63 protein-coding genes and 2 pseudogenes (1 of these 65 running past the window's edge) are annotated in these 54689 nt (G+C 63.4%); 19 read left to right on the top strand and 46 right to left on the bottom strand.

From position 1 onward, the window contains the following. Positions 1-106, top strand: the final stretch of a protein-coding gene (locus tag EV292_RS18255) for a LysR family transcriptional regulator (RefSeq protein WP_132910689.1). The gene continues 776 nt to the left of window position 1, outside the view; the window shows 106 of its 882 coding nt (coding positions 777-882); the start codon falls outside the window, past its left edge; the stop codon is at positions 104-106. Positions 107-749: 643 nt separating this feature from the next. On the opposite strand, the gene EV292_RS18250 is transcribed toward EV292_RS18255, so the two are convergent. The 7 genes and pseudogenes from EV292_RS18250 to EV292_RS23380 form a co-directional block, all read right to left on the bottom strand. Then, complete coding sequence (locus EV292_RS18250) at positions 750-1934, bottom strand: MFS transporter (protein ID WP_132910688.1); 1185 nt, start codon at positions 1932-1934, stop codon at positions 750-752. Positions 1935-2091: 157 nt separating this feature from the next. Further along, positions 2092-2421: pseudogene (locus EV292_RS18245) on the bottom strand (transposase); the annotation flags it as partial. A gap of 256 nt (positions 2422-2677) precedes the next feature. Beyond that, positions 2678-3607: an FAD-binding protein gene (locus EV292_RS18240; protein WP_132910687.1), complete on the bottom strand. Its 930-nt coding sequence runs from the start codon at positions 3605-3607 to the stop codon at positions 2678-2680. Next, positions 3604-4350: an electron transfer flavoprotein subunit beta/FixA family protein gene (locus EV292_RS18235; RefSeq protein WP_132910686.1), complete on the bottom strand. Its 747-nt coding sequence runs from the start codon at positions 4348-4350 to the stop codon at positions 3604-3606. Before EV292_RS18235 ends, EV292_RS18240 begins: the two co-directional genes overlap by 4 nt. A gap of 108 nt (positions 4351-4458) precedes the next feature. Next, complete coding sequence (locus EV292_RS18230; protein WP_132910685.1) at positions 4459-5898, bottom strand: NAD-dependent succinate-semialdehyde dehydrogenase; 1440 nt, start codon at positions 5896-5898, stop codon at positions 4459-4461. A gap of 163 nt (positions 5899-6061) precedes the next feature. Beyond that, a complete protein-coding gene (locus EV292_RS18225) occupies positions 6062-6844 on the bottom strand; it encodes a (S)-acetoin forming diacetyl reductase (protein WP_132910684.1) in 783 nt (260 codons plus the stop codon). Positions 6845-6881: 37 nt separating this feature from the next. After that, positions 6882-7040 (bottom strand): carbohydrate porin, encoded by a 159-nt coding sequence (locus tag EV292_RS23380; RefSeq protein ID WP_165927175.1) that lies wholly within the window; start codon positions 7038-7040, stop codon positions 6882-6884. Here EV292_RS23380 and EV292_RS23375 point away from each other — a divergent pair. Next, the gene (locus EV292_RS23375; RefSeq protein WP_279432437.1) at positions 7032-7298 is read left to right on the top strand and encodes a hypothetical protein; all 267 of its coding nucleotides are present in this window, start codon (positions 7032-7034) and stop codon (positions 7296-7298) included. The two genes, EV292_RS23380 and EV292_RS23375, sit on opposite strands and share 9 nt — an antisense overlap. A gap of 331 nt (positions 7299-7629) precedes the next feature. On the opposite strand, the gene EV292_RS18210 is transcribed toward EV292_RS23375, so the two are convergent. The 3 genes from EV292_RS18210 to EV292_RS18200 all read right to left on the bottom strand — a co-directional run bounded on the left by EV292_RS18210 (position 7630) and on the right by EV292_RS18200 (position 11433). Then, positions 7630-9279: an NAD(P)/FAD-dependent oxidoreductase gene (locus tag EV292_RS18210; protein ID WP_132910682.1), complete on the bottom strand. Its 1650-nt coding sequence runs from the start codon at positions 9277-9279 to the stop codon at positions 7630-7632. A gap of 64 nt (positions 9280-9343) precedes the next feature. Then, positions 9344-10507 carry an acyl-CoA dehydrogenase family protein gene (locus EV292_RS18205; RefSeq protein ID WP_132910681.1) on the bottom strand — a complete coding sequence of 388 codons (1164 nt, stop codon included), beginning with the start codon at positions 10505-10507 and terminating at the stop codon, positions 9344-9346. Positions 10508-10563: 56 nt separating this feature from the next. After that, the gene (locus tag EV292_RS18200; RefSeq protein ID WP_243693849.1) at positions 10564-11433 is read right to left on the bottom strand and encodes an IclR family transcriptional regulator; all 870 of its coding nucleotides are present in this window, start codon (positions 11431-11433) and stop codon (positions 10564-10566) included. Between the two features lie 274 nt (positions 11434-11707). On the opposite strand from EV292_RS18200, the gene EV292_RS18195 reads away from it, so the two are divergent. From EV292_RS18195 to EV292_RS22760, 10 genes are all read left to right on the top strand, one after another. Next, positions 11708-12934, top strand: coding sequence for a CaiB/BaiF CoA-transferase family protein (locus EV292_RS18195; protein WP_132910680.1), 1227 nt, complete (start codon positions 11708-11710; stop codon positions 12932-12934). A 39-nt stretch (positions 12935-12973) separates the two neighbouring features. After that, positions 12974-13765, top strand: coding sequence for an SDR family NAD(P)-dependent oxidoreductase (locus EV292_RS18190; protein ID WP_132910679.1), 792 nt, complete (start codon positions 12974-12976; stop codon positions 13763-13765). Between the two features lie 98 nt (positions 13766-13863). Continuing rightward, on the top strand, positions 13864-15072 hold the full coding sequence (gene pcaF / locus EV292_RS18185) for a 3-oxoadipyl-CoA thiolase (RefSeq protein WP_132910678.1): 1209 nt from the start codon (positions 13864-13866) through the stop codon (positions 15070-15072). A gap of 53 nt (positions 15073-15125) precedes the next feature. Continuing rightward, positions 15126-17138: a 3-hydroxyacyl-CoA dehydrogenase NAD-binding domain-containing protein gene (locus tag EV292_RS18180; protein WP_132910677.1), complete on the top strand. Its 2013-nt coding sequence runs from the start codon at positions 15126-15128 to the stop codon at positions 17136-17138. Positions 17139-17407: 269 nt separating this feature from the next. Further along, complete coding sequence (locus EV292_RS18175) at positions 17408-17740, top strand: metalloregulator ArsR/SmtB family transcription factor (RefSeq protein WP_132910676.1); 333 nt, start codon at positions 17408-17410, stop codon at positions 17738-17740. Positions 17741-17751: 11 nt separating this feature from the next. Then, positions 17752-18180: an arsenate reductase (glutaredoxin) gene (gene arsC / locus EV292_RS18170; protein ID WP_132910675.1), complete on the top strand. Its 429-nt coding sequence runs from the start codon at positions 17752-17754 to the stop codon at positions 18178-18180. Beyond that, complete coding sequence (locus EV292_RS18165; RefSeq protein WP_132910674.1) at positions 18180-19466, top strand: arsenic transporter; 1287 nt, start codon at positions 18180-18182, stop codon at positions 19464-19466. The genes arsC and EV292_RS18165 overlap by 1 nt, the downstream gene beginning before the upstream one ends. Before the next feature lie 41 nt (positions 19467-19507). Next, entirely contained in the window at positions 19508-20260 is a 753-nt protein-coding gene (gene arsH, locus EV292_RS18160) for an arsenical resistance protein ArsH (protein WP_132910673.1), read from the top strand. A gap of 324 nt (positions 20261-20584) precedes the next feature. Continuing rightward, positions 20585-21265, top strand: coding sequence for a hypothetical protein (locus EV292_RS18155; protein ID WP_207913475.1), 681 nt, complete (start codon positions 20585-20587; stop codon positions 21263-21265). Between the two features lie 46 nt (positions 21266-21311). After that, the gene (locus EV292_RS22760; RefSeq protein WP_165927174.1) at positions 21312-21545 is read left to right on the top strand and encodes a hypothetical protein; all 234 of its coding nucleotides are present in this window, start codon (positions 21312-21314) and stop codon (positions 21543-21545) included. A 166-nt stretch (positions 21546-21711) separates the two neighbouring features. On the opposite strand, the gene EV292_RS18145 is transcribed toward EV292_RS22760, so the two are convergent. Beyond that, positions 21712-22329 (bottom strand): recombinase family protein, encoded by a 618-nt coding sequence (locus EV292_RS18145; protein ID WP_132910671.1) that lies wholly within the window; start codon positions 22327-22329, stop codon positions 21712-21714. Positions 22330-22470: 141 nt separating this feature from the next. Here EV292_RS18145 and EV292_RS18140 point away from each other — a divergent pair. Beyond that, positions 22471-22791, top strand: a pseudogene (locus EV292_RS18140) (putative PEP-binding protein); the annotation flags it as partial. Between the two features lie 160 nt (positions 22792-22951). Then, on the top strand, positions 22952-23503 hold the full coding sequence (locus EV292_RS18135) for a hypothetical protein (protein ID WP_132910669.1): 552 nt from the start codon (positions 22952-22954) through the stop codon (positions 23501-23503). Between the two features lie 82 nt (positions 23504-23585). Here EV292_RS18135 and EV292_RS18130 read toward each other — a convergent pair whose 3' ends face one another. The 4 genes from EV292_RS18130 to EV292_RS18115 form a co-directional block, all read right to left on the bottom strand. After that, positions 23586-25427 (bottom strand): hypothetical protein, encoded by a 1842-nt coding sequence (locus EV292_RS18130; RefSeq protein ID WP_132910668.1) that lies wholly within the window; start codon positions 25425-25427, stop codon positions 23586-23588. Positions 25428-25429: 2 nt separating this feature from the next. Continuing rightward, positions 25430-25933, bottom strand: coding sequence for an ABC-three component system middle component 2 (locus tag EV292_RS18125; protein WP_132910667.1), 504 nt, complete (start codon positions 25931-25933; stop codon positions 25430-25432). A 5-nt stretch (positions 25934-25938) separates the two neighbouring features. Next, entirely contained in the window at positions 25939-27072 is a 1134-nt protein-coding gene (locus tag EV292_RS18120; protein WP_207913474.1) for an ABC-three component system protein, read from the bottom strand. 128 nt (positions 27073-27200) lie between these two features. Further along, positions 27201-27704 (bottom strand): hypothetical protein, encoded by a 504-nt coding sequence (locus EV292_RS18115; protein WP_132910666.1) that lies wholly within the window; start codon positions 27702-27704, stop codon positions 27201-27203. Positions 27705-28199: 495 nt separating this feature from the next. Between EV292_RS18115 and EV292_RS18110 the strand changes: the two genes are divergently transcribed. Beyond that, positions 28200-28640, top strand: coding sequence for a hypothetical protein (locus tag EV292_RS18110; RefSeq protein ID WP_132910665.1), 441 nt, complete (start codon positions 28200-28202; stop codon positions 28638-28640). Positions 28641-28735: 95 nt separating this feature from the next. On the opposite strand, the gene EV292_RS18105 is transcribed toward EV292_RS18110, so the two are convergent. From EV292_RS18105 to EV292_RS18055, 11 genes are all read right to left on the bottom strand, one after another. Next, complete coding sequence (locus tag EV292_RS18105) at positions 28736-29032, bottom strand: chromosome partitioning protein ParB (protein WP_132910664.1); 297 nt, start codon at positions 29030-29032, stop codon at positions 28736-28738. Next, entirely contained in the window at positions 29025-29693 is a 669-nt protein-coding gene (locus EV292_RS18100; RefSeq protein ID WP_132910663.1) for a ParA family protein, read from the bottom strand. Before EV292_RS18100 ends, EV292_RS18105 begins: the two co-directional genes overlap by 8 nt. An 866-nt stretch (positions 29694-30559) precedes the next feature. Then, entirely contained in the window at positions 30560-30841 is a 282-nt protein-coding gene (locus tag EV292_RS18095; RefSeq protein WP_132910662.1) for a hypothetical protein, read from the bottom strand. An 81-nt stretch (positions 30842-30922) separates the two neighbouring features. Next, positions 30923-31777 (bottom strand): CsgG/HfaB family protein, encoded by an 855-nt coding sequence (locus EV292_RS18090; protein ID WP_132910661.1) that lies wholly within the window; start codon positions 31775-31777, stop codon positions 30923-30925. A 16-nt stretch (positions 31778-31793) separates the two neighbouring features. After that, the gene (locus tag EV292_RS18085) at positions 31794-32564 is read right to left on the bottom strand and encodes a hypothetical protein (protein WP_132910660.1); all 771 of its coding nucleotides are present in this window, start codon (positions 32562-32564) and stop codon (positions 31794-31796) included. Beyond that, positions 32551-32838: a hypothetical protein gene (locus tag EV292_RS18080; protein ID WP_132910659.1), complete on the bottom strand. Its 288-nt coding sequence runs from the start codon at positions 32836-32838 to the stop codon at positions 32551-32553. Before EV292_RS18080 ends, EV292_RS18085 begins: the two co-directional genes overlap by 14 nt. Further along, complete coding sequence (locus tag EV292_RS18075) at positions 32835-33338, bottom strand: DUF2726 domain-containing protein (protein WP_132910658.1); 504 nt, start codon at positions 33336-33338, stop codon at positions 32835-32837. The genes EV292_RS18080 and EV292_RS18075 overlap by 4 nt, the downstream gene beginning before the upstream one ends. Next, a complete protein-coding gene (locus tag EV292_RS18070) occupies positions 33323-34057 on the bottom strand; it encodes a type IV secretion system DNA-binding domain-containing protein (protein WP_132910657.1) in 735 nt (244 codons plus the stop codon). The genes EV292_RS18075 and EV292_RS18070 overlap by 16 nt, the downstream gene beginning before the upstream one ends. An 8-nt stretch (positions 34058-34065) precedes the next feature. Then, entirely contained in the window at positions 34066-37326 is a 3261-nt protein-coding gene (gene mobF / locus EV292_RS18065; RefSeq protein WP_132910656.1) for a MobF family relaxase, read from the bottom strand. A gap of 1 nt (position 37327) precedes the next feature. Next, positions 37328-39670, bottom strand: coding sequence for a type IV secretion system DNA-binding domain-containing protein (locus EV292_RS18060; protein WP_243693848.1), 2343 nt, complete (start codon positions 39668-39670; stop codon positions 37328-37330). Continuing rightward, positions 39660-39947 (bottom strand): hypothetical protein, encoded by a 288-nt coding sequence (locus EV292_RS18055; RefSeq protein ID WP_243693847.1) that lies wholly within the window; start codon positions 39945-39947, stop codon positions 39660-39662. The genes EV292_RS18060 and EV292_RS18055 overlap by 11 nt, the downstream gene beginning before the upstream one ends. A 544-nt stretch (positions 39948-40491) precedes the next feature. Here EV292_RS18055 and EV292_RS18050 point away from each other — a divergent pair. Next, positions 40492-40716, top strand: a complete 225-nt coding sequence (locus tag EV292_RS18050) for a hypothetical protein (protein ID WP_132910655.1) — start codon at positions 40492-40494, stop codon at positions 40714-40716. A 178-nt stretch (positions 40717-40894) separates the two neighbouring features. On the opposite strand, the gene EV292_RS18045 is transcribed toward EV292_RS18050, so the two are convergent. The 5 genes from EV292_RS18045 to EV292_RS18025 all read right to left on the bottom strand — a co-directional run bounded on the left by EV292_RS18045 (position 40895) and on the right by EV292_RS18025 (position 45569). Then, entirely contained in the window at positions 40895-41476 is a 582-nt protein-coding gene (locus tag EV292_RS18045) for a hypothetical protein (RefSeq protein ID WP_132910654.1), read from the bottom strand. Between the two features lie 324 nt (positions 41477-41800). Next, positions 41801-42100 carry a hypothetical protein gene (locus tag EV292_RS18040; protein ID WP_132910653.1) on the bottom strand — a complete coding sequence of 100 codons (300 nt, stop codon included), beginning with the start codon at positions 42098-42100 and terminating at the stop codon, positions 41801-41803. A gap of 744 nt (positions 42101-42844) precedes the next feature. Continuing rightward, on the bottom strand, positions 42845-43954 hold the full coding sequence (locus tag EV292_RS18035) for a DUF2493 domain-containing protein (protein WP_132910652.1): 1110 nt from the start codon (positions 43952-43954) through the stop codon (positions 42845-42847). A 78-nt stretch (positions 43955-44032) separates the two neighbouring features. Further along, the gene (locus EV292_RS18030; RefSeq protein ID WP_132910651.1) at positions 44033-44494 is read right to left on the bottom strand and encodes a DUF736 domain-containing protein; all 462 of its coding nucleotides are present in this window, start codon (positions 44492-44494) and stop codon (positions 44033-44035) included. 781 nt (positions 44495-45275) lie between these two features. After that, positions 45276-45569 carry a hypothetical protein gene (locus EV292_RS18025; RefSeq protein ID WP_132910650.1) on the bottom strand — a complete coding sequence of 98 codons (294 nt, stop codon included), beginning with the start codon at positions 45567-45569 and terminating at the stop codon, positions 45276-45278. Positions 45570-45630: 61 nt separating this feature from the next. Between EV292_RS18025 and EV292_RS18020 the strand changes: the two genes are divergently transcribed. Next, a complete protein-coding gene (locus EV292_RS18020; protein WP_132910649.1) occupies positions 45631-46584 on the top strand; it encodes a hypothetical protein in 954 nt (317 codons plus the stop codon). A gap of 15 nt (positions 46585-46599) precedes the next feature. Here the strand turns inward: EV292_RS18020 and EV292_RS18015 are convergent, their stop codons facing one another. From EV292_RS18015 to EV292_RS17995, 5 genes are all read right to left on the bottom strand, one after another. After that, positions 46600-46902: a hypothetical protein gene (locus tag EV292_RS18015; protein ID WP_132910648.1), complete on the bottom strand. Its 303-nt coding sequence runs from the start codon at positions 46900-46902 to the stop codon at positions 46600-46602. A gap of 234 nt (positions 46903-47136) precedes the next feature. Further along, positions 47137-47412: a hypothetical protein gene (locus tag EV292_RS18010; protein WP_132910647.1), complete on the bottom strand. Its 276-nt coding sequence runs from the start codon at positions 47410-47412 to the stop codon at positions 47137-47139. A 3-nt stretch (positions 47413-47415) separates the two neighbouring features. Next, a complete protein-coding gene (locus EV292_RS18005) occupies positions 47416-47649 on the bottom strand; it encodes a hypothetical protein (RefSeq protein WP_132910646.1) in 234 nt (77 codons plus the stop codon). A gap of 72 nt (positions 47650-47721) precedes the next feature. Beyond that, positions 47722-48129, bottom strand: coding sequence for a response regulator (locus EV292_RS18000; protein ID WP_132910645.1), 408 nt, complete (start codon positions 48127-48129; stop codon positions 47722-47724). Between the two features lie 91 nt (positions 48130-48220). After that, positions 48221-48544, bottom strand: a complete 324-nt coding sequence (locus EV292_RS17995; protein WP_132910644.1) for a hypothetical protein — start codon at positions 48542-48544, stop codon at positions 48221-48223. A 165-nt stretch (positions 48545-48709) separates the two neighbouring features. Here EV292_RS17995 and EV292_RS17990 point away from each other — a divergent pair, with 165 nt between their 5' ends. After that, on the top strand, positions 48710-49174 hold the full coding sequence (locus EV292_RS17990) for a hypothetical protein (protein WP_132910643.1): 465 nt from the start codon (positions 48710-48712) through the stop codon (positions 49172-49174). 10 nt (positions 49175-49184) lie between these two features. Here the strand turns inward: EV292_RS17990 and EV292_RS17985 are convergent, their stop codons facing one another. The 7 genes from EV292_RS17985 to EV292_RS22755 form a co-directional block, all read right to left on the bottom strand. Then, on the bottom strand, positions 49185-49373 hold the full coding sequence (locus tag EV292_RS17985) for a hypothetical protein (protein WP_132910642.1): 189 nt from the start codon (positions 49371-49373) through the stop codon (positions 49185-49187). 199 nt (positions 49374-49572) lie between these two features. Further along, positions 49573-49857, bottom strand: coding sequence for a hypothetical protein (locus EV292_RS17980; RefSeq protein ID WP_165927173.1), 285 nt, complete (start codon positions 49855-49857; stop codon positions 49573-49575). 53 nt (positions 49858-49910) lie between these two features. Next, positions 49911-50348: a hypothetical protein gene (locus EV292_RS17975; protein WP_132910640.1), complete on the bottom strand. Its 438-nt coding sequence runs from the start codon at positions 50346-50348 to the stop codon at positions 49911-49913. A 2-nt stretch (positions 50349-50350) separates the two neighbouring features. Beyond that, entirely contained in the window at positions 50351-50608 is a 258-nt protein-coding gene (locus EV292_RS17970) for a type II toxin-antitoxin system Phd/YefM family antitoxin (RefSeq protein ID WP_132910639.1), read from the bottom strand. Positions 50609-50639: 31 nt separating this feature from the next. Beyond that, the gene (locus EV292_RS17965) at positions 50640-51182 is read right to left on the bottom strand and encodes a hypothetical protein (RefSeq protein WP_132910638.1); all 543 of its coding nucleotides are present in this window, start codon (positions 51180-51182) and stop codon (positions 50640-50642) included. After that, on the bottom strand, positions 51179-51742 hold the full coding sequence (locus tag EV292_RS17960; protein ID WP_243693846.1) for a hypothetical protein: 564 nt from the start codon (positions 51740-51742) through the stop codon (positions 51179-51181). The genes EV292_RS17965 and EV292_RS17960 overlap by 4 nt, the downstream gene beginning before the upstream one ends. Continuing rightward, on the bottom strand, positions 51666-52082 hold the full coding sequence (locus EV292_RS22755; RefSeq protein ID WP_165927172.1) for a hypothetical protein: 417 nt from the start codon (positions 52080-52082) through the stop codon (positions 51666-51668). Before EV292_RS22755 ends, EV292_RS17960 begins: the two co-directional genes overlap by 77 nt. Here EV292_RS22755 and EV292_RS17955 point away from each other — a divergent pair. Continuing rightward, a complete protein-coding gene (locus EV292_RS17955) occupies positions 52063-52272 on the top strand; it encodes a hypothetical protein (protein WP_132910637.1) in 210 nt (69 codons plus the stop codon). The genes EV292_RS22755 and EV292_RS17955 overlap by 20 nt on opposite strands. A 3-nt stretch (positions 52273-52275) precedes the next feature. Here the strand turns inward: EV292_RS17955 and EV292_RS17950 are convergent, their stop codons facing one another. The 3 genes from EV292_RS17950 to EV292_RS17940 form a co-directional block, all read right to left on the bottom strand. Beyond that, complete coding sequence (locus EV292_RS17950; RefSeq protein WP_243693845.1) at positions 52276-53223, bottom strand: hypothetical protein; 948 nt, start codon at positions 53221-53223, stop codon at positions 52276-52278. Continuing rightward, positions 53220-53711 carry a hypothetical protein gene (locus EV292_RS17945; protein WP_132910636.1) on the bottom strand — a complete coding sequence of 164 codons (492 nt, stop codon included), beginning with the start codon at positions 53709-53711 and terminating at the stop codon, positions 53220-53222. Before EV292_RS17945 ends, EV292_RS17950 begins: the two co-directional genes overlap by 4 nt. A 62-nt stretch (positions 53712-53773) precedes the next feature. Then, on the bottom strand, positions 53774-54689 hold a 916-nt coding region (locus EV292_RS17940; RefSeq protein ID WP_207913473.1), incomplete at its 5' end, for a hypothetical protein.

The raw sequence follows: 54689 nt of genomic DNA, 5'->3' as shown, positions 1-54689 counted from the left end.
CGAGCCCATCTGGGCGGTGTACCCTCGGCGGCGCCACCTACATCCCAAAATTAGGGTCGCAGTCGAGGTTTTGAAGAGAGATCTGCGTTCTACGATGGGCCACTAAATAGAACGGTAGCGCGTAGCGGCCACTCGATCGAACGCCAACTCTAAGCCATTTATCGCAATTGTCCTCCCGTGCCTAAACCAACGGCTATTATCATTTCTGCCGGGTGGGCCCCGCGCCCTGTCCACTAATCGAGTGGCCGGGCTTTTTAGTCGGCTACTCGAAGGCGAATTTGGCGCTATCCGCCCGCACCAAGCTAAGCCGCCTATAAATCTATAGAGTACGATAAAAGATCAATGCGAATAGAGGAAGGCGTGCTCGGGCCGGATCGGCATCAGTCGCACTCCCCTATCACGCAACAAGCCTAAGGCGCTTCCGCCTTGCTCGGCATGGGGCGTTATGCTGTACCGCGTGAGGATGGCGAGCTGGCGCGCGGTGCGCGATGTCCGCATCCACTGAGCCGTGAGCTTCCGCATCACTTCCGGATCAATGCGCGCCGTCCCACGCTTATACACTCCCCTAGCCTTAAAGGCCTGGATGCCCTCAGCTTGGCGCCCCTAGCGCACAATCGTCTCAAACTTGGCGAAGACACAACATGTCCAGGCAAGCTTTGCCTGCTGCTTTCGAGGTATCAATTGGCTGCTCATTCGGTTTCAGAGCCACACTCCTGCCCTACAGCTTGTGCACGATGTTCTGTAGATCCTCAAATAACACGTTTGCGCCCTGACAGCGTTGCGAACACGATCACGAGCGCACTTGCGACGATCAGCAGCGTAAGCGGAACCGTCCAGCCGCCGGTTGCATCGCGTAGCACTCCAATCAGCAGCGGTCCGGCTGCCGCGCCTCCGTAGCCAATACACTGCGCCATACTGGACAAAGCACCCGCCTGATCATGGTCACGTGTGCGAAGCGCGAACAGTGACAGACTTGTGACCAATGCGATCCCTGCACCGAGGCCGCCCACGATCAACCAAACCAGAGACAATGCGGGGTGTGCGAGCAACCCAGTCGTGCTGACCAAGAGGCACATACCGCACGAGAAGCCGAGTAGCCGCTGATCGGGCAGACGCTGGATGAGCGACGCGCTGCCGAGGTTGGTTGCAACTGCGACCACCTGATACACAAGGAGGTACAGGCCGGCTGCTTTCGGCGAAACTCCTGAGGTGCCACCGTAGGAAGCAAACCAGTCGATGATCGAGTAGAAAATGAGCGAGTGAAGCGCGAAAAATAGCGACACCTGCCATCCAATCGGATGCCGCCAAGGTGAGACGATGGCCACCTCTTTGACCGCTACGGGGAGAGAAGCCCGGGTTGATCTTAGCTGCGGCAGCCAAGTGAGCAGGGTTATCAGCGAGAGAACGGCCCACACACCGAGCGACCAACGCCAATCCGCGAAGGCTAGGCTCGCAATTGGAACGGCTACACCCGCGGCTACACCCGCGACACCGGCCATCGCCGCGGCATAGAGGCCAATCAGACCCGCGGCGCGGTCAGGAAAGTCCCGCTTTACAAGACCGGGAAGCAGGACGTTGCCGAAGGCGATGCCCATACTTAGCAGGACTGTACCGATCCACAGCCCGATCGGCAGCCATACCGAGCGCAGCAACGTGCCGAGGAAAATCGCTGCGATCGCTGCACCGAGAACGCGTTCCAGGCCGTACCGTCGGCCCACAGACGGCGCAATTAGCGACACCGCCGCAAACAGGAGTAGCGGCAATGCATGGAGCATCCCGGCCTCAGCCCCGCTCAGCTTCATTGAAGCTTGTACGTCCGGCAAGACCGGGCCTAAGCTGGTGATCGGCGCGCGGAGATTGGCGCCAACCAAAACAATCCCGATTGACAGATTCTTGGCACCATTAAGGCGAACGGCAGTTTCGGATGAGTGCATAGTCAACCTGACCCAGCAAGAAGCCCGTGGGCATCTTCGTCGTAGTGCGTTGGTTGACGTTAACGCTTACGCGGGCAAACTTATGCTGCCCGTCTACCCAGATCGCTACCGCCGTGGGTCACAGCCGTCAATGACCTGCTCCCCTTTTCTCCTCCAGTTATAACTGGAGTCCGGGGTAGGTATGGTGCCCGTCGGGGCGATGTTGCACAACCGGTCCGGCAGCATCGGCGGGCGTCAGCCCGCCTGTTCCGCTGTGCGGTCGAACGTGGTTGTAATCGTCGCGCCAGAGCCGCAGCACCGAGCGGGCATGGCCGAGCAACACGAACAGCGTCTTGAGGCATTCGTCGCGCAGGCGGCCGTTGAAGCTCTCGACATAGCCGTTCTGCTGCGGCTTGCCGGGCGCGATATAGTGCCACTCGACAGGCCGCTCCTGCGTCCATCTCAGGATCGCCAGGCTGGTCAGCTCGGTGCCGTTGTTGCTCGCGAGCTCGACGCCATCATCGCCGCCGGAGGCGGGCCGCCGCCTGGCGGAGTTCTAGGGGGACACGTCACCGAGCATGGACATTTTTGGGCGGTCACAAGTCCACAAATACCAAGTGCGAAGCATATCATGAGCATCAGGAACGCGCCAATTCAGGAGAGCCTACCGCTTCGTTCCAGTCAGCGGCCATCTCGCGTCATTAAAACGGACTAATCGCAGACCGGCGAAATCACCCGGCAGCGTCGGTTGCCACCGCGCCCCATCACAGCTTCTCGGTCAATTCCGGCAACAGCGTGAACAGGTCGCCGACCAGGCCGATGTCCGCGACCTGGAAGATCGGGGCATCCTCATCCTTGTTGATGGCGATGATGACCTTCGAATCCTTCATACCGGCGAGATGCTGGATCGCGCCGGAGATGCCGACCGCGATATAGACCTCGGGCGCGACGATCTTGCCGGTCTGTCCGACCTGATAGTCGTTGGGCACATAGCCGGCATCGACCGCGGCGCGGCTGGCGCCGACGCCCGCGCCAAGCTTGTCGGCAAGCGGCTCGATCAGCTTGGTGAAGTTCTCGCCATTCTGCAGCGCGCGCCCGCCGGAGACGATGATCTTCGCCGAGGTCAGCTCGGGGCGGGCATTCTCGGCGATCTCGGCGCCCGTGAAGCTCGACAGGCCCTTGTCGCCGGTTGACGCGACGGCCTCCACCGTTCCGCTGCCACCCTCAGTGGCCGCCTTCTCGAAGGCAGTGCCGCGAACGGTGATCACCTTCTTGGCGTCCGACGACTGCACCGTCGCGATCGCGTTGCCCGCGTAGATCGGCCGGGTGAAGGTGTCTTCGCTCTCGACCGACAGGATATCGGAGATCTGCATGACGTCGAGCAGCGCGGCAACGCGCGGCGCGATGTTCTTGCCGTGGGTGGTGGACGGCGCGACGAAGGCGTCGTGATGACCCATCAGCTCGACGATCAGCGGTGCGACATTCTCGGCGAGCGCATGCGCATAGGCCGCGTCGTCGGCGACATGGACCTTGCCGACGCCGGCGATTTTGGTCGCCGCTTCCGCCACCGCGGCGACACCCTGCCCGGCGACGACGAGATGGACCTCGCCGAGCTTGGCCGCGGCAGTGACGGCCGACAGCGTGGCATCCTTGACGGCCTGACCGTCATGCTCGACCCAGACGAGAGTCTTCACTTGGCAATCCCCATGGCATGCAGCTTCATCACGAGTTCGTCGACATCGGCGACCTTGATGCCGGCCGAGCGCTTGCCGGGCTCGACCACCTTGAGGGTCGTGATCCGCGGTGTGACATCGACGCCGTAATCGGCGGGCGTCTTGGTGGCGAGCGGCTTGGACTTGGCCTTCATGATGTTGGGCAACGACGCATAGCGCGGCTCGTTGAGGCGCAGATCGGTAGTGACGATCGCGGGGAGCTTGAACGAATCGGTCTCGAGACCGCCGTCCACCTCGCGGGTCACCGTCACCGTGTCCGCGGTCAGCTCGACCTTGGACGCGAAGGTGCCCTGGCCCCAGCCGAGCAGGCCGGCAAGCATCTGCCCCGTCTGGTTGTTGTCGTCGTCGATCGCCTGCTTGCCAAGGATGACGAGATTGGGCTGCTCCTCCTCGACGATCTTGGCGAGGATCTTGGCGACGCCCAGCGGCTCGACCTTCTGGTCCGCGGTGACGAGGATGGCGCGATCGGCGCCCATCGCCAGCGCGGTGCGCAGCGTCTCCTGCGCCTTGGGTTCGCCGATCGACACGACGACGATCTCGGTGACGCCCTTGTCCTTGAAGCGGATCGCCTCTTCGACCGCGATCTCGTCGAACGGGTTCATGCTCATCTTGACGTTGGCGAGGTCGACCCCCGTCCCGTCTGCCTTCACGCGAGGCTTCACATTATGATCAAGCACGCGCTTGACCGGCACCAGCACCTTCATGCTCTACTCCAAAAAATCGTGCGGATCGCATCGGTCTTAGCTGATCGGGCAATCGTCGACTGTCGCCACCGCGGCACCCGTTACATTGACCGCCGACCCGCGCATCAATTATGCGTTTGCGATCACAACAGCGCGGGTGTTGAGATAACTTTCCAATGCCTCAGGCCCACCTTCCGTGCCGTAACCAGAGTCTTTCATCCCTCCAAACGGCAGCTCGGCCGAAGTTGCAGCGGGAGTGTTTATCCACAGCATGCCAACTTCAACCTTGCGGGTGAGTAGATCGGCATTGGTGAGAGATTGGGTGAATGCATATCCTGCCAGACCGAACGACAAGCGATTTGCCTCCGCAATCGCCTCCTCCAAAGCATCAAAGCCGCGGATACCAGCGACAGGACCGAATGGCTCATCGTTGAAGAGGTGCGTATCGAGCGGCACGTCGGTCAATACGGTGGGTGACCAGAAATGACCCGCTTTGCCGATCGGGCCCCCGCCAGCCAGCAAGGTGGCGCCCTTGCTGATCGCATCCTCTTGAAAATCCGCCATCGCCGCCACCCGGCGCGCATTGACGAGCGGTCCCATCTGCGTGTCCTTGGCCATCCCGTCGCCGACCACGATGCCGCGCGCCAGATCGGCCAGCCCTTCCGCGAAGACCTGCTTGACGCTGTTGTGGACCAGGAAGCGGGTCGGGGCGATGCAGACCTGGCCGGCATTGCGGAACTTGGCGCCCCCGATGCTCTTCACCGCCAGCGCTACGTCGGCATCGTCGCAGACGATCACGGGCGCATGCCCGCCGAGTTCCATCGACACCCTTTTCATGTGCTGTCCGGCCATGCCAGCTAGTAGCTTGCCGACCGGCGTCGAGCCCGTGAAGGTGATCTTCCGGATGATAGGGCTGGCGATGAGATGCTGCGAAATCTCTGCCGGGTCGCCAAATACGAGTCCGAGCACGCCCTCGGGCAGCCCAGCATCATGGAACGCCCTGATCAACGCGGCGGGGCTCGCAGGCGTCTCCTGCGGCGCCTTGACGATGATCGAGCAGCCTGCCGCGAGGCCTGCACCGATCTTGCGCACGATCTGGTTGATTGGAAAGTTCCACGGCGTGAACGCTGCCACCGGGCCAACCGGATCCTTCAACACCATCTGCCGCGTTGACGGCGTGGACCGGTGGGGCACCAGCCGCCCATAGATCCGAAAGCCTTCTTCCGCGAACCAGTCGATCATTCCCGCGGCAGCAATCGTTTCGCCGCGGGCTTCCGCCAGCGGCTTACCCTGTTCCAAGGTCATGAGTTCAGCTATGCGATCAGCCCGTTCGCGCAGCAGATCGGCAGCCTTGCGCATGATCCGGCTGCGCTCGGCGGGAGTGTGATCGCGCCACAGCTTGAAACCGCGGTCGGCTGCATCGAGCGCCGCGTCGAGGTCAGCCTGCCTTGCGCACGCAACCCGTCCGATCTCTTCTCCCGTCGCCGGGTTCATCACGGCTAGGGATCCGCCGTCGCGGGCATCCTGCCACGTGCCGCCGATGAAGAGCTGTGTGTCGATGTAGGCCATGGTGAAACTCCGAAATGTAGCGGTCGTGCGGCAGGAAGAGGGGCGCCTTAGACAAACCTGATGTGGGTCGACCGACGACGCGGCTGTTGAGATAGGATTGAAGCGCATCTTCCCGGTCGCTGCCCCCAGCAGGCTAACTGCCTGCCGGCGGCCCCATGCGAGATCAGTTGAATACCATGCCGCCGTCGATGATCACCGCCTGTCCGGTCATGTAATCGGAGTCTGGCCCAGCAAGGAACGACACGCAGGCAGCGACGTCGGCGGGCTTGGACACGCGCTTCAACGTTATGTTCTTGGCAAACTGCTCCATGCCCCATTCAAACGGCTGGCCGTTGTTGGTCGCGAGATCGCTCGCCACCTTCTGCATCATCGGTGTATCGACGATGCCGGGGCAATAAGCATTTACGGTGATTCCGAGATGCGCCAGATCACGCGCTGCCGTCTGGGTGATGCCCCGCACCGCGAACTTGGTACCGCAATAGACCGCAAGATCCGGGTTGCCGACCTGCCCAGCCTGCGAGCAGGCGTTGATGATCTTGCCGCCGTGCCCGAGCTGCTTAAAGCTTTTGGTTGCGGCTTGGATGCCCCATAGCACGCCGCCGACGTTGATATCGAAAGCGCGGCGATACAGATCATAGTCGATCCCCTCGATCGGGGTGATCGGCGCCACGCCAGCGTTGTTGATGAGCACGTCCAGCCCGCCGAACCGATCGGCCGCCTGTTCAACCGCCGCGAACACCGACTGACGGTCTGCGACGTCGACGGCAATGGCGCACGCGCTGGCGCCTGAAGCTTCCAGCCTCGCCGCCACTGCTTCCGCTGCGCCTACGTTCATGTCTGCACAGGCTACTGCGAAGCCGTCGGCCGCGAGCCGCAACGCAATAGCCTCGCCGATGCCCTGCGCGGCGCCAGTCACGAAAACGGTTCTGCCTGTTACCTTGCTCATCGTCTTCTCCTTGTCGATGTAGTTTCGCCGCCGCGCGTCAGAATGAGACCGAACTCTTCATGCCGAGAGCCACCACGTTGCGGCGTTCCGAAATGCCGCCCGGGTTGAAGCCAAACTGCACGTCCGGCACGATCGTGACGCCTGTGGTGGCGACCAGCCGATAATCCGCCTCCAGGATCCATTGGGCTTGGCGCACACCATCGATCTAACCGTTGGCCAGCGCGATACGGTCAGTCTCGCGCATCCGATCATTGATCTGCGTGCGCACCAGCGCCAGCGCGACCTGGTCGTTTCGGCGGCTGGCGAAGGTACCGTCTGCGTGAAACCGAGTGCCGTCTGGTTGTCGATCAGGCTGGATCGCCGATCCAACTGCGTAAAATTGAAGAACATGGACAAGCCCTTGCGGTCCAGCCCTTCGGGCGACGCCGTAAGCTGCTGTGACATCTCAGAATAGACACCATGCCGCCCACGGAAGCTCTGCCCCGGCTGGCCTGAAACGATCGTCAGTTGCCCGGCATCGTCTCGCACCAGATCTTGCGCCCCCGACGTCTCGATCCACCCGCCGATCTTGTAATAGCCCGGACGGTCGCCGCCCAGCACCGGCGTCCACGCCGCCTCAATCGGCACCAGCACCCCGCTTCCGCCCGAGAGCGCTAGCCGGAAGCCGTTGGTCGGATCCACGTTTCGCTGATTGACCTGATAGACGCCTACCTGGAAATATTCCTGCTTGCGGTCTTCTTGGGGGCGCTGACGTCCGCCGCTCGGCGAGTTGCCGAGTTTGTCGTTTAACCGGTGGTTGCGTTCACCAGCTCCCTCTCGAGCGTGAAGCCGCGATAGTCGTCGTTCGCCACCGCCGCGAGCGTGTCGCGGAACGCGCCAAGACCGCCCATGTAGAAGTAAATTGTCTTCTTCTTACCCGGGATGTTCGTGCCAAAAATCCACGAGTCGGCTTTGGGGAAAAGCGTTTGGCTAGCGATCTCCTCGCAAGTGCGCACCCATTCGGCTTCCGCCTGCGGGGTCGCCTCGATGGTCGCGACGTGGTTGCGCTCCATGTAGCCGATGGCATCGGAAATCCATTCGACCTCGGCCTCGATCGAGGGCGGTAGGTTCGTAAACGGCCCGTTGGGGCCAAGCACCATGAACATGTTGGGAAAGCCAACCGTACCGATCGAGAGGTAGGCGGCCGGCCCCTCGCTCCAGTGATCGCGCATCTGCAGGCCGCCGCGGCCGCGTAGATCCATGCGCTTGTAATTGCCGTCGACTGCGTCGAAGCCTGTGGCGAACACCAGGATGTCGAGTTCATGCTCCACCCCGTCGGCGGTGCGGATGCCGTTCTCAGTCATCTCCACGATCGGGTTCTCCCCGATATGGACTAGCGACACGTTGTCGCGATTGAACGTCTGATAATAGCCGCTGTCGCACAGCGGGCGCTTGGCGTGGAGATCGTTGGGCTTGAGCTTGCGCGCCGTTTCCGGATCGTTGACGATCTGGTCGATCTTGCGGCGGATATAATCCTGCGCCGCCTTGTTCGCTGCTTCGTCCGTGGCGATGTCGCCGAAGGTTTCGAACATGAAGCGGAAGCCGCCGCCCTTGGCCCAGGCCTTGTCGAAGATGCGCTCGCGCTCTTCGTCCGACACGCTGGCAAGCGGTCGGGTGCTTTCCTCGAAGCCGAAGGCGAGTGCCGACTTGCGCACCCCTTCCCAGATCTTCGGGTAATCACGCCTTATTTCCTCAAGCTCGGCCTCGGACAGCGGCCCATTGCCGACCGGCACGGAATATTGCGGCGAGCGCTGGAAGACGGTAAGGTGGTTGACCACGGGAGCGGTCGCAGTGATGAACTGCACGCCGGTGGATCCGGTGCCGATCACGCCGACGCGTTTGCCCTCGATGCCGGCGTCGCTCGGCCAGCGCGACGTGTGATAGATCTTGCCCTTGAACCGATCCATGCCCTCGATCTTGGGGATGTTGGTTGCGGCGAGAAGCCCGACGGCGGTCACCAGATATTTAGCGGAATAGGTCTGGCCATCGTCGGTGGTCAGCTGCCAGCGCGCTGCGTCCTCGTCGAATACGGCCGAAGTGATGCCGGTGTTGAGCCGGATATCCTTGTACAGGTCGTGACGCTCGGCAACATGCTCGAGGTACTTGAGGATTTCCGGCTGCGGCACATATTTGCTCTTATGCGGCCACGTCCGCAGCAGTTCATCGTCCCACGAATAACAGTACACATGGGATTCTGAATCGGACAGCGCGCCGGGGTAGCGGTTCCAATACCAGGTGCCGCCGACCCCGCCCGCCTTGTCGAAGGCGAGCGTGTCGAGGCCTAGTTCGTCACGCAGCTTCTTGAGCGCATAAAGACCCGCAAACCCGGCGCCGATCACCGCTGCGTCGAGGTTGGTCGCGGCTGCTGTGCTGTCGCCTGCATTGTTTCCGGTCATCCTACTCTCCACTTTATTTTGGTTGGCTTCGGCCCGAGCTAGCAGCCGCTTCGAGACAGCTTGGTCACCATGCGTTGGCCCTGAAATCCCGCACCATGTTGCGTGCGATGATAACCTGCTGGATTTGGCTGGTGCCCTCGTAGATCCGGAACAGCCGCACATCGCGGAAGAACCGCTCGATGCTGTACTCACTGATGTAGCCGGCACCGCCGTGGATCTGGACACACCGGTCCGCGACCCGACCGCACATCTCGGTGGCGAACAACTTGGCGCAAGAGGCTTTAGTCACGACATCTTGGCCACCGTCACGCTCGCGCGCGGCATCAAGCACCATGCACCGCGCGGCATAGATTTCGGCCTTGCTGTCAGCGAGCATGCCCTGGATTAGCTGGAACTCGGCAATGGGCTGCCCAAACTGCTTGCGTTCAAGCGCGTAGCGCAGCGTATCGGCGAGCATTCGCTCTGCGGCTGCGACACTGATCGCGGCGATATGCAACCGGCCCTTGTCGAGCACCTTCATCGCGGTCTTGAAGCCGACGCCCTCCTTGCCGCCAATAAGGTTGGCAGCCGGTACGCGGACGTTGTCGAAAATGACGTCGCTGGTATGCGCGCCTTTCTGGCCCATCTTCTTGTCGGGCTTCCCTATCGTCAAGCCGGGAGTATCGCGCTCGACGATGAAAGCGCTGATGCCGCCCGCCCCCTTGATGTTGTGATCAGTGCGCGCCATCACGCTGAAGATGCCGGCGTGGGGAGCGTTGGTGATGTAACGCTTGGTGCCGTTGAGGACATAGCTGTCGCCGTCGCGAACGGCGCTGGTCTTGAGTGAGGCGGCGTCCGTGCCGGAGTCGGGCTCGGTGAGGCAGAAGGCGCTAAGATATTTGCCACTCGCGAGTCGCGGCAGATAATGCGCCTTCTGTTCGGCAGTCCCGTCTAGCAGGATGCCGATCGATCCGATGCCGTTGTTGGTGCCGATGTAGGAGCGGAACGCTGGCGAGGCCCGCCCCAGCTCGAACGCAATCAGCACCTCCTCCTCCATCGTCACGCCCAGTCCGCCGAACTCCTCGGGGATGGTTAGGCCGAACAGGCCGAGCTCGCGCATCTGCTCGACGACATCGGCAGGAATCGTGTCGGTCTCGGCCACTTCAATTTCGCGCGGGATCAGCGCCTCATCGACGAACCTGCCGATCGAACCGAGTAGAACATCGAGCATTTCCGCGTCACGGATCATCGTGCCATCCTGTGTTTGCCGCAGCCGTAAGGTGATCGGTAAATCGGGCCACGCTGCTACAAGGCGACCGCGCGCATCTGGCTGACCATGTGTTTGAGCCGTGGGCCGATATCGTCCTCGAGCTTCTCGCGCGGCAGGACGAAGCTCGGCCCGCCGCAGTTGAAGGCGAGGATGCCGTACTCGGGATGGACGAAGGGCACGCCCACCGAGTTGACGTCACGCTCCCACTCGCCGATCGAGAGGCAATAGCCGAAATCGGCATAGTCTCGAAACGCGCGCTCCAGTCCGCGGCGTATCTCCAGCCAGTCGCCTTCGTTACGGCTTCGCAACTGATCGAGCAGGCCATCGCGTTGCGCATCGGGCATCGCTGCCATGCACGCCCGCCCGATCGAAGTGAGATGGATTGGCATGTGATAGCCGACCTGCCGTCGTGTGGTCAGGTTGGTCTGGCCATGAACAACGTCGATATAGACCATCTGCAGCCGATCGCGCGCGGCCAGCGCCACCGCGGCATGGGCGTGCTGCGCGAGCTCGACCATGAAGGAATTGGCGATCGAGCGGATCGGTAGGTTCGACAGCATCTGATAGCCGAACGCCAGCACGCCGACGTCGAGCTGGTAACGCCCCGAAAACGGATGCTTCTTGAGATAGCCGAGCTGCGCCAGCGTATAGGTCATGCGCGACACCGTGGCCTTCGGCAGGCCAGTCTTGGCAGCGAGCTCCTGATTGCCGAGCACGCTTTCCTGGCGACTGAAGCAGCGGAGCAGTTCCATGCCGCGGGCTAAAGCGACAACGAAGTTGCGGTCTTTGGTACCATCTCGATCATCCTCATCCTCCAGCATCGGCTGATTCCCGATCGCCGCCGGGATGTCAGTCGCAACGTCGCTTGGCCCCTGATGAGCCAACGTCTGCTTGTTCGATGCCATCGTTATGCCGCTCCTAAAACTCTGTCAATCCTGCGAAATCTAGTTCCGCACAGCGGAACCGTCAATGTCACGTAGTGGAAGCGAGTGGTTGAGAGCCCTTCGATCGCAGGGATCGCGCGGGTTTACATCTCCGCTCCTCCGCGCTTATTAACACAGAAAAGCAGAATAGGATTCCGCTGTGCGGAACGATGGATGAGGAAGGCCGAATGGAAGCTGTGTATAGGATAGCTGGCATGACCAGGGCCAAGCGCCAAACGCCACCGATTGCTCCGCAATGACGGGCGCGCTTGCCGGCATCAGAGTCCTCGATCTCAGTCGCGTGCTTGCCGGGCCATGGTGTGGACAGATCCTTGCGGATCTTGGCGCCGATGTCGTCAAGGTAGAACGCCCGCGGACCGGAGACGATACCCGCGGCTGGGGTCCGCCCTATATGGCCACCGAGGACGGCGAGCCCAGCGATCAGGCGTCCTATTATCAATCTACCAATCGCGGCAAGCGATCGGTAACGATCGACATCACCGATCCGCGCGGCCAAGAGCTCGTGCGCACGCTCGCCGCCAACGCTGACGTGCTGATCGAAAATTACAAATCGGGGTCACTGGGCAAATACGGCCTCGGTTACGCCGATCTCAACGCGCTTAATCCCCGGCTGATCTATTGCTCGATCACGGGCTTTGGGCAGACGGGCCCGCGCGCCGCGGAGCCGGGCTACGATTTCATCGTCCAGGCGCTCGGCGGATTGATGAGCATTACCGGTGAGCGCGACAGCCGGCCGGGCGGCGGGCCACAGAAGGTCGGTGTGGCGGTCGCCGATCTGATGACCGGCCTGTACGCCACCATCGCCATACAGGCAGCGTTGATCGCCCGCCAGACCAGTGGGCGTGGCCAGCATTGCGACATGGCACTTTTCGACGTGCAGGTGGCCACACTCGGCAACCAAGCCATGAACTATCTGGCCACCGGCCGTGCCCCCGCCCGCCAGGGCAACGCGCACGTCAATATCGTTCCCTATCAGGTGTTCGATGCCAGCGATGGGAGCTTCGTCATCGCCTGCGGCAACGACAGCCAATTCGTCGCACTCTGCGCCGCCATCGGGCTACCCGAACTCGCCTCGGATCCGCGCTTCAAGCGAAACTGCGACCGAGTGGTGCACCGGGAACTGGTGAGTGCCGCCCTGCAGGACCATTTCCGCCGAGCCCCCGTAGCGCCGTGGATCAGTAAGATCGAAGCAGTCGGCGTGCCCGTCGGCCCGATCAACGACATTGCCCAAGCGCTTGCCGAGCCGCAGGTCGCTGCACGCGACATGCTAGTGGCTATTCCGCACCCGCAGAACCCTGACTTCCGGATGACCGGCAGCCCGATCAAGCTATCCGACACGCCGGTGGCCTACGCCGCTCCACCCCCGCTGCTCGGTCAGCACACGCAAGAGGTGCTGCGCAACGATCTCGGCCTTTCCGACAGCGACATCGCCGCGCTCATTGCCGACCAGGTGGTCACCTGATCACGACCGATCCTTTGATAAACATGCAGGAGAGACAACATGACCGACACGAGCTTCGATCTCACAGGCAAGGTGGCGTTGCTGGTCGGCGGCGGACGCGGCATCGGCGCCGGCATTGCCGCCAGTCTCGCCCGCGCCGGCGCCGATGTGGTGATTGCCGACTATGACATCGGCCTTGCGGAGGAGAGCAGCGCGGCGATTGCGGCGATCGGCCGCAGAAGCGGCGCGATTGCGGTTGACGTGCGCCACCCCGATAGCGTGCAGGCCATGGTCGATGCGGTGGAGCAGCAGTTCGGCCGTCTCGATATCGCTGTGAACAATGCCGGCATCGTCAGCATCGGCTCGGTGGGCGAACTCGCAATCGATCAGTGGGACGACGTGATGGCGATCAACCTTCGCGGCGTGTTCCTGTGCTGCAAGGCCGAACTGGCTCTGATGCGCAAGAATCGTTTCGGACGGATCATCAACACCTCATCGATCGCCGGTAAGGTCGGTTTCCCCGACCTTTCACACTACACAGCCTCCAAGTTCGGGGTGATCGGCTTTACCAATGCCTTCGCCAAGGAGGTCGCGGCGGAAGGGATCACCGTCAATGCGCTCTGCCCCGGTATTGTCGGCACGGGCATGTGGCGAGGCGAAACCGGCCTTTCCGGCCGCTGGGCGCAGGAAGGCGAGAGCGAGGAGGAATCCTGGGCCCGCCACCAGGCAACGCTGCTGCCGCAAGGCGAAGCGCAGACGCCGGAGGACATGGGGCAGCTTGCCGTGTTCCTCGCAAGCGCGCCGCACGTTACCGGCCAGGCGATGGCCGTCGATGGCGGCTTCTCTCTCTGACATGCTTCAGGATTAGTCACTTCGGCACGCTTTCGGCACTGTTACATGACTAATCCCACACTCCTTTTTCGTACCCCGTGAGGCCGGCAGGACCCAAAATGACCCAAGCCTTCATCTGCGACGCCGTGCGCACTCCCATCGGCCGCTATGGCGGCATACTCGCCAAGGTAAGGGCCGACGATCTCGGTGCGTTGCCGATGAAGGCGCTGCTTGCCCGCAACCCAGACCTCGATCCGGCGGCGATCGAGGAAGTATTCTACGGATGCGCCAATCAGTCCGGCGAGGATAATCGCAACGTCGCGCGCATGAGCCTGCTCCTCGCCGGCCTGCCCCACACCGTGCCCGGCGTGACGCTCAACCGGCTATGCGCGTCGGGGCTGGAGGCGGTCGGGGCCGCGGCACGCGCGATCCGCACCGGCGAGATGGCGCTGGCGCTGGCCGGCGGCGTCGAGAGCATGACCCGCGCACCGTTCGTGATGGGCAAGGCCGACAGTGCGTATGGCCGGACCCAGCAGCTCGAGGACACGACGATGGGCTGGCGCTTCGTCAACCCCGCGCTGGAAGCGCTCTACGGCACTGAAACGATGCCCCGTACAGGCGAGAACGTCGCCGAGGATCACGGCATCAGCCGCGCTGACCAGGATGGCTTTGCGCTGCGCAGCCAGCAACGCGCCGCTGCTGCCCAGGCGAACGGCTTCTTCGCCGAGGAGATCGTTGCCGTCACCATCCCCGGCCGGAAGAAAGGCGAGACGATCGAGGTCGCGGTGGACGAGCATCCGCGCGCCGACACCACACTGGAGGCGCTCGCCAAGCTCAAGCCGCTGTTCGGCCCCGATGGCACGGTGACCGCGGGCAATGCTTCGGGAATCAACGACGGCGCCGCAGCGATGATCGTCGCCAGCGAGGAGGCGGTAAAGGTACATGGCCTTACCCCCCGCGCCCGGATCCTCGGCATGGCCTCGGCCGGGGTGGAGCCGCGGGTGATGGGCATCGGCCCCGTGCCGGCTTCGCGCAAGCTGATGGCACGCCTGGGGCTTGGAATCGACGACTTCGACGCCGTCGAGCTCAACGAGGCCTTTGCGAGTCAGAGCCTCGCCGTGCTTCGCGCACTCGAGCTGCCCGACGACAGCGAGAAGGTGAATGCACATGGCGGCGCGATCGCGCTCGGCCACCCGCTCGGCATGTCCGGCGCGCGGCTGGCGATGACACTCGTCCACGAACTCGAGCGCAGCGGCGGCAAGCGCGGCCTTGCCACCCTATGCATCGGCGTCGGTCTCGGCCTGGCGCTCGCCGTCGAGCGCGTTTGATTACCCCCCGGTGCGGCCCTGCCGCGCCTGACGACGATGGCCGGAGTATGACCATGACCGCACCGATCCGCACCGAACGCCATGGTGAGATCCTCGTCATCATCGCCGACAATCCGCCCGTCAACGCGCTCGGCGCGGCCGTCCGCGCCGGGCTCGCGCGTGCGATCGATGAGGCGGCCGCCGACGATGCGGTCGCGGCGGTGGTGCTGCGCTGCGCCGGACGCACCTTCTTCGCCGGGGCCGACATCACCGAATTCGGCAAGCCGATGCAGTCGCCGGCGCTGCCGGACCTCGTCAATGCGATAGAGGCATCGATCAAGCCGGTGGTCGCGGCGATCCATGGCACCGCGCTCGGCGGCGGCTGCGAGGTGGCGCTCGGCTGCCATTACCGCATCGCCGTGTCCTCGGCAAAGATCGGCACGCCCGAGGTCAAGCTCGGCCTACTGCCGGGTGCCGGCGGCACCCAGCGGCTGCCCCGGCTCGCGGGCGTCGCCATGGCGCTGGAGATGACGGCAAAGGGCGATCCGGTGACGGCCGCTAAGGCGCAGGCGGCGGGGCTGATCGATGCAATCGCGGGTGAAGACAGCCTCGAGGCGGACGCGATCGCCTATGCGCGTGCGATCAAGGCGTCGCGACCGATCCCGCGCGCATCAGAAAAGAAGGCGGACAGCGACCCCGATGCCGTTGCGGCGTTCCAGCGGGCGAACGCCCGTCGCTTCAGGGAGCTCGACGCGCCCGCCGCCAACATCGCCTGCGTCGTGAAAGCGACCGAATTGCCCTTCGCCGAAGGCCTCGCCTTCGAACGGGCGGCATTCCTGACGCTGATGGCGGGACCGCAATCTGCGGCTCAGCGCCATCTGTTCTTTGCCGAGCGACAGGCCGCGAAGATCGATGGCATTCCTGCCGACACCCTGCGCCGCCCCATCCGCCGGGTCGGCGTAATCGGCGCCGGAACGATGGGCGGCGGCATCGCGATGAACTTCCTCTCCGCCGGCCTCGCCGTGACGATCGTCGAGATGGAGCAGGAGGCGCTCGACCGCGGCGTCGGGGTGATGCGCCGCAACTACGATGCCTCCGCGGCCAAGGGGCGGATGACGGCGGATCAAGTGGAAGCCGCGATGGCGGCGTTGACGCCGACGCTGGACTTCGATGCCCTCGCGCAGTGCGACCTGGTCATCGAAGCGGTGTACGAGAATATGGAGGTGAAGAAGGATATCTTCGCCCGGCTCGACGCGATCGCCCGGCCCGGCGCCATGCTCGCCTCCAACACCTCCTATCTCGATCTTGATGAGATCGCCGCCGCCACCCGCCGCCCGGAGGATGTGGTAGGGATGCACTTCTTCTCGCCTGCCAATGTCATGAAGCTGCTGGAGGTGGTGCGGGGCGCGCGAACCGCGCCCGATGTACTCGCCACGGTGATGGCGCTGGCGAAGACCATCGGCAAGGTCGCGGTGGTGGCGGGGGTCACCTTCGGGTTCATCGGCAACCGCATGCTGCGCCAGCGACAGGCGGCGGCGAACGCGCTGCTGCTGGAAGGCGCGAGCCCCGAGCAGATCGATCGGGTCCATGTCGCCTTCGGCATGCCGATGGGGCCGTTCCAGATGGCCGATCTCGCCGGCGTCGACATCGGCTGGCACCGCGACCCCACCCGCATCGAGAACATCCGCGAGGCGCTCGCCGCCGAGGGCCGCTGGGGCCAGAAGAAGCTGGCAGGCTATTATGATTACGACGAGCGGCGCACCCCGTCGCCCTCGCCCCGGGTCGCCGAGATCATCGACGAGTGGCGCACCCGCACCGGGACACCCCAGCATACGGTGTCCGACGAAGAAATCGTAGAGCGCACGATCTATCCGATGATCAACGAAGGCGCGCTGATCCTCGAGGAGGGGATGGCGCAGCGCGCCTCGGACATCGATGTCGTGTGGGTCTATGGCTATGGGTGGCCGGCCTATCGCGGTGGCCCGATGTTCTGGGCGAAGAGCGAAGGCCATGATAAGATCGTCGCAGGGCTGAAGAAGCACGGCGTTGCCGTCGCCGACAGCCTGACCGGCAAACAACCGGGGTAGACCTAGCACAACCCGCCTCGACTACGGGCGGATCGTTCGACGGTGATGGACTCGGCCAGCGATACTGGACAGGTGCAATCCACCAGAACCCGTTGGTGCCCTCCGCTGCTATCTGGACAAATGGCAGCTTACCGCAAGTTCCCCCCCGAAAGCGGACCGGCTGGTTCCCTCCCATTAGCTGCCGGTCCGCTCCTAGGCATGTGACAGCGCATAGCCGCCCGTAGCATTAAGGACTAGCACCGGCTCGAGATATCCGCCATCCTAGATATATGGATAGCGGTTCAGCCATCGCTGCTTTGGGGGCGCTCGCGCAAGGAACCCGCCTCGATGTGTTCCGTCTTTTGGTCCGTCATGAGCCGGACGGGATGGCGGCGGGCGAGATCGCCCGTCGGCTCGACGTCCCGCAGAACACCATGTCGGCGCATTTGGGCATCCTTGCGCGCGCCGGCATCGTTCGATCTGAGCGGCACAGCCGTTCCATCATCTACCGCGCCGACCTCGACGGCCTGCGGGCGCTGACGCTCTTCCTGGTCAAGGACTGCTGCGCCGGCTCGCCGGAGCTGTGCGCGCCGCTGATCGCCGAGCTCACCCCCTGCTGCTGAAAGGACGCGCCGTGGCCGTCGACGTCGTGATCTACCATAATCCCGCCTGCGGCACCTCGCGCAATACGCTGGCGATAATCCGCAACGCTGGGATCGAGCCGCACGTCGTGGAGTATCTGAAGACCCCGCCGTCCCGCACGCTGCTGGTCGAGCTGATCAATCGCGCCGGCATCTCGCCCCGAGATCTGCTGCGCGAGAAAGGCACGCCCTACGCCGAGCTCGGCCTCGGCGACGTCTCGCTGACCGACGACGCCCTGCTCGACGCCATGATGGCGCACCCTATCCTGATCAACCGGCCGCTGGTTGTCTCGCCGCTCGGCGTGAAGCTCTGCCGCCCGTCGGAGGTCGTCCTCGATCTGCTACCCGAGCCACAGCGGGGCGCGTTCGCCAAGGAGGATGGCGAACAGGTGGTGGACGCCTCCGGGCACCGCGTCGCCTGATGCTCCTCGCCCTCGTCATCTTCGTCGTCACGATCGCGCTGGTCATCTGGCAGCCCCGAGGCCTTGGCATCGGATGGAGCGCGCTGGGCGGTGCCGCCGTGGCGCTGCTCGCCGGAGTGGTCTCTCTCTCCGACGTGCCGGTGGTCTGGGGTATCGTATGGAACGCGACCGCGACGTTCGTCGCGATCATCATTGTCAGCCTGCTGCTGGACGAGGCCGGCTTCTTTGAATGGGCGGCACTGCACGTCGCCCGATGGGGCGGCGGGCACGGCCGACGCCTGTTCGTCCTGATCGTCCTCCTCGGCGCAGCCGTGTCGGCGCTGTTCGCCAACGACGGCGCCGCGCTGATCCTGACCCCGATCGTCATCGCGATGCTGCGGGCGCTCGGCTACCGGGACAAGGCGACGCTGGCATTCGTGATGGCGGCCGGCTTCGTGGCCGACACGGCCAGTCTGCCGCTGATCGTGTCCAACCTGGTCAACATCGTGTCGGCCGACTTCTTCCGCATTGGGTTCGCCGACTACGCCTCGGTGATGGTGCCGGTGGATCTCGCGTCGATCGCCGCGACGCTGGTCGTGCTGCTGCTGTTCTTCCGCCGCGACGTGCCGACCGGCTACGACGTCGCGCAGCTCCGCACCCCGGCCGACGCGATCCGGGATCCCGCCACGTTCAAGGCGGGCTGGGTCGTCCTGGCCGCCCTACTCGCCGGCTTCTTCCTGCTCGAACCCATCGGCGTTCCGGTCAGCGCCGTCGCCGCTGTCGGCGCGGTCCTGCTGCTCGCCATCGCCGGGCGTGGTCACGTCATCGAGACCCGCGAGGTCCTACGCGGCGCACCGTGGCAGGTCGTGATCTTCTCGCTCGGCATGTATCTGGTCGTCTACGGCCTGCGGAACGCCGGCCTGACCGACCATCTCGCCGGTCTCCTCGACAGCGCCGCCCAGGGCGGCGTGTGGGGCGCGGCGTTCGGCGCCGGCATCATCGCCGCGCTGTTGTCGTCGGTGATGAACAACATGCCGACGGTCCTGGTCGGCGCGCTGTCGATCGACGCGACCCATGCGACCGGCCCCGTCAGGGAAGCGATGGTCTACGCCAACGTGATCGGCTGCGACCTCGGCCCCAAGATCACGCCGATCGGATCGCTCGCCACCCTCTTGTGGCTGCACGTCCTCGGGCAGAAAGGCATCCACATCGGTTGGGGCTATTACTTCCGCGTCGGCGCGACGCTGACCGTCCCCGTGCTGCTGGCCACGCTCGCCGCGCTGGCGATCTGGGTCGACGCCGGATGAGCTGCGGACACCCTCTGGAACCCACCGGGAAACCCCTGCTGATGCCCCTTCGCATCCTCACCGACCCAGACCACCTGCCGGCGCTCGATCGCCGCTACGCGCTCGATAGGCCTGCCGTGGGGCTGGGCGCGGACGACCCGCCCGTGCGCATTCTGCTGCTCTACGGATCGCTGCGCGACCGGTCCTACTCCCGGCTGTGCATCGAGGAGGCGGCGCGCCTGCTGCGCTTCTTCGGCGCGGAGACGCGCATCTTCGACCCGTCGACCCTGCCGTTGCCGGATCAGGTGGCTGGCGACGACGACCCTGCCGTCCATGAGTTGCGCGAGCTGTCGATGTGGTCGGAGGGGCAGGTGTGGTGCAGCCCAGAGCGGCACGGACAGATCACCGGCATCATGAAGCTGCAGGTTGACCACCTTCCGCTGTCGATGGGCGGGATGCGACCGACGCAGGGCCGCACCCTCGCCGTCATGCAGGTGTCGGCCGGATCGCAGTCGTTCAACAGCGTGAACACCCTTCGCGTCCTTGGCCGGTGGATGCGTATGGTCACGATCCCAAACCAATCCAGCGTCGCCAGAGCGTTCGAGGAGTTTGACGACGCTGGCCGCATGAAGCCGTCCAGCTACTACGATCGCATCGTCGACGTGATGGAGGAGCTGGTCCGCTTCACGGTCCTGCTGCGCCCCCATACCGCTCAACTGGTCGATCGATACTCAGAACGGAAGGACGCCGGCGTTCCAATCGACACGGCAGCCGACCTGTCGAGCATCGCCGTCGCACCACAAACGCGATCCTGACTTGTTTGCACCTTTCCGTCAGGACGTCGAGGCGGATAGGATCAGCCTATGGGGCCGTAAGCGGCGATCCAACGGCGTGGGAGAGCCCGCTGCTGTCGCAGCGGGTCCAGGGGCGCAGGAGCCGCGAGTTCATCGCACCAGCGGGGGCAGCGCTGCGCTGCTTGGGGGGCTCCACGCGCGGCCGAAAGCGCCCAGAAACGGACATTGCCCGGCACGAGTGGACAACTTAAAAGCGTCCATATGATCGAAAGAACCGCAACCTGTCGGTGTGGATAGTTGGAAATGGTCTGCGGGGACGAACCTATGAGGCACATAATCAATTGCATGGCTTACGGGCTGGGGGTTGCCCTGGCTGGCATGTCACCGACAATCGCTTTCGCGCAGGCTCTTAGCGTGGACGCGTTCAAGCTCTCCGGCGTCAAACTTCAGCAAGACACGTATCAAGGTGTGTCAGCTTTGAAGATGACGATGCCGTCGTCTGCGACCCAAGACCCCACGAAGGAAGCCCTCGCAGACCGTGACTACATGGCTTGGCTGCCCTTGAACTTCCACGACGGCACAATCGATGTGGATGTGGCCAGCGACCTCAGTGCGGATGCACCACGCTACGCCAGAGGCTTCGTCGGCGTGACATTCCGAATTGACGACAATAACCGCTTTGAGAGTATCTACCTGCGCCCGACCAATAGCGATGCCGAAGATCAGGTTCGACGAAACCACTCCGTTCAGTACGTCGCCTATCCCGACTTCAAGTTTGATCGACTCCGGCGTGAAAGCCCCGAGAAGTATGAGACCTTCGCTGACATCACCACAGGGCGCTGGATACATATGCGCGTGGTCGTGTCGGGCTCGAAGGCGAGGCTGTACTTAGATGGGCGGAGCAAGCCTGCGCTGATCGTGGATGACCTAAAGCTTGGATCGTCGCAGCGCGGCGGCGTCGGCGTTTGGATCGAGTCGGGCACCGTTGCTCATTTTCGCAACCTCAAGGTCACCCCCGCGAGATGATGTGAGACAACGAAATCGCCGAACTCGCACGATCCTCGAGTTCAAGATGGGTGATAAGCGCAGCATCTATCGCCCGCTTCGCTCCAAAGCGGCCTGTCTGCTTTCCTGCCAATTGGTGGTCGGCAGCGCCTCACCAAGCGCGCGGCGCTCCCCCGACCCTCTTGCCTGCGGCCGCCTCCACATCGTTCAGATCGGCCTGCGTCAGTACGCCAGCGGCGAGAACCCTTCGCATAAGCTCGTCCAGAAGGGCGGCCAGAAAGTGAACCTCCGCTCTCTCTGACTCGGTGTCTTCCCCTTCTGAGTTCACGTGCATGCCACAACACCTCCCGCGATAAACTCGCCGGTATGATGATCGCCTTCTGGAACGGACGAAGCAACAGGGATGCTGGACCCTGCGAATGCGGCCTAGGTTGTGAAGCGCCTATGTGCCGCCAATCGATTGGGTATTAGGACGGATCTGCAGCCGCCCCCTCCCCTGTACCGGCCATCAGCGCCTCGCCTGCGCTCAATCGCTGCGGCGGTTTGCCTGGCATGAAGCGGTAAACGGTGCCGCGCGATATCCCGAGCTGACGCGCGATGTGCGACGGTCGAACGCCCTCTGCAGCCAGCTTGCGCACGGCCTCCGGATCGATGCGCGGCTTGCCTCCCCTGTAGGCGCCTCTCGCCTTTGCTGCCTCAATCCCCTCGGCCTGCCGCTCTTTCCGCAAGTTTGTCTCGAACTCGGCGAAGACCCCAAGCATGTCGAGGAAGGCCTTCCCAGCCGCCGTCCCGGTGTCGATCGGCTGCTCTGTCGCCTTCAGCGACACTCCCCTCCCCTTCAGGTCGTGCACGACATCCTGCAGGTCCTTCATCGAGCGGGCGAGCCGGTCGATGCGCGTCACCACTAGCGTGTCGCCATCGCGAAGGAAGTCGAGCAGGATCTGGAGCTCAGGTCGTGATCCACGCTCGACGCCGGACTTCTTCTCCGATCGGATCGTCTGGCATCCCGCCGCGCGCAGCGCCGCGACCTGAATGCTGAGGTCCTGATCGGTCGTTGAGACCCGCGCGTAGCCGAAGAGCGCCATGATACTCCTTTCTGTTCAACCAGCTTCTAGACCCACTCGGCCAAATGTTCAATATAGCTGCGAACGACCCTGATTGAACGGCAAAGCTGTTCCACCGATAGTGTACTGCCAGGGTATACCCCCACGATACGTAGGCAAACCGATCTCCTGATCCCGCTGGTCGGCACCAAGCGAGTAGCGCAGTTGATGATGGCGGTCGTCGACGCCGCAGCGAGGGTGGTCTTCGACGAGTGCGGGCGGACGATCGCGTTTCTCGTCGGCACGATGATTGAACTGCCGCGCACCGCGCTGCCCGCCCGGCGCGAACGCGGAACGGGTGAGCTCTTCTCAATCGGCATCAACGACCTGACGAAGACGACCTTGGGCGTCAGCCGCGACGAAGCCAGCCGCTTCTTCGGCGTCTATGTCGAGAAGGACATCTACGCGCGCGATCCGTTCGCCAGCCTGGACGTCGAAGGGGTCTGAGTGTCCCTCCCGATAGCCATATTAACTCGATGTCCGGCTTCTCAAAGGCGTTTTATCGCGGCAAATGGTAAGATCCGATCCTCCACGCGGGCACCTCTAGGCCATCTTCATCGGCCGAAGGGTTCGAGCAGCTTCTTTTACAACGAGCCCAAACAGCATGACAAAACCTTCGCAGGATCAGCTCAACAACGGGTTCGAGACCTGGGTAGATGGGTCGATAAGCGCCGCACCCGTGTATCAGACGTTCTTCCATGCGACAGCCATCGAGTTCGACGAATTCGAGCCATTCCCACATTTCGGAACACTGCAGGCAGCGACGGATCGCTCGTATCATCGCCAGTCGAAGCATAGGTTCGTCGAGGTATGGCTCGCTATCAAGAGGCCGTGGACAACTTACGACAATTCCAGCTCCAATCAGGTTAGCCAATTGGCGATGCACGCCGTCCAAGAAGGAGCCATCGACGCGCACGCGCTACAGAGGATCCTCGATCGGATCACTACGGACGCGGTAAAGTGGCAAGGAGCGGGATCGCGCTACAGCGCCATGAAGTGGCAACTATCTATGCGGCCATTCGCGGACGAGCTTCAGGCAGTTGGCTACGACGCCCTGTGTTACGAAAACGCCGTGGAGGATAAGGGCTCGACGTCATTCATCCCCTTTGAGACCAATCAAATCTGGTGGGTTGATAGCAACGACCCTCAGAGATGAGGGCCGGCTTCATGCCCGCCAAGCGGATGTGGGTGACAGCTTTCAGGAGGCCAGAGCAGTATTGTTCCCGCTCTGGGATTAATCAAGCTGGTGGTACGAAGCCCATGCGGTCGCCGTCCTTTGCGTCTGTGCCGGCGAACCACTCGTAGTGTGTTCCAGCTTGAACGCTCTTCGGAGGCTCCTTGTTTTCAATCACGATGATCTGTACGTCCTTGGACGTAACCGGGAGGGAGGACCAGAATCCAGCCTCTAGACCGGAGTCCACGCCGTCGGCAGCACTTACGTCTCTCCCCCGCTTGTATGACGTAAGTGGTGAGTCGATCACGATAAATCCAGGATGCGGCCGCTTATTTGCTGCGCAATAGCGAAGTAGGCCTACCACGAAGGCTGAATACAGAAGTGCGCGCACGCCCTTGCCGTGTGACTGCCTAGCCTGTCCATCAACGACGATATCGTAGGCCTGTTGATCGAATTCGACCCTCGGCTCGGGCGACTTCCAACGCCACTCTTTCAGAACACCTTCGACTTGACGGCACAAGGCTAGCAGAGCCGCCGCTGGAAGAGGTTCCCACTCGCGGGACTTCGGCCGATTATCGCTGCCGGCAGCCTCGATCCGCTGGCGGAGCAACAACAAGCTTTCGTACTGGTCGAAATCATTGCGGAGCGTTTCGAGCTGAAGGCGCCGGTCGGAAAGCTGCTCAAGCCGCTCAACGTCGCCCCGCAATCTTGGGGCGAGGTCAGATCGGAGCTCAGTTTCCAGGCGCTCAAGGGTCGTTGCCAGCGTCTTAGCAGCCGTGACGTGCGCGTTCCTACGACCTTCCAAATCCGCAATGGCAGCGCCGAGATCATCTCGCTGCGCTAGGATTTTGGCCGCTTCTGCTCTCGCCGCGTCGTAGATTGTCGTGCCACGTTCGTCAGCGATATGAACGTGGTTCCCCGTCATAACCTGATCACATAGCGGACAGGTGACATCTTGAAGCTGTTCGAAGAACTGCACCCCTTCGGCTACAAAATCTAATCGCTCCAGATCAGAGCTGTAGCGCTCGTCGAGAAGCTCATATCGTGCAAGTAGCTCGTCAATTGCAACGATCTGCGAGTTGGCATGATCCAACTCCTCGGCCGCTGTTGATCGCGCCTCTTGAAGGTTCTCACGCTCGATCTCCACGGTGTGGAGCGCCGCACGCGTTTGCTCAATCGCGGCATCGAGCCGCTCGACTGATTCCACCGAGTCTTGTTGTCGCAATCCATCCAGACGCTTTTGGAGCGGCGCAATTAGATCATCGATAACTCCCAATTTCGCAGCTAGTCGGGCACTTACAATCTCACGTTTCTCGTCCGCGACGACGCCCGCGTCGTCCTTTCCGGTCAAAAGAAAAGAGAGCATCCGCTTACGGGCTGTGTCACCAAAACCAGTCTCTCCCAAGACGGGTGACTGTTCGGCTATGACCGATATTTCATCAACTAAAAAGATCGGCAACAATGTGCGGATCGTAAGGCGCTGGACCTTTCCTTGGTCGTTGCTCCGCAATTGCGCTTCCGGGATGCCAGCAAACGGAAATAGAACCGAGGTGACATCTGGGCCAACTGATTTTCCGTATCGCCGCGGACTGATGGTTTGACCCGAGCCGTTTATCTGATCGATCGTCTGATCGTACACGGCAAGATTGCCGCCTGATAGTGCTCGCCTGAGACTAAGCGCCTCGCCTCTGCTATTGCCAAATTCAACAAATAAGGTGGCGTAAGTCTCGATCTCGGCAACGCGCTTACGCAGCTTGTCGGATCCAAGGATATAGTCGAGGCAATGCAGCAACAGGCTTTTGCCGGTGTCGGACGCACCCGCCAGGACGTTGCCGCCACGATCAAAACGAACGTCGGCATCCGGAACACCCGGCCCTTTAAGCAATATGCGGCGAACATGGATCATCGTTAAAGTATCAGCCTCTCAAGTGCGCCGACGCGGTTAAATTCTGCTCCCCAGCGCCCGACTCTCTCGGACATGAAAGCATCAAGCTCGCGGTCGTCCAGATCTCCGAACGCAGCGATCAGCCATTGTGCCCGCTCGCGAAGTTGGTTGGCATATGTGCTCTTGAGAAGGTCCAGAAAGGGACCGGTAAGTTGCGTTGCTCCGTAACTGATCCCGCTGGTGTCAAAGCGTTTCTCAATCAACTCTCGTGAGAACATACGATTTAGCCCAATGCTCAAGACATTCCGCTTGACCAGCAGCTCGCCGCCCCGAAAGGGCACTGCTGGATGGAGGCTGGCGGGCCCATCGGCATCGCCGGAGTGAACCATTAGATAGTCGAATGATATCAGGCGCTGCAGGTCGGCGCGTCGGTCGTTATAAGCCGCCAGGACAAAGAGCATCCGGAGCCCGTACTCGAGCGGGGAATTGAATATGCGGGCGCCCCGCCGCGCGATCGGTGCGGGCATGACGCCTAGCTCACCCACTCAGCGATATCTTCGTTGGCGAGCTGATGACACATACCCTCACGGTCGTTGGCGACGACATGGGGATTGAGCATATGTCCGGTCAGCTGCAGGCTCTGTGCCGCCTGGACGGTAGCGCTCAAGCGGGACAGCCCGCTCGTAGCTGGCGCGTTATACGTATGATATAGGCCATCGGCGAATTCCTGTAAAAGACTGTCAAAGAATTCCACATTCGCCATGCTGTCGCGAGCAAGCTCTCGCAGATTCTCGGCACAATAGAAGGTCAGGCGAGACCTTCGAAAGAGGGCCGCTTCCTTTTTATGCAGCGCCAACCCCGCCTCATCGGCGATTGCCGCTCCAACACCTTCGCTGATCGCTGCCAGCAGTTTGCTTATATACACCGTCTCGGTTGGCGCCACTGACGACGGAGGAGCCTTAGGTACGATCCGCTCAATCAGAGGCAGGCCGAACACTGTCAGGTGGTAACGGGTTTGAGCGTGCTCATTCAACAACTCTAGCGGCTGCTTGACCTTGAATATGGTAAAATCGAAGGTTGCGATATGATCCCGCAAAACCTGATCCAATGGAACAGGATCCTTGCGAATTTCGTCGCGGCAGTACTTGTCCCAGTCGGCTATAATGCTTTTTTTCAAAGCGGCGGGATCATCAAGCTTGTCCTGGAGATCCGATGTCACCCCCAGGTGGGTGACAAACCAGTATTCAACAGGCGCCGCGTAGTCACCGCGCTGATTGTAGAAAAGCAGCTTGCCGATTTCTGTTGCGGCGGAACCCCATCCCAACCGGGTTTTGTAGTGCTTGCATTGATAGAGGCTCCAGCGCCTCGGGCTCGCTCCGATCGGATCGAGCCAAACGACGACATCTCGCCCCTTGTCGCCGGCCCCGCCTCGCTGTTGAACCTGTTCGATGCCGGGCACCTTCGCCGCAAGATAGTCGGTTGCCCATTCCAACGTGAACCGCTCGAACTCGGCAGCACTGAATTGCGCCAGTCGGTCAAGGGGCTTGACCGGCAGCCCAACTCCAAGCCCCAGCAGCCGCGCATTTGCGTTCGGCCATACTGATGGCCGGTCAACGTCCTGCAGGAGGGCCGCAGCTGGCTTCATAGGGAGGTTTTCGCTCGTCATCGGACCTTGCCTTTTACAAAGCTACAACCTGGCGCTCGATGCAACCCGCACGACGCGAACACGTGCGATATCCCCTCCAATTCAATCACAAGCGCCCCTCGCCGGCATGGTCCGCGAGACCGTTCCCGTTACCCTATTGCTTGCCGGGCGACCCATCCGATCACGAGGGCTACAGCCCAACCAAACCAATTAAGCCGGTAGCCGACGATACGCCACCTCTCGCGCTTATCTCGAAGAGCGATACCAAGGGCCTTGATCGTCTCGCGATCGTCAGCTCCGTCGTGAAGGCGCTGTAGGATGCGCGTGAGACTGGCCGGCATGTCGATCCGTCGGATCAAAGGCAACGTCGCCTCGTCGACCGTGGTCAGGTCCGAGACCATCATCGGTTCTGAGGGATAGTGCCGCACGGCTGCCTCGATCGGGGGGGAGCGCCAACGGAAGCCGAAGCGGCCATAGAAGCCCGTCAGCTTTGCGAGCTCATGGCTCCACTCTTCATCGCTGCTATTCGCGGCCCGCACCAGCGTGATCGGCTCCACTGCAGCGTCCCGGTGGTGCAGCTGGGCCCATCTAATCGAGGCATTCAGGACGAGGTAGCCGAGGCCACGCCCGCGCAGCGCGGCACGATGGATCATGACATCGCCCGTTGTAACCTTCACCCAACCTCGGCGCACTACCCTCCCCTCACCTGTCATAACGTGTGGGAGCTGCGGCGTTGTCTCCCCTATATCGACAACGAGAGCCTGGTGTCTGGGTCCGGAACTGCCTTCCGTTTCCGCCGTCCCGATCGCGACGAGCGTACGCCCCCAACGCGTTCCGTCCTTAGGTAGCACCTCGAAGAAGGTCCAAGCGAATGGTGACGCCCATCTGCCCGCATCATCGAGCAGCGTTGCGTCATCGTCGGATAACTCCATCTTCTGCTCCTATGGGTCAGGCTTCCGCTGTTCACCTGGCTTAGCCTATTTTGGGACAGGTTTTCTTACCGATCGCATGTGCAAAAAACGCCTCTAGCCATTAGTCCTAGGTGGCGTCACAAGAGTTGCTATCGTCAGTGTGGGAGGTTCAAGCCTCTCTTAGTAACCATAATGCCACACGACGGGTCGCCACAGTCGAAGGTAAGAGGTTCGGTCATGCAGGGTGCCGAGATGCTTCAGACACTGGAGAGGCATCATCAAACCATCAGAGCTGGCATCGCCGAGATTCAACGGCATTGCGAAGAGGGTTGTCGGGACATAGCTGGTCTGAGCCTCGCCCGCTTGGATCTCACGTCGGCAAGCCGCCGTAGGTCGGAGTTCATTAGCGATGTCGTCTCTCCGTTCCTCCTAGAGGGCGCCGACGAACAGAGCCGCTTGGACCTTGCCGATTTTCTAGTCGCGTTCAGAGCACGGCGCCTCCTATCCGACGAGCATATTGCGACTTGGTCGGACGGACATATTCGGAGTGATCCGCAGGGCTACTGCATCGCCGCGAAGGCGATCTGGGTTATGATGGAAGACCAGATCGACCGTGAGGCCCGGATATTGGGCAGCCAGCTAGGACGACACATGGAGACGGTCGCTCCCGCTCGGTGACATCCATCTCTCTGTCTCGGGGTCACCGATCGACCACAAACCGGATTACTCCGATTACCGGATAACCTTGATAATCCGGTGTGTAGCGGCCTGCCTCACTCGTCGATCCGGTTGAGGTAGAGCTCCCAAGCCTCCTCGATTATGACGCCCTGAGTGACACCCCGGCGTTGAGCCTCATTGGCGATTGCGTCGGAGACATGCGGCAACACCTTGGCGTGGACCTGACCAGTCCGGGGACTTGGCTGGCGCCCTCTGCGTCCGGTCGGGCTTGTGCGGGCGACGAAGCCATGGTCTGCGGCGGTCGCGTCCGCGGCGGCCACCGTACGCTCGTCCGTCCGTTTGCCCACGCTCTTCAGGCGGGTCAGGTCGATGCTGAACGGGGCATCACTCATTGTTCAGGCCCTCCATCAGGCGTTTCATAACCGCTTTGGCGAATTGCTCGGCGTTGTTGCGGGCCGCGTCTGCGTTGCCCTGGGGTGGCATCGTATAAAGATCCCCGCCAAATTCGAACAGGCTCGAGAATGCTGCACGTTCTAGAAGATCGGGCTCGATAACGTGGACACCCTGCCCTCTCAACGAGGCTGCGATACCAGAGTGCTGCTTAGACTTGACAGTCTTCGTCATCGTAAAGACGACAGATAGCGGTATCGCCCGACCTAGTGCCTCCTCTTCTTCTTGTATCAGAGCAACCGTACGCGAGCCGACGGTAGCGTCGAGCGTCGTCGCCCTCATCGGCGTAAGAACGAGGTCGGCCTGAGATATGGCGCGTGACATCAGGCGAGATGCCACGCCCTCCAGATCCACAACCACGATATGCCCGTCGCGATCATTTTCTTTGATCGTCTTGATGATGGTGGACTCGCTTACCTCAGCGATGACTTTGATACGCTCCGGTCGCCGGCCCCGAGAAGCCCACAGGCTGACAGATCGGTTCGGGTCGCAGTCGAGCAGAGTGACCGGAACGCCGGCATGAGCCAGCTGTGTCGCAAGGATGACCGCTGTTGTGCTCTTCCCGGCGCCACCCTTTGGCGACGCTATGGCAATCGTCGGCATCCAACCTCCTCAAACTCAACCGATCGCTAACCGGATAATCCGTTTTACCCGGTAACAGCGGGGTGCCACTAAGCACCGGATTAGAGAACGTACCCGGTTCCCTAGCCCACCCGGTAACTTCGCTAATCAGGTAATAGACGCTACCGGGTTCGTGCCGCAACCCGATTTTCGCTCAAATCCGGTAAGGCGGCTTATCCGGTCGCTGTGCCTATCCGGTAACCTGGCGTACCCGTGGGCGAAGGTCCGGATTGATGCCGATCGCATGAGGTTCGGCGACGCGCGTTTGAGGGTTCAAGCGCCGACACGAGCCCGCATCTAGCTCACGCGTAAGCAGTAGGGTTCGATCTTGAACCAGGTAGCTAACCGGATAATCGCAAATACCGGGTATTTCCACATACCTGTTCAGCTGATTAGATGCTGATACCCGTAAGCACCAGCATGAGTGCGAACGCAGAGGCAGCGAGCTTGCCGGCGCCCATCATCTTCGCTGCCGTTCGATACCGTAGCCGGCGCCAGGTCAAATCAACGCCCGTCCGCAAGGCTAGTATGCCGTCCACCGCGAGCACCGATCCGATGAGAAAAAGGAGGAGGGTGAAGGCTTTAACAAACTCGCGAGCGGAGGAGGGGGCGATTATGAACGCTAGGACCAAGCTCAATGTGGCAGTACCGTAGAGGGACGTCCCGGCGCTCAGCAGACCAGTGACCAATATGCGGCTTGGTCGAGCCCAAGAAATCGTGATGAAAGCAGACGGCCGCTTGCATGATTGGCAGGGCTCAATGAGGCCTCCCGGTGGCCACGGCTTAAATGGCGTTCGGCAGTAGCCGCAAACTGGCGAGCTGAGGTTACGTACGTGCTGCATATGACTTTACGACGGCTTCCTCGCCGCGGCGTCGTCCGTCGGCTGAAGGCCTTCATAGCAGGCCGGGTCGCAGAAGAGCATCGGGCGCCCTCGGCACGTGAGATGTTCGCCTTCGATCATGACCGGTCGATGGGCGAGCCGGTGACAAGGGCGATTATTTTTGGCGGTGAAGCCGCACGGTATGGCGATGGGCGGAGCCGGCCACTCCGGCGCCTTCGACACCGCGCCATCGCACCAGCTATCTGCCGTCGGCTCAAATAGATCGTGTTGGCGGGTCTGCGGCTTCATCGCTGCGCCTTTGATTAGGAGGGGAGGGGAGGGTGGGTCCGGACGGCACCTCGACCATCCGTCCTTTCCTCCCCTCTCTCTTCACTGCCTCGGGGCGATTGGGGCCGGGACCGCTTGGTTGGCGGCAGGTTGAGACGTTCCCGTGGCCGGCGATGATGGAACAGGAGCTGGTGCAGCCGCGGGTGCGATGCGGGATTGCGCCTGCGTCGTCAGCTTCCGGAAGGCGTCGAGCATGGCAAGCGAGGTGATCTTCCCCATGTCGGTGCTGGTGTAGGTTCCGCCGAGTGCGCCGACGCCGGCGTTGTTGAGGAGGCCCCCACCAAGTACGGAGATGTCCTTCTTCCGAGCCGACCCGGTCGCGATCGCCTGCTGAATGCCGGTCTTCACCTCGACCAAGGTGAGCATTGTCTGGCTCGATTTGACCTTCTGCTTGAAGCCGAGACCGCCGGGGAACATCGACCCGAGCCCGCCCCCGCTGCCACCGGAATCATTGTCCGAGTAGAGCACCTTCGCCTGCAAGAGATAGTCAGCCGCCTTGAGGGTCGCCTGGTTGTTCGCTCCAGCAACCGAACCACCTGCAGCGAGCTGCCGTTCACGCTGAAGAGCGTCGAAGCCCTCGCCGCGATCGACCACCTGGAAACAGCCCGACTGAGCTACCAGTAGCTTGAGAAGGGGGAGGGGATCGACACGCTGGTTGCCGCCATTCTGCGCCTGCGCCATCCGCATCATTGCGGCTAGGCCAGGCGGCAGGCCCTCCTCGGTGCCGCCTGCAGCACGTTCTTCTACCAGCGCGATTGTCCCGAGCGAACGGTCGCATCGCGGCACCTCAGTGGTCTCGTCGATGCCGATGCCGCCCTTGCCGGTCTTCTGTGCCAGCGCCGGCGCCGGCGCCGTTGTCAGCGCGAACAGCGATATGAGTGCGAGTGTCTTTTGCATTGTACCCTCCCTTGGTTCAATTCAGTGGCTTCGGATCTCTGATGTTGATGCTCGTATGGAGAGTGCCGGCCGGCGATCGATGCAGGTCGATCCCGGCGCTGCGCCGGCGAGTGAAGACCATCGGTCGCTTGACCGTCTCGTACGTCGTCGATGGTCCGAAATAGCTCGTCGTGCCGTGCCATTTGTCCCCTTCGATGATCTTCATCCGGTAGGTGCCAGGAGGCACGGGGACTGTGACATCATCGTTACGGTGAACATAGACCGAGATGACGTGAGCGTCAGTTTCGCGCTCGAAAAGCTGGACGACGGCGTTGGCCTGGTCGGTCGCGACCGTCATCCGTGAGGTCGCACTGCGCGGATTCACGTCGTTGCTCACGGTGACAGTCCCAGTGGCGGGGAACGCGATCTCTGGTGTTCTGTCAGGAAACCAGCCCGCCCTCTTTGCCTCGCGATACGCCGGGATGAGGATGCCGACAGCTGACAGCAGCAGCACCAATCCCTGCAAAGGATGCGGTTTGAAGAGCGGAGGAGAAGGGCGAAAGCGTCCCTTCTGATAATCGAAACCGCGGTTCTTAGCGGCGAACCACGCACCGCCTCCGCTGCCGCGTGCCTTCATCTTGATTGGCTTACCAACCCAGCTGGCGCTACCGAGCGGCACCGCCTTCTTGTAGCCGGCGCCGGCGTGCTCACGCCGTGCCTTCTTGTCGTTCCAAGTCGTGTCGCCTTGGTCGAGGCCCTGACGCTTTTGATAGCGCTCGCGCATGTAGTCACGATCATCGAGCCCCATCGAGCTGCTCCCCCTGTCGAAGCTGTTGCAGACGCCTGCGGCGGTGGATCGCCGCCAGCTGAGCGGCAAAGGCCGCGACGACCTCACCAAAATAATCGGCGACCTCGCGCTCCTGCTCACACTCTGGCGCCAGTGTGGCAGCCGCGAGGACGAGGTGTGCCGCGGCGACGTTCGATCGCTCCATGACCTTGAAGGCAAGCGTACGATACTCGGCCGCCAGCTCGGCCAGGTCATCACCGCCCTCAGCGACATCGTTGGCAACCACCCGCGTCATGCAGGCTGACCAGTGAGGGTCGGCGACATCGGAAGGCGGAGGTGGCCTACGATCTCGAGAACGTCGTGGTAGTTGGGTTGGACACGGCCGGGAATCCGGATCGTACGATAGCCGGCGTACCCGGTCATCTCGTCGCGTACGCGGTCCTGTCCGGCGTGATGACTCCGGTCATCGACCTCAATTAGCGCTAGGATCGCGCCAGTCGCACGGTCCTGTGCCACGAAGTCGACGATCTTCTGCGAGAATGCGTTGCGATCGGACAGCTTCCGCTTGCGCAGCGGGTTGTTCGGCACCTGTAGTAGCGCACCCATCGCCACCTGGGCGTGGATACGGCAGTGGGGCAGGGCACGCTCCAGCGCAGCCAGCATCGCTGTCTCGCGCGGCGTCAGGAAGCGCTTGGCTATTGGTCGAGGTGGGCCGAACAGGCTGCCGGCGCCGAGCGCTTTCAGGATAGCGATGACGCATACGATGGCGACGAGGAGAGCTATCGACCGGTCCATTGGCTACCTCCTGCCACCTGCAGGGCACGTCTCGCCGCGATGTTCTGACCGGTCTCGTCCGGCTTTCCCGCGAGATGGACCGTGCGACCAGCAGCTGCCTCCAGCTCGACGATGCACGCGATCGCCGCGGCGATCATCGGATCGCGCCCGCCTGGGCCGCACGCCATGAAGAGGATGCTGCCGCGCGTTCCGGCCAACCATCGCCGAAGCGAGACGCGAGGCCGCTTGCCCTCATACGGACAGAAGCTGCAGCTCAGGACGAGGTAGGCGAGCACAGAGAAGGACAGGCGATCCGCCTCGTCACCGGATGCAAGCTCGAGGCGTTCAAGCCACGACCTCACCTGACCGGGTTGAAGCGATAGGGCCCGCTGCCGCACACCGTCGAGACTGCCGGCCGGCTCGCCGGCTTCGCTGTGCAGGAACTCCTCAACCAGCAGCGCGGTCACCTGATGGAAGAACTGCCCTCCGTCCGGCGACGCCGTGATGGCTTCTGCCGCTCGCGCGAAATCCTGATGCGATAGGTGATCGGCGAAGAAGTCCCAATTTCCGAACGCCGGGTCGAGCAGGAGGTCGACCTGCGGATCGGCAACAGCCGAAGGCAGATCGTGGCCATTGTCGATGATGACCAGGCGTTCGCCGTCGCACCGCGCCAGCTCGACAAGATTTCGGAGCACCTCAGCCGGGAGGGTGTCCAAGGTGCCTTCAACGATAAGGGTCATGGCGGTCCTCACATGTCCAGGCCAAGGTGCTTCTGCGGCAATCCGGGTATCTGCTCGGCGATCGCGGGCATCGCGGGCAGGGCGCTCAGATCGTCCATATTGAGCGGCCGCAGCCCAAGTTCGTCATCCTTGCGCAGCTCGGCCGGCTTCTCGCGGTCTTCGCCATTCTTATGGTCGAGCGACGGCGCGTCGGCGTCGAATTGCTTCGGATCGGAGTAATCGGTCTCCGACTTGCCCATGTCGGGCAGGTCGGTGAGATCGAGGCTGGCGACGTCGATGAGCGTCTTGCCAACCTCGTCATGGTCGAGCGACGCGGCCGCGGCGCTCAGGGCATCGTCGGCCGCCTGGTTGCGTGAGGAGGTGCCGTCGATGTCGAGGCGGCCCAGGCTCTCCAAGGACGCGGTCTTGTCACCGCGATTGCGATCCAGCTGCCGCTCGAGCTTCTGCTGGTTGTCGACGACCATGGTCAGGTCGAAGCGGATACGGGTGACCCCAACGTTGAAGAGGCGCTGATTGGAGAGGTTGCGCTCGTAACTGAGCATCACCGTGATGGCTTTGTTGGTCGTCACGCCCTGCGCCATGTGCATGTTGAGCGAGTAGGCGAGGTCCATCCGCTGCATCATCGGATCGCCTTTCTCGAGCGTGAGCTTCTCCTTGTTCGCCAGCTCGACGGTGACGTTGCCGCCCTCGATCCCGGTGATGGTCGCCAGAGAGGCATTGTCGATGCCGCGTTCCTTGTCGTTGTCGGTCCAGCGGATGCGGTCGCCTTCGTGGATCTTGATCGTCTCGAGCGTGGCGAGCGACATGCGATCCCGGCCGATCATGGGGTCGATCTTCTGCGGATCGAACCTGATCCGTTGGCCGTCTTTGACAATCTCGACCTTCCCATTGGCGAAGACGCGCGTCACCTCGCCCGAGCCACGTTTGAGGTCGAGCTCGGCGACGTAGCCCTTCACCTCGAGCCGCTGCCCCTTCTCGTAAGACTGGGCGTAGCGCAGGTCCTCTTTGGGCAGGTTGACGTTCTGGATGACGGTGATGAATAGCCCGTCGCCCTTCAGCGTACCCTCATCCAGCAAGCCCTTCTGAACCGCCTTGTTGATGGCGGCTCGGGTGGCGCGGCCGGAAGCGAAGATGGCAGTTTCTGCCCGCTCCGCGGGTGTCAGCTCCAGCCACAGCTCGGACGCCTTCGCTGCGGGATCTTCATGCTCGACCACCTTGTCGCCGAGTACCTTCATCGCCTGACCGGAGCGGCCGACGTTGGCGAGGGCGGCCACAGTCTTCAGCTGGTCGGTCTGCTGGCGCAGGTTCTCGTCCATGCGCGCCATGCCGATTTTGGCCGCCTGCATCATCGCGAACGCCTTGCCGGCGTTGATGGGGAGGAGCTGCTGGCGGTCGCCGATAAGGGCGATCTTCTCGATACCGAGCGCTTCGGCGATCGTCAGCATCTTCAGCATCTGATCGTTCGACACCATCGACGTCTCGTCGACCACGATGACGGTGTCCTTCAGCTCGTCGCGGCGGGCCTGCGCCGCGGGCGTGTTCGGGTTGGTGGCGTGTTTTTCGTTGTGCCAAATGAAGTGAGCGATCGTCTCGGCGCTGACACCGGCCGCCTCCATCTGGTCGACCGACATCTCTCGAGTAGGGATGGCGTCGGGCCGCGCCATGCCCTGCTTCATGTCGGTCACCATCTTGTTCTGGAAGGCCAGGCCGAGCACCGATTTGCCCTCGGCCTCCACGACGCGGGCTACCGCCTGCAGCATGGTCGACTTGCCGGCGCCGGCGATGCCCTGGACAGCAACGATGCGGTCGGTGGTGGAGACGATCAGCGTGGCGGCTGCGAGCTGGCCTTCGTTGAGTGGGTGAGGGGAGGCGGCCTGCAGGCGGTCCGGAGCCTCTGAGGGCGCCACCAGCGCCTTTCCGCTGTCCTTGCCTGCCTCGACCCGCTCGAGGATCCTCTCCTCGGTCCTGAGCGCCTCCGGCGTCGTCACGGCTTCCACCATCCGCCCCTCGTGACGGATCTCGCCCGGCAGCAGCTTGCCCTTCTCGATCAGCTGCTCGATGCGGGCCTCGACCTGGTCGATCGTGACTCCGGATATGTTGTAGTTGAGCGCCTTCTTGGCGATCTGGTTCTTCTCGATGGCAGCCTCGTTCTCGCTGAGGCTGCGGATGGCCGAAGCGACGGCGATCTGCGCGCCCGCCTGACCGGGCGTCTGCGACAGGCGAACGATGCCGCGATCAATCAGCGGATCGGGCGAGCGCAGCATCCCGGACACCGTCTCGCGCGCGACCTTCACCGCGTCAGCGATGGCATGGTAGCTGCGCGCGATCGGACCGGCGGCTTCACGCTGCTCCATCTTGGCAGCGAGCCGCATCGCGTTGTCGAGCAGCTCCTTGCCGTCGAACCCCTTCTCGGCCGCCTCCTTCATCCACTCGAGCACCAGGCCGTCGCGGTCCTCGATGCTGAGTTTCGGATCGCGGGTGGTGACGGTGACGCCGTCGCGTCCCTTGGGGGAGACGATGCCGAGCTCGGCCGCCTTCTCGAGGATCTGTTCGCGGCGCTGGCTGAAGGTGTCGAGCACCTCCTTCGGCACGCCGACGATCTCGAACGTACCGTTCTTCCCGCTGGCCACCAGCTGGTAGCCGAGCTTCTCCAGCTCGTTGCGGAGGTAAGCGTGATAGATCGCGCCGATGAGGGTGTTGTTGGCCCAGATCTTGTCGGCGTGCAGCGCGTGCCACTCGCCGTCCGGCCCCATCGTCATGTTGGCCGTGATCGCGTGGATGTGGGCCTGCGGGTCGAGCGCGCGGCTCGTGTCGTGCTGGAAGAGCGCATAGACCAGGTTGCCGGTCTTCACCGTCTCGGTCTTGCCGTCCTTGGTGATGCGGGTCTCGGCGAGGTTCTTCTCGACCCAGCGCATCGTCTGCTGGACCGCCTTGGTGTGCGCGCCGTCGGGACCAAGAATGCGCTTGTCGCCGGCGACATAGGCCATGATCGACACCGACTTGGGCGCCGAGAAGGTGAGGTCGTAGCCTGTGCGGCGACCGGCGCGCTGGTCGACCTTCTCGCCCGATGGCAGCTCGCCGTGCAGGACCTTGCTGAACGCCTCCTGCGTGACGGTGCCGGTGAGGCCGGCTGCGGCCGCGCCTTCGCCGCCCCACAGGCTGACCTCGCCGGCTTTCTCGTCGGTGTAATAGGCACCGGCGACATAGTCGTCCTTGGTGAAGTATTTCGCCGCGCCAGAGGCCGACTTCACGCTCGCGATCGAGTGCATGTCAGTCGCCCATGCCCAGGCCGTCGTCGATCTCATTGGGGAAGGCGTCGCGTGCCTCCCGGATCGACAGATCCTCCGAGCGTTCGTCCATCGACAGGCGGTCGCCGCGGTCGCGGTGTTCGGGCTGGGGTGTGACGCTCTGGCCGTTCATCGACTGCGCCCGCTCAACGCGATCGTCCTCGCTGGAGCGCTCGCTGGAAGATGCTGCACGCGGGTCACTGCTGCCCCGCGCGGTGGCATCGAGCGACAGACCGTCGTTCGACTGGTCCAGCTCGCCTTCAGTCGGCTGCGAGAGGATGCTGGCGGCGAGGTTGTTCGCCTCGTTCGCCGGCGTCACCTCATCCTCCGTCAGTGCCAGCGACTCCCCACGCCCGCCTTCGTCATCACCACCTTTCGGCTTGCCTCCACCTCCGCGCACACCCGACCCGGCATCGTCCGGCTTGTCCGGTTTGCGTGGCACGAAGCCCTCGGCGACCTTGGGGTAATGCTCCCACTCGAGCTGGATGCGCGCGGCGGGGAAACCATCGGGGAATTTGATGAAGCCGTGCATCGACGGCAGGTTCGTGATGTCGTCGGGGATGACGAGCGGCTCGATCTGCTTGCGGGGGGTCAGCGTCGAGGCGTCGCGGGTGCTGTTATAGCCATAGCTATACCCCTCATCCATCTGCCGGATCTCGCGGTTCCCGATGTATCGTGCGCACTGCTCCGCGGTGTCCAGATCAGCCGCAGCGAGGATGAGCTTGGTGCGCGCAAGCGACGACAGGTTGCGCGCATTTTCCTCGCCGTAGACCTGCACCAGCTTGTCGAAGGAGTGCAGCCCGAGGATCATCGCCCCGCCGTAGTTTCGGGCGGTCTGCAGGCCACTCTCGATCGCGGGCAGTCGGTGCAGCGCGCCCAGCTCGTCGAACATGAACCAGGTCCTGAGCGACCGAGTTTTCGCCATCGTCATGAGCGAGTGGATGGCGAGGTTGGACCACAGCGTCAGCAGCGCGCGGTTCATCTCGAGGTCGGTGTAGTTGGAGGTGATGAAGAGGATCGAGCCGGGCTTCTTCTCGCCCGTCATCCAGCCCCTGATCGAGTAGCTCGGCCCGGTGTCGGGGAGGAAGCGGAGCACCTGCGCGTTGGTGTTGAACACGGCACGGATCGACTCCGCCATTTTGGCGGCTTCGGGCGCAGTGATCGGGTCGGCGATGGTCTTGGCGAGGTGCTTGTGAACCTGCTTCAGGTCGGCCGTCATGAGGTTGTCGGCCAGCGCCTGGTTCGACATCATGTTCTTCTCGATGAGCTTCATGCACATCTCGATGAACAGGGTACGTGCAGCGAGCGCCCAGAAGGGCTCGGCGGCCCCGCCATCGGACGGGATCAGGGCCGCGGCCGCAGCGGTAAATTCGCTGTAGGTGGTGCAGTCGTTGAAGATCGACCAGGCCGGGCAGCGAGCGTCGAGCGGGTTCAGGATCGTGTCGCGCTCGGGGTCGTAGAAGGCCTCCACATAGGCCCCCGTGAGATCGAAGACGACCGCGCTGTCCTGGCGCTCGCGCATCTGCTGGATGTGCTTGCGCAGCGCCGTGGTTTTGCCCGAGCCGGTGGTGCCGAGCAGCATCGTGTGCGACTGCTCGAGCCGGTGCGGGTAGGGGATGCCGGCGATGTGATAGGGGTGGTGGATGCCGCCCGCTTTCCGCGCCCCGAACGGCAGCTTCAGCACCTCGTTCGCGGTCTTGCCGGGGAAGAGGGTCTGAGCCTCCTTCACGAACTCGATTTTGTTGTGCTGGACGATCTCGGCGTAGAGCAGATCGCGCTCGACCAGCATGGCCCCGCGCTCGTGGCGTTCCTGGATCATTGCCTTGCCGCGGCGCTTGGAAAAATCGACGAACCAGATGGCCAGCGGCACCGTCACGCAGGTGGCGATCATCATCGATCCGAGCACCCCGCGGACCGCCTTGTCCCAGGCGCGCGCGACCTCTGGAACGTAGGGCACGTAGCCCATGATCGTGCGGTGCAGACTGTTGTCCGGCATGCGCAGGTCGACCTGCTTCAGATTGTCGAGTGCGACCCAGTTCCACAGGCTCGAGAGGATCCGCATGCAGATGAGCTGCACGTTGTTCTCGTCGAGGGTGATGGACAGGATGATGACGTACGCGAGGGCGAACACGCCGAGCCACATGAGGACCGGCAGTTTGGCCCCCTGCAGCCACATCAGCACCTGGGTGTTCAGGAGCTGGGAACCGCGGGTGAAATTGCCCGAATTGCGAGGCGTATCGCCGCGCGAGGAATGGTGCTCCTGCGGGATTGCCAGGCGGTTGTTGCGGATGTCACGCCGCATGCCCTTGGGGTCGTCACGCGCCATGGTATTTCTCCATGCGGCGGTTCGTCTCGAGGACTAGCGTGTCGCGCAGTTCCGGGTGATCTTCCCGGATGATCGCGTCGAGCGCGACCTGCGTATATTCGGCGACGCGCAGGTGGCGCAGCTCGCTATCCGACAGTCGTTGATGACCGTCGAGGTAGTGGACGACTGCGCGTCTGATTAGCTCAGATGGTAGGCACCTCTGACGCTCGGCCTGAGCGTCGATGCGTTCCCGCAAGTCGCGGGGCACCCGGAGCGTGTAAGGGCGCGAGGTTTTCAACGAACCAGCCTCCTAGCAGGGGGGCTGGTGGGTCCTAAGGAGGACCTTTTGCTTACTCGATCAATCTTCGACGTGCAAGATCGATCTAGCCTCTAAGACGAACGCGTACTACATCGTCTTACGCTCAAACTCGCGGAAATCCGCCGTTTTCTAAGTGTAGTACGTTGTATCGCAAAGCGTACCGCAATGTAATCACCATCCGAGCGCCTCTAAGACCGCAGAAACCCGGGAAAAACGGCAAGCGAAGCTTGCGTAGGGTGTGCACTACTGTAGTCCCGAATCCTCCGTGCTGCTTTGACCCCCTAGGTCCTTCGAGGAGGCTCCGGGCGTGTCCCGGTCTTCCGCCGGGATCTGCCCCGCCGTGAGGCGGAATGGCAGGTTTTGAGGGGCGCTTCGCGCCGGTTCTTTGAGGCGTGGCCAAGGCTGTTTCATGGGTCGTCTCCGGGGTTGCTCGCTGGTGCTGCGAGGTGGCTTCCAGATCGCGAGCGTGGTCGGTATAACAGCGCCGTTCAGAAGCCGATGAGCCTGACCGAAAGGCAAGACTATGGCGAAGTCACTGGACGCTGAAATGGCCGCGATCGAAGCCGACGAGCGGAAGATCGCCGAGCGCCGTCAGGCGCATGCGGCGAGGCTCCGCGAGGCGGCTGTCGGGACGGTCGAAAGGGCAGGGCTGCTCAAGCTCCCGCTTGATCGACTTGAGGGGCTGATGAAGGCGGTGAAGACGCTGGGCGTCGACGAGGTGGAGAAGCGGCTCACGGCGACAGCCTGAGCCGGTTCGACACCGATGGTCACGGCGATGGCCGCACGGGGCTGCTACCCTGTGCGGCCATTTTCATTTCGACGAGGGTCGAGGCGCAGCCGGCTTGAGATTGGCAGGCAAAAAAAGGGACGCGCCAGCTGTCAGGCTGGGCGTCCCTGTGGGTCGCTGTCAGTGTCGAGCAGGGCCGTCAGGCCCATGCGAGATGGTACTCGCCATCGACCGGTCTCAGCGCTGCCATCGTGGTCAGCGCTTCGACGTAGCGGGTTATGTCCGGATCGTCGTCGAGCCGTCGCCGGATGCGCGGGTCCATGAGCCGCTCGCGTAGTTCCGACATGGGCACGACACCGCAACTTTCCTCATCCAGTCCGAGGCTGGCGAGGATCGCAAAGGCGTTGCCGTTGGCGACCTCCAGCTCGGGCGCGGCGTCGGGGTTGAGGCCGAGGCCGAGCTTGATGTCGCCGCCCGGTTCGGACTGCCAGACGCGCGCGCGGCGGCCGAGGAACTGAGCCTCGTCAACGACAGTGATGACGGCTGGGTCCCAGTCGAAACAGCGAGCGATCGACGCGAGCGCCAGGGGGCAGACGCGGACCTCGATCTCGAATGATCCGGAGGCCGGATCGCCGTGGATCGGAACCACCATCGCGACGCCGCTGCGCACGACGTGGCGGCCGAGCAGATCGCGCAACGCGCCGAGCTGGTCGGGGGTGATGACGGCAGGGGAGGGCGACAGGATGTTGTGGCCGTCGTCGACGCGGAACGTGATGGTCATCTCGACCTCCTTCGTTGAAACCCCGTCTCTCTTCCTCCCTCCTCTCCGGCGAGGATGTATTGCCCGCTGAGCGGGGCAAAACGGCCATCACCCATGCCGGTAGGCCGTCTTTACCGATGGTCACGTAAGCAGCGCCAGGGCGGGCTCGATGCTCGCCATGGCGCTTCCCCGGCCGAGGCGTAGCGAGGGCGGCCCGACGGGGCCGCACGATGCGAGCGAGCCGGGCCGGGGCAGGGGCCGAGCAGGCAGCAAAAAGGGCCGCCCGGTCGCCCGAGTAGCCCTTGTTTTTGGAGGCGGTTAGCGGAGCCTCGCGGCCCCGCTGAGTTACTTGACCAGCTGCACGTAGCTGGCGATGCCGACCAGTGCGGTGCCCTGCAGGATCAGGAACCATTTGAGGCCGTCGATCGAGGTCTGCATACCCTTCAAACCGGCTTCGAGTTTCGCCTCCATGGTGCCGAGCTTGGCATCCACGGTCGTGCGAAGTGCCGACATCTCGGCCTGAAGTGGTTTGATCGCATCCCCGACAGTCATGTCGATGTGTTCCTCGACAGCGGCGACTGCGCGCGCAGCCACATCCTCGGCGATATTAGCCGAAATCAGGGCCTGAAACAACGTGACCTGCATGTCTGTTCCTCCTTCGTCTCTGTGACGATGCTCACGCGTCGGTCGGGGCGGCGAGGGTCAAGGACCGCGAAGCGGCCGCGTCAGCGGCGGTGGGGGTCACGATTTTGCGTAGCAAAATGGTGGGGCCCCGCCGTCCTTGAGGCTCGCCGCCCCGGCCGACAGACTGGGACGACTTGAGAGAGAGTTTACCCCCGCGGCAGCAGCGCCGGGGCGGGCTCGATGCCCGCTCCGGCGCTTACCCGGCCGAGGCGTAGCAAGGGCAGGCCGAAGGGCCGGACCGAAGCGAGCGAGCGGGGTGGGGCCGGGGAGTTGTCCACGGCCGACCCGAAACCCCTTTCAGCGGGGAGACGGTCGCCAACGTGGCGGTGGCAGATCCCGGGTGCCGCTCGTCAGCTGGCCGGGCCGTCATCCCCCGGTCGGCCGTGGACGATGCCGCTCTAGCGCGCAGGTCCTAACGACATGCGGTTGATCTCGGCGCAGCTCGCCGGCGCCGCGGGCGTGCGGCAGCGCCTTACCGGAAGGGGGAAGGTGATCGGGCGCGCGGCGACCAGGTGCGGCCCGCCGGGGCCGCGCCAAGGCGTCGCGCGGCCGATCACCTGGCGTGGGGGAAACCAGTAGGGTTTCCCCCACTAAGCGACGCTGGCGAAAAGAGGCCAGCGCCGGGGCTCGCCCGACGCTGGCCTAGTGGTTTCCTGCCAAGGAAAGGGGAGGGCGGCGCGAGGGGGAGCGCGCCGCCCGAGCCGGTCAACCGAACGCCGCGCGCTGGGTTGCGACGGGGGCGGGGGCCTGTCCGTCGATCCGGAAAGCGTGGGTGGGGATGCGGGCGGTTTTCAGCACCTGCAACAGGTTGGATTGTAGGCCGGAACCCTGACAGACAACCGCCTCAACCGGGTTGAGGTTGGCCAGCTGCTCGTTGCGGACGAACCCGGCGCGCTTGCCATAGCGGGCGGTGTTCGGGGTGAAGGCGATAAGGGTCACGTCGCGGCTCGCGGCCCATGATGCGGCGATGGCGTCGGCACCTTTGCGCTGCGCGGTGGTGCAAAGCGTCATATGGGGCACGCGCGCCTTGATCTGGTCGAGTTTGGCCCAAAGCTGTTGCCAGTCGTGCCACTCCTGACCGCCGGAAAAGACGACAAGCGGGCCGGTGGGATTGCGCTTCTCGCGGTGGTCGGTCGCGCGCGCTTTCAGGAAGTCGAGCGCGGCAATCTGGCTTGCGGTGCCTCCGCTCGAAACCTTCGATCCGCGCGCCGGGGACCATGGGTGGCCGGACTGCGCACGGTAGCAGTCGGCGGCATAGTCGCGCATGCATTCGATGGCGGCGCGCTGCTCGGTCTTGGTCTGGGCGCGAAGCTGCAATTCCTCCATCTCGACCGCGAAGATTTCGGAAGGGTCCATGCGGCGCGTCATGTCGTAAAGCTCGGCGCAAAGCCGGTCCTCCTCGCGCTCGAGCTTCTGCGCCTCGTAGTGAAAGGAATTGACGAAGCCCCACGCGATGGCCTGCGCGCTCGCCTCTAGGCGGGTGTCGCGGAACAGGTCGAACAAGGTTGCCATGATCGCCGCGCAATCGTGCTGCGCCTCGATCGGCTCGGGCATGTCCAATTCCTGCCGCTCGCCGCCCACCTCGACGATGGACAGCGCGCCGACGTCGCCGAACGCGTCCTGAAAGTTGGTGGTGGCGGTCGCCTCGGCGTGGCTCTCGGCGGCATCGTCGGCCGCGTCGGTCGCGCTCTGGTCGTGCTCGGCGCTGTCGTCCTGCGCGCTGCAATCGGGCGTGTCGCCCCGCGCGGCGGGATTGAGGGCTTCGCCCATCGCGGCGAAGCTGGTAAAGCGGGCGGAGGTCGTCGGCTTGGTCATGGTTCGTACCTTTGGCAGGGTGTGGCGGCTAGGGTCGGGGGAGCGTTGCTGCGCTCTCCCCGCCCGTCTCGGTGGGGATTACATCTGCGGGACGTAATCCGGGTCGTTGACCTGCTCGTCGGTGATCTGGCCATCGTCGGTCGCGTTGCCGGCGAACTCGTCGGCGTTGGCGGTGCGGGCGGCGCGGCGGTTGCCGCGGCTGCCGTCCAGATTGGACTGGCGCGGCTCGGGGCGGTTCCACACGACGCGGTAACCTTCCTCCATGTTGCCGAAGAGCATGATCTGCAGCGGCTCGTTCAGGCTGGGGTCGTCGAGCTTGCCCTGAAAGAAAACCTCGCCGGTGCTGTTGCTCTTAAGCTCCCACAGCGCGCCGATCTGCACCCAGCGCTTGGCGACGTTCAGCACCATGATCTCGAAGGCGGGCGCGCGCTCGTTGGTGCTGTTGGTCGCACGCAGGCCGAGGCGCGGCAGGTCGATGGTGGCGGTAGCGATCGAGCCGAGAAGCTGACCCTTGACGACGGCGAACTGACCGATGTTCATAGCACTTACTCCATCTAGGCGGGGGCCTGTCCCCCTGTTGTCTGGGCTTGGGGCCTTTCCCCTCCCGACATCTTTCTTTTACCCCCTCCCCTCCAAGTATTGAAGCGCATTGATTTCTTGACACCTTAGTCATCGTACCTGGTGAGTCCGAGCACAAATAGCTCCCGACTAGGGAGCGTAACTAATCAAATCAAATACGCATTGATCGCGCTAGCGAGCAATTCAGATGAACAGGAACGATGTTTGGGGGGCGTAGCCCCGGCCTGTGATCTCATCGCACCCGGAGCCGTCCTCGCAGGGGCTCAAGAGGCAGGCGCGGCCGGCGGGGTCAACACGAATCACGGAGTGTCTGCCGCTTTAGCGGTAGAAACCGTTATTCTTGTTGAGGCGTCTTCAAACAAACAAAAGCATTGCCAGCTCTGCTGGCAATTCTCCTTTGACGCCGACCCTGTCGGACGGGTCTGGCACGCAGAGACACTGAGAGACGGCGAAGGGTGCGATGAGATCATTGGCCCAACAAACAATCATCATGCGCGCAAGCGCATGATTCTCCAGCCGCAGGCTGCCGGCGGTGCCCGCCGAGCTGGAAAGGCCGCGTGAGGAGAGGGCAGGGGGCAGCGCCGCGCTTCCGCGTCAGACGCCGCAGGAGCGCCGTGGAGGCGTCTCAGGACCCGGACAAGGGATCGTGACCGCTTGCGGCGGAGACCCGCTTCAGCGGGGCTCCGGTCGGCTTCAGCCGACTAGAGCCCGGCCCCGCCCATCGGGCGGGGTGGCCCCGCAGTCACTTCCTCCAATGCGCAGGGTCCACGAACCATTCTTCCGGCATCCCGTGCTTATTGAGGAAGGCAAGGTCGATCATCGCGTCGGTAATCTGATCGAGTAGCTTCGCCTCATAGCGGTTCGGCGTAACGGGTATCAGTTCGCTTAGGCGTGCGAGGTAGTCGACGGTGATCCGGTATCTCGCTGTGCTGAGATCCTCGATCACGATCGCCGGCCGAGGTTGTGAGCGGTCGACGAAGAGCCATAGACGCGGGCCGTCGATGCGCTTGATAAGGCGAGGCCAAGGCTTGAACATCGTAGCTCTCCAAGTGGGAGCAGCGACGAAGCTTGAGCGGGAGGACGCAGTCGAAAGAGCTATGCAGAGCTATGAAGAAAGCGGCCTGAGTCCTCACAATTTGGGGCCGATCGCGCAGACGATCGAGCGTCATGTACGCTCTGGTCCGGCGGGAGCCTTCCTCAAAGGACTTCTCCTGCTGACGGTCGAAAGCGGCGACGGCTGGTACACGCGAAAGCAGATCGGCGGTGCCGTTGGGTTGGAGCCTGAGCGTTGCACCGCGAATGTGTGGGTCTCAAACAAGTTGCTGTTCGAGCAGTTCGAGATTCATCGGAACCGCCTTTCTGAGGCCCTGGGCGGTCCGTTGCTGGCGTTACGGCACCGTGATGGGAACCCTCACGAATACCGCATGGAGGTGATCGAGGAGGCGAGCGAGACCATTCCGTTCCTGCTTGAAGGCTCCGTTCTGCGCTATCGCTTGAGCGATGAAGCACCCCAGCTGTCGATCTTCGGCAAAGCGTTACATCCGGGGGTCGGCACCAGCAGGGCGCACTATCGGAAGTGGCTCTTCCTGACGCCGTTCTTCGCGCAGCTCATCCTTGCCGGCCTAGCGATGGTGCTGCTCGCTCTTACCGCGTTCGCTCCATTGGTTCTGCGCGTACCGTTCATGCTGTCAAACTACCTCGCGATAGGCGGGTTCGGCGCCTTGGTCATTGCGGGCATATGGACGCGCTGGGGTAGGCTATTCGACGACCGCGTGTTGCTTCTTGGTTCCAACGATCTCGCCGGCGCAACGGAAGGAGTTGTGCTCGACCGAGAGCGTGCGAACGACGAAACATTCATGGTCTTACGGCGCTACGTCGCGCCTTGTCCCATTTGTCAAACGGCAACGGTTAGGCTGGCGCGAGGGGAGCCCGAGTTCAGACGCCGGATTGTCGGCCGTTGTGAGGAAAGCCCTCGAGAGCACGTCTATAGCTTCGATCGCGTCACGCTCGAAGGAGAGCCACTTGGACGACGCCTTTTAGCTGGGGGTTGAGCCGCTCCTCTCGGCTCAGCGCCGCGGTGCCGGCCTGCGCAGGTGCTGGAAAGCGTGCACGTCGGGGAAGAGCAGGCGGGGGAGGTCGAGCAACCACCCAGAGGCGGTCCAGCAGCCGATCGCTGCCAGTGTCCAGACGCCGAGGTAGGAATGGCCGGTGACCTCGTCGGCGAGGGTGCCGTACGACTTCATGAGCCAGACGAGGAGAGCGCCGAAGAGGAACATGCGCTTCCAGGTGTAGCGGTCGGTGATGCGCCGCAGGCGGCGCTCGAGGTCGACTACAGGATCTCGGCCGGCGTCTTCGCGGTGCTGGTTCATGCTACCGTCCTCCTAGGTGATCGGTAGCGTGTGGTGTTGCCTCGAGAAACCCGAGTGGCGCGCTAGCGGGTGCGATTGAGCTTTTTGCAGTGTGACCCGGTTGCGATCGGCAGACAAAAAAAGGGGCCGGCGAACCGACCCCTGAAAAGTCTTTAGGAGAGGATGCCTGAAAGGCCCGAGTATGCTGCAGCTGCGAAGGACCGTTCGCAAGCGCAAAACCGGAAACGCTGCGATTTAGTTCGGCTTGCGGCCGGTGTCCGAAGCGATCCAGGCGTCGATGTCGCGGCCAGCCTGCTCGCGCAGGTCGCGCATATCGTTTCGGGTAAGGCGGCCATCGGCCCATGCTGCCTTATAGGCAGCGGCACCGTGAGGTCCTGCGCGAGCCAGTACCTGCGCGGCGCGCTCCTCGGATAACGAGACGGGCGTCAGGTTGACGAAGCACAACATGGCGATAGCGACGCAAGCGCAGGCGAGGCCCGTCCCGATGCTGAAGAACGCTTCTCGCCGCATGGCTCAGCTGCTCCGCAGCGCGCCGAGGCGCGCACGCAGATAGCCGAGCCCAATGACGTAGATCGGAACGACGACAATGGCGGACGCTCCCCAGTCCCATGGGTCTACGTCTGCGTAGATGAGCAAGGCGACGACCGCGAACCAGTAGGCCGTGTCGACAAGGTTCATGACGGACTTGCGGTGATCCCGGCGGCTGGTCTTGGGAATCGCGAGACGTGTTCTGTCAGGCTCGGCCATGATCGTCCCTCCCGGTGGGTTCATTCCGAACATACCGGCTACGGGATCGAAGCCAAGCCGGATCGGCTCCGATCAGACGGCGGTCTTCAACGGCTCCGGCTTCTTGCCGTCCGGCAAGGTGTTTCGAAGGTGCTGGTGTACCATGGGCGCGGAGAAGGGCTTGCTCAGGAAGGTGGCCTTCTCGGGCATGTCGCCGTCTTCTGGCTTCACGCGACCGCTCGCGATCACGATCTCGATCCACGGGTAGAGCTCGGCGACGTGGCGCGCCAAGGCGAAGCCGTCCGTGTCGCCTGGCATGTCGACGTCGGAGAAGAGGAGGGTGATCGTATGCGCATACTCCGGGAGCATGATGATCGCAGCGTCACCGTTGTCGGCTTCGTGCGTCCGGAATCCGGCGTCCTCGAGGATGCCGCAGGCGTCCATGAGGATAATAGCGTCGTCGTCGACGACGAGTGCGTAGGGGATCGTGGACACGGACATAGGTCATCAACCCGCGATTGCTCGCTAGGTCGCACAATCGTGCGATTATAACCGCCCATCGCCGTCCCGAGGTGAAGCCGGGTCGCCCTGCTTAGCGTCCGAAACCGTCGCGGCCGTTGAACCAGGCTTGCGATCGACGCCGATTCCGCGTGGCTAATACCGCGAAGGCGATCGACCAACCGAACAGCACCGCGAGGAGGGCGTTGGTGGTCGCCTGCGTAAGCAGCAGCACGATCATCGAGATCGAGGCCGCAGCGCCGAGGATGAGCAGCTGACTGCCGTTCGCCGGCTGCGGCAGCCCGCTACGGTCGACGCGCCAGTCATGGGGCTGAGAGGCATGCCGCCAGGCAGCGATTGCGTTCCAGATGGCGACCACGAGCGCGATCAGCGTGCCGGCGATCAAGATGTTGGTCATACAGACATCCCCGTTTCTTGGCGCGACATTGCTGCGATGCTTTCGCGGGGGTCAAGCTGTGCAGCCGGAAAGCCGTTGCAGGCACGAACACCTGTACGAATGATGAGAAAAGGACTTGCGTACCCCGTTCACGTTATGTTCAATGCCCGCCACAGGAGGACGGCCATGAAGTTGAAGGACGCAATGCGCGGGTACGATTACGATCTGCCGTTGAAGGATGCGCTGAACGATCGCGAGCTATCGGTCGATCGTCGGGTCATGGCGGGCGCGACGGTCGGGATTGGCCTGGACGTGGCGTACCTGTCGGTGTGCCAGCTCGAGGAGGCGTTCGCCGCTCTCGCCATGGATCTCAGCAATGGCGTCGAGCAAGGCCGCGGCTACGAGGACCTGGCCGACATCCTGAAGGACCAGAGCCCGTATCAGATGCGGATCTGGCACCTGCTGGACACGACACCGCTCGAACTCGCGCTCGAGGACCTCGCGTGGCTGAAGAGCCTGACGTATCGCCGTGCGCGCATGGCTCGCGTCGTGAGCGAAGAGAAGCTGGCAATCCGGTACGTCACCGACGAGGCGCTGTGCGAGGGCGTGACCGCCGCGCAGCTGATGGCGCGGGTCTCCGCGGCCGACTGATCGCGGGCCGTCAGGCGACCTGGGCGAGCACCGTCTCGGGCGCCTGCGGCCGGCGACGCGAGACGCGGAACGGCTGGATCGGGTTTCCGGTTCGCACCACGAACTGATCGACGCCCGTCGCCTCGCGTAGCTGCACAGCAACGGCATAGGCATTGTCGAACGAGGCCAGCGTGCGCGCGGCGGATGCGATGATGCTCATGACGTAATCCTTGGTGGTGCGACGATGGGACGCGGGCTTGCGCCGGCGTTCATGGATTGTTGAGCCGGATCGGTATAGCAAAGGGAGCGGACCGGATTCGACGCGCCTGCGTTCTTCCAGTCCATCCGCCGTTTCGACGGAGGATCCTTTGGATGACGGGGTCGGGGCCGCTGCTATCGGCTTCGGCCCTGTTTTCGTTTCAGCGTTTTCCGCCGAAGAGGTCGGTCCTAGGCGGGAGCTTGCGCGCCAAGGTCGCCGATACGCCCAGCAGTCCCAGCGCGATGACCTGAGCCACGCCAGCCTGCATCTCGTCATCCAGCAGCAATGATGCGAGCGCAAAGGCGAACGCGCCGAGCGCGGGCACGACACCGACAACAAGGTGATGGAACGTGCGCGCCCGGATGAACGTCAGACCGAGCGCCGCGAGCAGATTAATTGATGTCACAAGCATCGTCATGCTATAGAGCGCTGTCTCAAAGCTCATAAGACATGTCCTCTATTTAACATAAGCTCTATTATCGATCCGGCTGCGATCGGTTACTCTGTCCGAGTGACGACCTTTACTAGCCGCTGATCGACAAGCTCCAGCCAGCGATCCCGAACCTTGTTGTAGAGCGCCTCCGGCAGCTGTCCATAGACGATCGTCTCTGGCTTGGAGCCGGGTACGACCCGCGTATCCTGGTTCGGCCACGGTGTGCGGTTCAGCTCCGACAGGATGATCCATGACCGCTCGTCGTCGAGCTTGAGACGACGCTTCACGGCCTGCGGGATCTCGATCGCGAACGCGGGTTCGATCGGCGGGCTGTGCGTGATGGGAAGGACGAAGACCTCGGTACGGCCGTCGCGCATCTGTTGCGAGAGCAGCAGCGCACACGGCCGCTCCTTGCGGCCGTCCTCGGCGCCGCGGTCGGCTTCGCGCTTCCAGAGGTATTCGTAGCGGATGACCTGGCCGGGACGCGGCGTCGGTACGTCCACCCTCAATCCAGCTCGTGGTTGAAGGCCTTCGACTCTTCAGGCGCCTTCGAGGCGGCGACAGCGTCGCGCATGTCCTGCGTGACCTCGTCGAGCGACATCGCGACGCGGTCGCGGCTCTTCAGACGGGTATATTCCTGCATCGACATGAGGACCAAAGCCTCGTCGCCGCGGTTCGTGATGGTGAGCGGCTCGACCAGCGCCCGCCGGCTGAATCGGCCAAACGCCTTCGAGACCTCACCGGCTGTCGCTGACTGCACCATGGCCGATCTCCTCATCCGTATAATACGGATCTCACCCTCTTCTTTCAACCGCTCGTCGCTCCCGCTCACCGCGCAGTCGGTCGACCAAGCCGGTGTCGGCGTGCGACTGGATCAGCCGCTCGAGAGCGTCGTCGGGCAGGCATCGCGGGTCCATGCGCGGGCCTTTCGGCTTCGGCGCCTGGCGGCCCAGCGCCAGCAGCTGGCGTCGGTTGCGGACCTCGACCAGCAGGGTGCCGCGCTCCGCCCGCGTAAAGGCACGATCGAGGCCGTAGAGCCACCCTGCCCGGGCTTCCACCAGCATCGCCTCGCAGCGGGCCAGGTCGTCGTCGTGGCGGCATTCGCGGATGCGCTCCACGGTCAGTGCGCGCGCTGTCTCTCGCGTGCGCCAATAATGCTCGCTGCTCGGGGCCTCGAGGGCAAACAGCCGGTGCATGAGGCGGACCCAGGCGCCCATGCTTTTCCACGCGAAGGGCTTTGCGACCTTGCGCGCCGCGGGCCGATAGCTCTTCATCGGTGGAAGCGTGCGTGGTGGCCGCTTGTCCCCGTAGAAGAGGTCGGGTTCGCGCCAGCTCACTCGACCGGCTCCAGATCCCGTAGCTCCGCCATCTTGATCTTGGCGGTGCGCTCCGCGCCCACGGCGTCGAAGAAGACGTAGCAGTGATCGTCGAAGGGAGCGCCGCAGAGACGCCATACGACTCCTTCGCGCCCGAGGTAACGCTGAATGCCAAAGGCGGGATCGACCGAGCCTGGCGCGTTCACCAGCCGCACGCGCCGGCGTAGGCTGAGCCAGTTTCCGGCCTTGCGGATGATCGCGTCTCGTTCGGCGCGTGTCAGGATCGACGGCCGGTCCGAGCGCGGCGGCCCGAAGGTAGCGAACGGGTCCCCCTTGATGCGCTCGAGCTTCTGCTCGGTCGTCTCGATTGGCGCGCGCGCCCACTCGGGCGCGGCCGCGTTGCGACGATAGTGTGTCATCGTCGTCGAGGAGAAGAGATCCTGCTGATAGCCGACGACACGGCGCCGGCGCTGCGCCTCGGCATAATCGGCACGCCAGCGATCATCATCCGTCGCCGGCCTGGGTGGCTCGTCGGCCAATCGCGCAAGCGCGAGCAGCTCCTCGAACTCGTCGCGGGACACCGTCGCGATCCGAGGGTCGTACCTCATCGTAATAGTCGATCGCGAAATAGACCGTATGTCCCCGCAGCTCGAACGCGCCGCGGTTCCGCTCACGATCGTCGCTGTCAAAGGTGTGCGCCCGCAAAGCGGCCATGATCTCAGTCTGCGCCACCAGGGTCGACACCCCGGCCTCGGCGAAGGTCGCGAGGCAGGAGCGCGTGATGACGATGCGTGCCCGGCGGTCCAGCCCTTGTCGGCAGCGATCATTGAGCGTGCCGATGATCTCGGTGTGCGATGGGAACGACGTTGTCCATGCTGACTCCCTTCGGTAATCGGGTGGGATGCAGATCTTCGCGGTCATCATCGCGCTGGTCGGCGCGGCCGCGTTCGAGGGCATGGCCCTGCTCTACCGGCGCCGCATCATCCCGGCCGGGCCGCTCATCGCCTTGGCGACAAGCATCCTGCTCACGATGGTCGGCCTGACGATCGTCGGCCTCGCGCCGGGGCAGCTCGTCATCGTCAACCAGGCCTCTGCCACGAGCGATCAGTGACCTTCACGCGGCGAGCGGCTCTCCCGTTTGCCGCGTCATCAATCCGGCATTGAAGCGCTCGAGCCAGCTCTGCATCGTCGGCCGCTCGCCTACCGGCACCATGGCAGCGACGTCCTGGAAGCGGATCAGGTCGAGCGGCGCGTCGCGCCAGATCCGATCGATTTCGCGCGACGGCAGCAGGCCCTCGGCGCGGATGAAGTCGGTCATGCGGCCCGGACGCGCCTTGGTCGACCGGCGCCACAGCCCCTCGACAGTATGCAGCCGCGGCGCGGCGCGCGCCTCGACGAGCACGATGAGGCGCAGGCACCAGCGCGGCAGCTCGCGGATCTCCTCGGGCCGATTGGCGATGCACAGCCAGCACGCCGATTTTGGGGGCACTGGGAGGCCCTCGGCGATGATGCGCGCCACGCAAGCGTCACGGTCCCAGCCCCATTCGCGCAGCGGCGAGCGGCAGTCGTAGAGTGGGTCCTCGATCGACAAGGCGTGGTTGGCACGCAGCGTATCGCGCGGGCCTGCGTCATAGCCGATCAGGCGAATGACCCGCTGGCCACGCGCCCAGGCATCTTTCGCCGGCTGCCAGCTCGCGAGATACGCGTCCTGTGGCGCCTTCTTGTATTTGAGGCTGCAGCTCGACCCGCCCAGGCTCTTGCTCGGCAGCGTCGCGCTGGTCAGGCACATCTCCAGCAGCCCATAATAGGGCGGCCAGTGCTTGAAGCGTTTGGGCACGTACGAGACCAGCTCGTGCCGGATCCCGTGAGCGTCCATCCACGGCCGGATCACGTCGAGATAGGCGTAGGTCGCCGGCTTCTCGACGCCGGTGTCAGCGCTCAGCACCAGGTCGGGCTTCTGCCCGCGTGCGACCAGCTCGACGAGAAGCGCGGTACTATCCACGCCGATGCCATAGGCGAGCACGACCAGGGGGGGGCGGCATGTCCATGTCAGACTCCTCAACCGGTGAAGGTAGCGACGATGCCCGCAAGCGATGCGGCCTCGGCCAGCGCGGCCCTGACCACGGCCTCGGCGGTTGCCGGCATGCGGAAGGTGATGGAGGTTCCTCGACGGATCGGGTCGGGCGAAATCGCGATCGGGCGTCTGCCCGTCCACGCCGCTGCGGTGATGTGCGCGCTCCACCCTTGATGTGCGGCACGCGACCAGGAGCGGACGATCACGTCTCGTCCGGCGAGGCTGAAGATGCCGAACCGTGGCAGCGGGTGAGCGAAGATCGCGCCCGGCTCCTCAAGCCCATGGCCGTCGTCGGTGAGCTGCAGCAGCTGGTCGCCGGCTGCGCCGATCGCCGCGACGTCGACGCGGGCAGCGCCAGTGACCCGCGCTGCCTGCAGAAGCTCGAGCAGGACGTCGGTGATGCTGTCGGCGAACAGCTCCTGCACCGTAGCGACCGCGCTCGGGGCGGCTGTGGGTGCGATCGAGGCGGGGAGCATGGCGGTCTCCTTCTCGCGGGCCCAATCCCGCGACCACCTGCTCCCCTCTCCTCTCTCGTCGCTCAGGGCTGAGCAGCCGCGGTCAGCTTGAGCCGAGCGGCTTCCAGCCGACGCACGCTCTCGGCCAGAAAGAGACCTTCCGACTCAAGCGGCGACACGGTTTTCAGCCGCTCGGCCAGCTCGGCCAGCCGGCGATCGATGGCGTCCGCGGTCACCGTGATCTCGTCGACGGTAAAGTGGATGGCGGAAGGTGGAGGCGGCAACCGCAGCGGCTGGCGCACCTCAGGCCGGCTCTCGGTAGACGCGAAGATGCTCCAGAGGTGCGCCTCAGCGTCGAAGAGCTCGTCGAAAGCCTGGCTGGAGTTGCTGACGTTCACGATCCACTGCTCGCCCTCGCGCTCCATGAAGCCGGCCGCGTAGATCCGTCCCGGGCTGTCGCTATCGTCGACCCTCCCCAGCTCCTCGCCAGCAGCGGCGAGGCCGTCGACGTTGCGGGCAGTGAGGCGCCAGGCGTCGAACCGCTCGCCCTCATCGGAGGCGGTGAGATAGTGCGCCGTCGCGATCTTCCACGCCGCGTTCACGCGCGCGAGATCGTCCTCGAACGTGGCCGGCTCGGCGGTCGGCAGCAGAGGATGCCCGCGTTCGTTCGTCCAGGCGGCGAGCATCACCATGTTGGCATCGACGAAGTCGTGCGAGGCGCACGTGCCTTGCTGAGCAACCCGGTTGCGCAGCCGCATGTCCTGCCACTGCGCGGGCGTAAGCTCGAGAGCGAGCCCGCGCGCGAAGGCGCACGCGAGCGCCTCGACCGCGGCCGACGCCAGCACCTCGTCCCAGTCGGCGCCGGCGTAGATGGTGGTCAGCTCGCCCACGGCATCGCGCCGGCTGAAGCTGAACCGCGGCGCTTCCGGAAACTCCCGCTTCGACGGGTCGGCATAGTCGACCCAGACCTGCGCGGCCTCGCCCATCGGTCCCACGCAC

The organism is Sphingomonas sp. BK235, assembly GCF_004345855.1.
GTDB lineage: Bacteria > Pseudomonadota > Alphaproteobacteria > Sphingomonadales > Sphingomonadaceae > Sphingomonas.
Note: the sequence above shows the minus strand (reverse complement) of the source record. Positions and strands in the feature narration are given on the sequence as shown.

Bases quoted from the DNA above. Each gene is read 5' to 3' on its own strand.
- EV292_RS17955 (WP_132910637.1), top strand. From the start codon at position 52,063: ATGCAGATCTTCGCGGTCATCATCGCGCTGGTCGGCGCGGCCGCGTTC.
- EV292_RS18030 (WP_132910651.1), bottom strand. From the start codon at position 44,494: ATGAACATCGGTCAGTTCGCCGTCGTCAAGGGTCAGCTTCTCGGCTCG.
- EV292_RS18090 (WP_132910661.1), bottom strand. From the start codon at position 31,777: ATGCAAAAGACACTCGCACTCATATCGCTGTTCGCGCTGACAACGGCG.
- EV292_RS18105 (WP_132910664.1), bottom strand. From the start codon at position 29,032: ATGAGTGATGCCCCGTTCAGCATCGACCTGACCCGCCTGAAGAGCGTG.
- EV292_RS18040 (WP_132910653.1), bottom strand. From the start codon at position 42,100: ATGCAGGTCACGTTGTTTCAGGCCCTGATTTCGGCTAATATCGCCGAG.
- EV292_RS18110 (WP_132910665.1), top strand. From the start codon at position 28,200: ATGCAGGGTGCCGAGATGCTTCAGACACTGGAGAGGCATCATCAAACC.
- EV292_RS17970 (WP_132910639.1), bottom strand. From the start codon at position 50,608: ATGGTGCAGTCAGCGACAGCCGGTGAGGTCTCGAAGGCGTTTGGCCGA.
- EV292_RS22760 (WP_165927174.1), top strand. From the start codon at position 21,312: ATGGGTGATAAGCGCAGCATCTATCGCCCGCTTCGCTCCAAAGCGGCC.
- EV292_RS18020 (WP_132910649.1), top strand. From the start codon at position 45,631: ATGCAGAGCTATGAAGAAAGCGGCCTGAGTCCTCACAATTTGGGGCCG.
- EV292_RS17995 (WP_132910644.1), bottom strand. From the start codon at position 48,544: ATGACCAACATCTTGATCGCCGGCACGCTGATCGCGCTCGTGGTCGCC.
- mobF (WP_132910656.1), bottom strand. From the start codon at position 37,326: ATGCACTCGATCGCGAGCGTGAAGTCGGCCTCTGGCGCGGCGAAATAC.
- arsH (WP_132910673.1), top strand. From the start codon at position 19,508: ATGCCCCTTCGCATCCTCACCGACCCAGACCACCTGCCGGCGCTCGAT.
- EV292_RS18195 (WP_132910680.1), top strand. From the start codon at position 11,708: ATGACGGGCGCGCTTGCCGGCATCAGAGTCCTCGATCTCAGTCGCGTG.
- EV292_RS18085 (WP_132910660.1), bottom strand. From the start codon at position 32,564: ATGGGGCTCGATGATCGTGACTACATGCGCGAGCGCTATCAAAAGCGT.
- EV292_RS18130 (WP_132910668.1), bottom strand. From the start codon at position 25,427: ATGATCCATGTTCGCCGCATATTGCTTAAAGGGCCGGGTGTTCCGGAT.
- EV292_RS18080 (WP_132910659.1), bottom strand. From the start codon at position 32,838: ATGACGCGGGTGGTTGCCAACGATGTCGCTGAGGGCGGTGATGACCTG.
- EV292_RS18250 (WP_132910688.1), bottom strand. From the start codon at position 1,934: ATGCACTCATCCGAAACTGCCGTTCGCCTTAATGGTGCCAAGAATCTG.
- EV292_RS18155 (WP_207913475.1), top strand. From the start codon at position 20,585: ATGGCTTACGGGCTGGGGGTTGCCCTGGCTGGCATGTCACCGACAATC.
- EV292_RS18135 (WP_132910669.1), top strand. From the start codon at position 22,952: ATGACAAAACCTTCGCAGGATCAGCTCAACAACGGGTTCGAGACCTGG.
- EV292_RS18205 (WP_132910681.1), bottom strand. From the start codon at position 10,507: ATGATCCGTGACGCGGAAATGCTCGATGTTCTACTCGGTTCGATCGGC.
- EV292_RS18230 (WP_132910685.1), bottom strand. From the start codon at position 5,898: ATGGCCTACATCGACACACAGCTCTTCATCGGCGGCACGTGGCAGGAT.
- EV292_RS18095 (WP_132910662.1), bottom strand. From the start codon at position 30,841: ATGAAGCCGCAGACCCGCCAACACGATCTATTTGAGCCGACGGCAGAT.
- EV292_RS18010 (WP_132910647.1), bottom strand. From the start codon at position 47,412: ATGCGGCGAGAAGCGTTCTTCAGCATCGGGACGGGCCTCGCCTGCGCT.
- EV292_RS18035 (WP_132910652.1), bottom strand. From the start codon at position 43,954: ATGACCAAGCCGACGACCTCCGCCCGCTTTACCAGCTTCGCCGCGATG.
- EV292_RS18050 (WP_132910655.1), top strand. From the start codon at position 40,492: ATGGCGAAGTCACTGGACGCTGAAATGGCCGCGATCGAAGCCGACGAG.
- EV292_RS18060 (WP_243693848.1), bottom strand. From the start codon at position 39,670: ATGGCGCGTGACGACCCCAAGGGCATGCGGCGTGACATCCGCAACAAC.
- EV292_RS18200 (WP_243693849.1), bottom strand. From the start codon at position 11,433: ATGGCATCGAACAAGCAGACGTTGGCTCATCAGGGGCCAAGCGACGTT.
- EV292_RS17990 (WP_132910643.1), top strand. From the start codon at position 48,710: ATGAAGTTGAAGGACGCAATGCGCGGGTACGATTACGATCTGCCGTTG.
- EV292_RS18235 (WP_132910686.1), bottom strand. From the start codon at position 4,350: ATGAAGGTGCTGGTGCCGGTCAAGCGCGTGCTTGATCATAATGTGAAG.
- EV292_RS18000 (WP_132910645.1), bottom strand. From the start codon at position 48,129: ATGTCCGTGTCCACGATCCCCTACGCACTCGTCGTCGACGACGACGCT.
- EV292_RS18115 (WP_132910666.1), bottom strand. From the start codon at position 27,704: ATGATCCATCGTGCCGCGCTGCGCGGGCGTGGCCTCGGCTACCTCGTC.
- EV292_RS18120 (WP_207913474.1), bottom strand. From the start codon at position 27,072: ATGACGAGCGAAAACCTCCCTATGAAGCCAGCTGCGGCCCTCCTGCAG.
- EV292_RS18045 (WP_132910654.1), bottom strand. From the start codon at position 41,476: ATGACCATCACGTTCCGCGTCGACGACGGCCACAACATCCTGTCGCCC.
- EV292_RS18070 (WP_132910657.1), bottom strand. From the start codon at position 34,057: ATGACCCTTATCGTTGAAGGCACCTTGGACACCCTCCCGGCTGAGGTG.
- EV292_RS18005 (WP_132910646.1), bottom strand. From the start codon at position 47,649: ATGGCCGAGCCTGACAGAACACGTCTCGCGATTCCCAAGACCAGCCGC.
- EV292_RS18025 (WP_132910650.1), bottom strand. From the start codon at position 45,569: ATGTTCAAGCCTTGGCCTCGCCTTATCAAGCGCATCGACGGCCCGCGT.
- EV292_RS18100 (WP_132910663.1), bottom strand. From the start codon at position 29,693: ATGCCGACGATTGCCATAGCGTCGCCAAAGGGTGGCGCCGGGAAGAGC.
- EV292_RS22755 (WP_165927172.1), bottom strand. From the start codon at position 52,082: ATGACCGCGAAGATCTGCATCCCACCCGATTACCGAAGGGAGTCAGCA.
- EV292_RS18145 (WP_132910671.1), bottom strand. From the start codon at position 22,329: ATGGCGCTCTTCGGCTACGCGCGGGTCTCAACGACCGATCAGGACCTC.
- EV292_RS18165 (WP_132910674.1), top strand. From the start codon at position 18,180: ATGCTCCTCGCCCTCGTCATCTTCGTCGTCACGATCGCGCTGGTCATC.
- EV292_RS17985 (WP_132910642.1), bottom strand. From the start codon at position 49,373: ATGAGCATCATCGCATCCGCCGCGCGCACGCTGGCCTCGTTCGACAAT.
- EV292_RS18190 (WP_132910679.1), top strand. From the start codon at position 12,974: ATGACCGACACGAGCTTCGATCTCACAGGCAAGGTGGCGTTGCTGGTC.
- EV292_RS18175 (WP_132910676.1), top strand. From the start codon at position 17,408: ATGGATAGCGGTTCAGCCATCGCTGCTTTGGGGGCGCTCGCGCAAGGA.
- pcaF (WP_132910678.1), top strand. From the start codon at position 13,864: ATGACCCAAGCCTTCATCTGCGACGCCGTGCGCACTCCCATCGGCCGC.
- EV292_RS18015 (WP_132910648.1), bottom strand. From the start codon at position 46,902: ATGAACCAGCACCGCGAAGACGCCGGCCGAGATCCTGTAGTCGACCTC.
- EV292_RS17945 (WP_132910636.1), bottom strand. From the start codon at position 53,711: ATGCTCCCCGCCTCGATCGCACCCACAGCCGCCCCGAGCGCGGTCGCT.
- EV292_RS18180 (WP_132910677.1), top strand. From the start codon at position 15,126: ATGACCGCACCGATCCGCACCGAACGCCATGGTGAGATCCTCGTCATC.
- EV292_RS18125 (WP_132910667.1), bottom strand. From the start codon at position 25,933: ATGCCCGCACCGATCGCGCGGCGGGGCGCCCGCATATTCAATTCCCCG.
- EV292_RS18210 (WP_132910682.1), bottom strand. From the start codon at position 9,279: ATGACCGGAAACAATGCAGGCGACAGCACAGCAGCCGCGACCAACCTC.
- EV292_RS18075 (WP_132910658.1), bottom strand. From the start codon at position 33,338: ATGGACCGGTCGATAGCTCTCCTCGTCGCCATCGTATGCGTCATCGCT.
- EV292_RS18225 (WP_132910684.1), bottom strand. From the start codon at position 6,844: ATGAGCAAGGTAACAGGCAGAACCGTTTTCGTGACTGGCGCCGCGCAG.
- EV292_RS17980 (WP_165927173.1), bottom strand. From the start codon at position 49,857: ATGAGCTTTGAGACAGCGCTCTATAGCATGACGATGCTTGTGACATCA.